The organism is Saccharibacillus kuerlensis DSM 22868, assembly GCF_000378145.1.
Lineage (GTDB): Bacteria > Bacillota > Bacilli > Paenibacillales > Paenibacillaceae > Saccharibacillus > Saccharibacillus kuerlensis.
On the sequence record NZ_KB899279.1, the window covers coordinates 252141 to 297063 of the forward strand.

At 52.1% G+C, this 44923-nt stretch carries 37 protein-coding genes (1 of these 37 running past the window's edge); 9 read left to right on the forward strand and 28 right to left on the reverse strand.

The features are described 5' to 3' along the window. Positions 1-297, reverse strand: partial view of a hypothetical protein gene (locus F456_RS21865; RefSeq protein ID WP_018976078.1) — the 5' portion only. 60 nt of this gene lie to the left of the window's left edge; only the first 297 of its 357 coding nucleotides appear in the window; its start codon is at positions 295-297; its stop codon lies off the left edge, out of view. 168 nt (positions 298-465) lie between these two features. Then, complete coding sequence (locus tag F456_RS24980) at positions 466-585, reverse strand: TIM-barrel domain-containing protein (RefSeq protein WP_157060010.1); 120 nt, start codon at positions 583-585, stop codon at positions 466-468. 482 nt (positions 586-1067) lie between these two features. Here F456_RS24980 and F456_RS0105900 point away from each other — a divergent pair, with 482 nt between their 5' ends. Continuing rightward, positions 1068-1736, forward strand: a complete 669-nt coding sequence (locus F456_RS0105900) for a DUF559 domain-containing protein (RefSeq protein ID WP_018976080.1) — start codon at positions 1068-1070, stop codon at positions 1734-1736. Positions 1737-2589: 853 nt separating this feature from the next. On the opposite strand, the gene F456_RS0105905 is transcribed toward F456_RS0105900, so the two are convergent. The 3 genes from F456_RS0105905 to F456_RS0105920 form a co-directional block, all read right to left on the reverse strand. Beyond that, a complete protein-coding gene (locus F456_RS0105905; RefSeq protein WP_018976081.1) occupies positions 2590-3807 on the reverse strand; it encodes a threonine synthase in 1218 nt (405 codons plus the stop codon). Positions 3808-4029: 222 nt separating this feature from the next. Continuing rightward, on the reverse strand, positions 4030-4452 hold the full coding sequence (locus tag F456_RS0105915; protein ID WP_018976083.1) for a hypothetical protein: 423 nt from the start codon (positions 4450-4452) through the stop codon (positions 4030-4032). Between the two features lie 117 nt (positions 4453-4569). Then, entirely contained in the window at positions 4570-6642 is a 2073-nt protein-coding gene (locus tag F456_RS0105920; protein WP_188669554.1) for a methyl-accepting chemotaxis protein, read from the reverse strand. Between the two features lie 276 nt (positions 6643-6918). Here F456_RS0105920 and F456_RS0105925 point away from each other — a divergent pair, with 276 nt between their 5' ends. Further along, positions 6919-7764, forward strand: coding sequence for a 3'-5' exonuclease (locus F456_RS0105925; RefSeq protein WP_018976085.1), 846 nt, complete (start codon positions 6919-6921; stop codon positions 7762-7764). A 122-nt stretch (positions 7765-7886) separates the two neighbouring features. Here the strand turns inward: F456_RS0105925 and F456_RS21870 are convergent, their stop codons facing one another. The 9 genes from F456_RS21870 to F456_RS0105975 form a co-directional block, all read right to left on the reverse strand. Then, positions 7887-8792: a WG repeat-containing protein gene (locus tag F456_RS21870; protein ID WP_169577830.1), complete on the reverse strand. Its 906-nt coding sequence runs from the start codon at positions 8790-8792 to the stop codon at positions 7887-7889. A 222-nt stretch (positions 8793-9014) separates the two neighbouring features. Further along, the gene (locus F456_RS0105935; protein ID WP_018976087.1) at positions 9015-10019 is read right to left on the reverse strand and encodes a Gfo/Idh/MocA family protein; all 1005 of its coding nucleotides are present in this window, start codon (positions 10017-10019) and stop codon (positions 9015-9017) included. Between the two features lie 226 nt (positions 10020-10245). Next, positions 10246-11421 (reverse strand): sugar ABC transporter permease, encoded by a 1176-nt coding sequence (locus tag F456_RS0105940; RefSeq protein ID WP_018976088.1) that lies wholly within the window; start codon positions 11419-11421, stop codon positions 10246-10248. 97 nt (positions 11422-11518) lie between these two features. After that, complete coding sequence (locus F456_RS0105945) at positions 11519-13087, reverse strand: sugar ABC transporter ATP-binding protein (protein WP_018976089.1); 1569 nt, start codon at positions 13085-13087, stop codon at positions 11519-11521. A 114-nt stretch (positions 13088-13201) separates the two neighbouring features. After that, a complete protein-coding gene (locus F456_RS0105950) occupies positions 13202-14317 on the reverse strand; it encodes a sugar ABC transporter substrate-binding protein (RefSeq protein ID WP_018976090.1) in 1116 nt (371 codons plus the stop codon). 1232 nt (positions 14318-15549) lie between these two features. After that, positions 15550-16596, reverse strand: a complete 1047-nt coding sequence (locus F456_RS21875; protein ID WP_083923533.1) for a sugar ABC transporter substrate-binding protein — start codon at positions 16594-16596, stop codon at positions 15550-15552. Positions 16597-17111: 515 nt separating this feature from the next. Beyond that, positions 17112-18659, reverse strand: coding sequence for a response regulator (locus tag F456_RS0105965; protein ID WP_026293683.1), 1548 nt, complete (start codon positions 18657-18659; stop codon positions 17112-17114). After that, positions 18634-20100, reverse strand: coding sequence for a sensor histidine kinase (locus tag F456_RS0105970; RefSeq protein WP_018976094.1), 1467 nt, complete (start codon positions 20098-20100; stop codon positions 18634-18636). Before F456_RS0105970 ends, F456_RS0105965 begins: the two co-directional genes overlap by 26 nt. Further along, positions 20097-21074, reverse strand: a complete 978-nt coding sequence (locus F456_RS0105975) for a sugar ABC transporter substrate-binding protein (RefSeq protein WP_018976095.1) — start codon at positions 21072-21074, stop codon at positions 20097-20099. The genes F456_RS0105970 and F456_RS0105975 overlap by 4 nt, the downstream gene beginning before the upstream one ends. A 248-nt stretch (positions 21075-21322) precedes the next feature. Here F456_RS0105975 and F456_RS0105980 point away from each other — a divergent pair, with 248 nt between their 5' ends. Then, on the forward strand, positions 21323-22060 hold the full coding sequence (locus tag F456_RS0105980; protein ID WP_018976096.1) for a superoxide dismutase family protein: 738 nt from the start codon (positions 21323-21325) through the stop codon (positions 22058-22060). A 119-nt stretch (positions 22061-22179) separates the two neighbouring features. On the opposite strand, the gene F456_RS0105985 is transcribed toward F456_RS0105980, so the two are convergent. The 3 genes from F456_RS0105985 to F456_RS0105995 all read right to left on the reverse strand — a co-directional run bounded on the left by F456_RS0105985 (position 22180) and on the right by F456_RS0105995 (position 26595). Then, entirely contained in the window at positions 22180-23703 is a 1524-nt protein-coding gene (locus tag F456_RS0105985) for an ABC transporter permease/substrate-binding protein (protein ID WP_018976097.1), read from the reverse strand. Next, on the reverse strand, positions 23700-24677 hold the full coding sequence (locus F456_RS0105990) for an ABC transporter ATP-binding protein (protein WP_018976098.1): 978 nt from the start codon (positions 24675-24677) through the stop codon (positions 23700-23702). The genes F456_RS0105985 and F456_RS0105990 overlap by 4 nt, the downstream gene beginning before the upstream one ends. Positions 24678-24984: 307 nt before the next feature. Then, positions 24985-26595, reverse strand: coding sequence for an alkaline phosphatase (locus tag F456_RS0105995; protein WP_051086702.1), 1611 nt, complete (start codon positions 26593-26595; stop codon positions 24985-24987). Between the two features lie 283 nt (positions 26596-26878). Here F456_RS0105995 and F456_RS0106000 point away from each other — a divergent pair, with 283 nt between their 5' ends. The 3 genes from F456_RS0106000 (at position 26879) to F456_RS0106010 (ending at position 28835) form a co-directional block, all read left to right on the forward strand. Beyond that, positions 26879-27523, forward strand: a complete 645-nt coding sequence (locus F456_RS0106000; protein ID WP_018976100.1) for an NAD(P)-dependent oxidoreductase — start codon at positions 26879-26881, stop codon at positions 27521-27523. Between the two features lie 84 nt (positions 27524-27607). Beyond that, the gene (locus F456_RS23475; RefSeq protein WP_018976101.1) at positions 27608-28588 is read left to right on the forward strand and encodes a 3'-5' exonuclease; all 981 of its coding nucleotides are present in this window, start codon (positions 27608-27610) and stop codon (positions 28586-28588) included. Next, entirely contained in the window at positions 28581-28835 is a 255-nt protein-coding gene (locus F456_RS0106010; protein ID WP_018976102.1) for a hypothetical protein, read from the forward strand. The genes F456_RS23475 and F456_RS0106010 overlap by 8 nt, the downstream gene beginning before the upstream one ends. Positions 28836-28999: 164 nt before the next feature. On the opposite strand, the gene F456_RS0106015 is transcribed toward F456_RS0106010, so the two are convergent. The 5 genes from F456_RS0106015 to F456_RS0106035 form a co-directional block, all read right to left on the reverse strand. After that, on the reverse strand, positions 29000-29632 hold the full coding sequence (locus F456_RS0106015; RefSeq protein WP_018976103.1) for a P-loop nucleotide/nucleoside kinase family protein: 633 nt from the start codon (positions 29630-29632) through the stop codon (positions 29000-29002). A 155-nt stretch (positions 29633-29787) separates the two neighbouring features. After that, complete coding sequence (locus F456_RS0106020; RefSeq protein WP_018976104.1) at positions 29788-30138, reverse strand: hypothetical protein; 351 nt, start codon at positions 30136-30138, stop codon at positions 29788-29790. A gap of 90 nt (positions 30139-30228) precedes the next feature. After that, the gene (locus tag F456_RS0106025; RefSeq protein WP_018976105.1) at positions 30229-31044 is read right to left on the reverse strand and encodes a TatD family hydrolase; all 816 of its coding nucleotides are present in this window, start codon (positions 31042-31044) and stop codon (positions 30229-30231) included. A 152-nt stretch (positions 31045-31196) separates the two neighbouring features. Next, positions 31197-31952, reverse strand: coding sequence for an RNA 2'-phosphotransferase (locus F456_RS0106030; RefSeq protein WP_018976106.1), 756 nt, complete (start codon positions 31950-31952; stop codon positions 31197-31199). A gap of 216 nt (positions 31953-32168) precedes the next feature. Further along, a complete protein-coding gene (locus F456_RS0106035) occupies positions 32169-33401 on the reverse strand; it encodes an RtcB family protein (RefSeq protein WP_018976107.1) in 1233 nt (410 codons plus the stop codon). Positions 33402-33795: 394 nt separating this feature from the next. On the opposite strand from F456_RS0106035, the gene F456_RS0106040 reads away from it, so the two are divergent. Further along, positions 33796-35364 (forward strand): FAD-dependent monooxygenase, encoded by a 1569-nt coding sequence (locus F456_RS0106040; protein WP_018976108.1) that lies wholly within the window; start codon positions 33796-33798, stop codon positions 35362-35364. A gap of 267 nt (positions 35365-35631) precedes the next feature. On the opposite strand, the gene nikE is transcribed toward F456_RS0106040, so the two are convergent. The 5 genes from nikE to nikA are packed head-to-tail and all read right to left on the reverse strand — an operon-like array spanning position 35632 to position 40724. Next, positions 35632-36432 carry a nickel import ATP-binding protein NikE gene (nikE, locus tag F456_RS0106045; RefSeq protein WP_026293686.1) on the reverse strand — a complete coding sequence of 267 codons (801 nt, stop codon included), beginning with the start codon at positions 36430-36432 and terminating at the stop codon, positions 35632-35634. Position 36433: 1 nt separating this feature from the next. Further along, positions 36434-37237: an ABC transporter ATP-binding protein gene (locus F456_RS0106050; RefSeq protein ID WP_018976110.1), complete on the reverse strand. Its 804-nt coding sequence runs from the start codon at positions 37235-37237 to the stop codon at positions 36434-36436. A 36-nt stretch (positions 37238-37273) separates the two neighbouring features. Continuing rightward, positions 37274-38110 (reverse strand): nickel ABC transporter permease subunit NikC, encoded by an 837-nt coding sequence (gene nikC, locus F456_RS0106055; RefSeq protein WP_018976111.1) that lies wholly within the window; start codon positions 38108-38110, stop codon positions 37274-37276. Further along, a complete protein-coding gene (nikB, locus tag F456_RS0106060) occupies positions 38107-39051 on the reverse strand; it encodes a nickel ABC transporter permease subunit NikB (RefSeq protein WP_018976112.1) in 945 nt (314 codons plus the stop codon). The genes nikC and nikB overlap by 4 nt, the downstream gene beginning before the upstream one ends. A 41-nt stretch (positions 39052-39092) precedes the next feature. Further along, on the reverse strand, positions 39093-40724 hold the full coding sequence (gene nikA, locus F456_RS0106065) for a nickel ABC transporter substrate-binding protein (RefSeq protein WP_018976113.1): 1632 nt from the start codon (positions 40722-40724) through the stop codon (positions 39093-39095). 604 nt (positions 40725-41328) lie between these two features. On the opposite strand from nikA, the gene F456_RS0106070 reads away from it, so the two are divergent. Continuing rightward, positions 41329-42627, forward strand: a complete 1299-nt coding sequence (locus F456_RS0106070; protein ID WP_018976114.1) for a helix-turn-helix transcriptional regulator — start codon at positions 41329-41331, stop codon at positions 42625-42627. Beyond that, on the forward strand, positions 42611-43507 hold the full coding sequence (locus tag F456_RS0106075) for a WYL domain-containing protein (protein ID WP_018976115.1): 897 nt from the start codon (positions 42611-42613) through the stop codon (positions 43505-43507). Before F456_RS0106070 ends, F456_RS0106075 begins: the two co-directional genes overlap by 17 nt. An 88-nt stretch (positions 43508-43595) precedes the next feature. On the opposite strand, the gene F456_RS0106080 is transcribed toward F456_RS0106075, so the two are convergent. Beyond that, complete coding sequence (locus F456_RS0106080; RefSeq protein WP_018976116.1) at positions 43596-44387, reverse strand: DUF3891 family protein; 792 nt, start codon at positions 44385-44387, stop codon at positions 43596-43598. Positions 44388-44923 lie beyond the last annotated feature (536 nt).

Consider the following 44923-nt stretch of genomic DNA (forward strand, 5'->3'; position numbering starts at 1 on the left):
TTTGCGAATTTGCAGACTCGTAATGGCGGATTTCGATTCGACCATGTAGATCTTTTTGAATCCGAGTGTCATGTACATTTTGAACGCCTGCTCCAGCAGATCCAGCAGATCCTGCTTCACGGTAGCGAGCTCATGGGCGTTGACGACAAGCGTATACTCGCTCGACTGAATCTGGCTGCCTGCTTGCATGAATTGGAAGGCAAATCCTTCCGCATCACTCATCTGAAAGAAGCCGCCGACGGTTGCGATAAACAGCTTTTTGGTCTTGTCCACTTCGACATTGAATTTCTCTGTCATGATTTCTCTCCTCGGTTCACTCGATTGGGAATCAGCCTTGAGGCTTTCCATCCTTATCCAGTATACCAGCAGGAATTTACGAACACCAGAGTCCCTTTCTTCTATTAAAAATGAAAATTACATATCCCGCGGAACACTCGCTTATGTGCGAACCCTTTTGAGCGGTCGCTACTGTTTACTGTTCGGGAACAGAAATTGATTGTCCACGTTCCATGCCTCTTCATCTGCCGGAAAATCGTAGAACAGCGGCCGCATCGGCGGAGTTCCTTTTTCATGCGCGGCCTGCATCAGCAAATTCTGTTCTTTCGATCGCTCGTTCCTTTTATATTCGCCCAATCATGTGTATACGTTTTTCCTCCAAAAGCCTGGTATGTTCAAAAATTTCATTTTACAATAAGATCAAGTTACAATAAGATCAAGTCAAACGATCCGCATCTGTCTGCCGGATCCGTACATTCACATAATTGAACGGTGACGAAGAACGTCTCACTCTTTCCCTTTTGTAGGGGAATCGAGTCGGGACGTTTTTTTATGCCGTAAATGCTCAACTTTTTTTAAGAAGGATTAAAAGAACAGGAGCGAAAGCGCAATGGCAAAGCAAAAAAGCTAAGCGAGAGAGACGAATGTGAAAAGGAGACTGGTGCGAAAAGAGTATGAATTAAAGACTAATTGAAGACTGATCAACAACGAATTGAGCGAATTTAAAGACAGTTCAAAGAGGAAAAAGGGAAACAAGCATGTGTGAAAATGCATATTAAGGAGGAAAAAACATGGATTTTGAACATGCACATCAGCTCTTTCTCGGCAATCATCTTAAGGCGCGTGCAGGTGAACGACGCGACCGCCTACAGCGTGGACACCGAGAAGCGGAGCAGCTTTTTTGTCGAAACGTCTGGTGGCCGCTGCGTCAAAATTTTGACGGACTGCATCCCGAATACGAGGTAACAGACTGGCGGGGATTAACTTACTTTTGCGATTTCGCCTGGATTACCTCATACGTCAAACTGATCATCGAGATTAAAGGTTTTGGTCCCCATGTGCAGGACATGGACCGCCGAAAATTTTGCCGTGAGTTGAACCGAGAGACGTTTCTGACCGCTATGGGCTTCCAGGTAATCTCGTTCGCTTACGACGATGTTTCCCAACGGCCGGAACTCTGCATGACGCTGCTGCGGATGGTATTAGGCCGGTATGCAAGTCAGAATGAGACAGATCGCCCTTCTTCCGCTGCCGATCGCGAAATTATCCGTCTAGCTTGTACCTTGGGGCGGCCAATCCGTCCGATCGACGTACGCAAACACTTGGGGATCAATTACCGGACGGCAGCCGAACTTCTGGACTCACTGTGCGAACGCCGAATCCTGAGCAGCGAAGCTGGCGTTCAGAATAAGAGAGTCGTGCGTTACTTACTCAGGGACGCGGCACTCGGTTACATTTGAGCACGGATGAATACGTTAAGCACGTTCGAGCATGCTAAGCACGGTTGAGCATGGTTAAGCACGGTTGGGCACGTTACTTTACGAAATTATCCGAATCCCTCGTTTTGAAAATTGTAGGATCAGGAACAACGACCGTAATGGACGCGGTCTAAAGAAACTTTTTAAGCTAAAGGAATATCATTCCCCAAAATAAGTGCGTACATACAACTATTTAAGAAATAAACCGGCCAAAACCAAAAATAAGTGTGCTCATACAACTATTTCGCAGGAAAAGCGCAGAATCACCGTGAAACAAAGCAATTAGTTGTACCTACGCACTTATTTTTATCAAAACGACTTATTTATCAAAATTAATTGTATCTGTGCACTTATTCTCATTGAGAGCGTAAATCTAGAAGGTGAATTTAAAGAATGAACCTAAAAAGTAGACCCAAAGAGTACATCGCGAACCAAAAAGCAATATCGAAAAATCCGACTGAATGAATTTCAGATCAGAGCGGTTCGCAGACTGAGTGATAAACAGATGCTCTTGAAACAGTCAGCGAACACTGCAGCCTCACCTTTCAGCCTTACCTTTCAGCCTCACCTTTCAGCCTCACCTTTCAGCCTTACCTTTCAACTTTGCCTTACAGAGCCACTGCTCATCAAAAAACGCAAAAACGGACAGTCCGAAGACTGTCCGTTTTGCTATAGAGTCGATTCGCCGCGATGTTTCACCACATTGAATCTTAACCCAGCTTCCTCCGAAATACTTACCGAATTAAGCTGTTATCCAGCCGAAACATCTGGCCCAATCAAGCTCTTCTCCGGCCAAGACACCTACCGAATCAAGCTCTTCTCCGGCTGAAACACCTTACCGAGTCAAGCTGTCCTCCGGCTGAAGCACCGGCACTTCGGCCGATACGGTATCCGGATACTTGATGCCGGCACCGGTATTCAATACGACGACACGCTCGCCTTCCGCGATCCAACCGGAAGCCCGCAGTGTACGTGCGGCAGCAAATACGGCCGCTCCTTCCGGGCAGACGAACGCGCCTTCAAGACGTGCAGTTGTGGCCTGCTCGCGCAGCAGCTCTTCGTCGCTGATCGCGATGGCGCAGCCTTCCGTCTCGTACAGCGCTTCGAGCACGAGGAAGTCTCCCAGCGCTTTCGGCACGTTGATGCCGAACGCAATCGTCTCGGAATTCTCGAAGAATTCCGAGTCTTTCCTCTTTTCTTCCCAAGCTTTGACGATTGGGGCACAGCCTTCGGACTGCACGGCGACCAAACGAGGAAGTTTGCAATCCGCCGGAATCCAGCCGATCGTCTGAAGTTCCTTCAGCGCCTTGTGAATGCCGATCAGTCCTACACCGCCGCCGGTCGGATACAGAATGACGTCGGGCACATCCCAGCCGAACTGCTCAGCAATCTCGATTCCCATTGTCTTTTTGCCTTCGATCCGGTACGGCTCCTTAAGTGTGGAACCATCGAACAACCCGAATTCTTGTACGGCACGGGCGACAATCTTACCTGCATCGCTGATCAGTCCATCGACCAGCACCAGATTGGCACCGGACACCGCGCATTCGTTGCGCGTAATCTTCGGCGCGTCCACCGGCATCACGATAGTCGAACGGATACCCGCACGGGCGGCATACAGTGCCCAAGCCGCTCCGGCATTCCCGTTGGTCGGCATGGCAAACTCTTCTACGCCGAGCTCTTTGGCACGCGAAACGCCGACTGCGGCACCCCGTGCCTTGAATGATCCGGTCGGAATAATGCCTTCATCCTTCATATACAAGTTCTCAATTCCCATATCCGCTCCCAAGGTAGGAACAGGAATCAACGGAGTCATGCCTTCGCCGAGCGATACGACATTGGCTTCGCTCTGTACGGGCAGCAGCTCGTGATACCGCCACAGGTCGGGACGTCTTGCAGCGACATCTTCGCGCTTCACTTCTTGAGCGAGACGTTCCAGATCATAGTCGACGAGCAGTGGAGAGCCGCAGACACACAGCTGCTGAATCTGGGAAGCGTCGTATTTGGTATGACATTTTGGACAATGCAGATGCGAGAGGTAGCTGTACGTCATAAAAGTTCATCCTTCCATTCTCGTGCGTTCCAGACATCCGATTATTTGCAGCGGTATCCGTACGATTTTTTTATTCATAGTTATTTTATCAGGAAACTCATTGATCTTCAATTTCCGGAATCGGGCTTGTAACTGCCGGAACATGCAAAAAGCTCCGCTTCTCTCGAAAGAGATACGGAGCTTTCACATTTACTATTTACTGTTTACCTTTTACATTCACCTTTACGTTTCGCCCATTTCAGGAGAGCGCCGCTGATCTTTCAGCAGCGACTTTAACTTCCAGGCGCTGGCTTCCATGCTCCGTTCCGGATCGTGCATGACATGCATAGAGAGCTTCGTTTCCGGTATGTCAGCAATGACCCTTTCCTTTTCTCGCGGCAGAGGGAGGACACTCGTACTGCGCTCCGGCTGCTCGGAAATCAGAATACGGGTACCGTCCGGCAGAACGCCGTATTCCCGAATCCAGCCTTCTTCTCGAACCGTGATTCGGCGTCCCGGCGTCACTTGGCGGCGTTTCACCTTCATCTCCGTCAGATCTGTACCCGGAAGTTTGGATCGAAATCCGGCTGTCTGCGGCCGAGACACCGGCTGAACCGGTATGATGCGCGGGATGTTCCCTGTGTTGTTGATCGGCATAATGGGCATGATCGAGATTCCTCCTTGCGCGCCCTCATGCTTCGCAGGGTGTGAAGTTTGGAGGGCGGTGTTTTACAGCAAGTCTTAAATCCTAATTCTTGAATTTTGATTCTTGAGTTTTGAATCTTAAATCTTAAACTTTGCAGCCGTTTCGCCAAGCTGCTGCGTAAGACGGTCGATACTCTGTACCATCTCGGCCAGATGGTTGACCATGGATGACTGCTCCTGCGCAGTCGCCGTAACTTCCTCTATCGAAGCAGATACTTCTTCGCCGGAAGCCGACAAACTCTGTGAAGCTTCAAGCACTTCGTCTTTATCCCGCTCCATCGCCTTGAATTCCGATGACATATCGCGGATCTGACTTGTGATCGCTGTGACGCTGTTCAGAATTTCTTCGAAAGACTCCCGTGTACGATCAACATATTCATTCTGTGTTGAGGAGATTTGACGAATCGCTCCTACGCTCTCATTGCTCTTGTTCACCTGCTCCAGCGTTTGACGAATAATGCCGCCAATCTCGTTAGCTTGATCCGCCGACTGCTGAGCCAGCTTGCGAATCTCATCCGCCACTACCGCGAATCCGCGTCCGTGCTCGCCCGCTCTTGCCGCTTCGATCGAAGCGTTCAGTGCCAACAGGTTCGTCTGCGTAGAGATTTGGTTGATAGCATCCGTAATCTGGCCGATCCGCTGCGAGCTTTCTGCCAGCATTTTTGTTGTCGCCGAGATATTTTGGATTTCCAGTTCGTTCTTGCTGTTAATATCAATCAGCGTGTTGACGACTTCACTGCTGCTCTCGAAGACGCGTCCGATCGAATCCGCACCGCTCTGAATCGAATCCGTTTTGCGGCCGAGCGACTCGATGCGGTCACCGATACCGTAGAAACGTCCGACAATCCGTTCCGTATCATGCGATTGCAATTCCATCGCTTTGGCGATTTCTGTCGTCGTTACCGACGTTTCGCCGATCGAACGAGCCGTATTTTTCGAAGTCTCTTCCAGATCCTTCGTATTCGTATTCAATACTTCGATCGAATGGTTCATTTGACCGATCAGTGTCTTGTTGCTGTCAGCCATCATATTAAAGCTGTCCGCCAAATCGGCGAATTCGCTCTTGTACTTGCCCTCTGCCTGTACGGTCAGATCCCCTGCTGCAAGCTTCTTAAATAATGCGTTCAAACTCGCGATTGGACCTGTGATGCTGCGTGAGATCAAGATTCCCACCAGCACCGCCAGCAGAATGGCAACACCTAAAGAGATCAGCATGTTTTTTAGCAGTTCCTCTAACGGTTTCTTAATATCGCTGTAGGAATCATGGACAACTATAATCCAATCTGCAACAGGAATTTTGGAAATACGCAGATACGAATCACCTTCATCCAAACCTTGTTTGATAATCGACCCTTCCGGATTCGCCGCCAGCAGGTTCTGGAAAATTTCTCCTCCCGAAGTGTAAGGTTCTCCGACTGCTTCAGGGTTGCTCGAATCATAAATAACAGTGCCTCCGCGGCTCGTGACCATGATCACGCCTTCTTTATTAATCTCGATACCCTCCAGGTTATGAACAAAAAAGTCAGTCGTGATCGTATTAATCGAAACGCCAAGCATGCTGCCATCGCTTCCCTTAATCGGTTGAGCGAATACAACGACCAGCTTACCGCTCGTTTTGGAACGCATGGAGTCACTTACGACAGGAGCGCCGGTCTTCATAACAGTCTGAAAATACTCTCGATCCGAACGGCTGGTCTGAAGTGCAGCGGGATTACTACTGGCCACGATCGTCCCCTCGCTGTCCGCTACCATCATCATTTCAATCCCGGGTGTTCCCGCAAGCGCATCTTCTAAAAAAGTGTTAACTCTGCCTAACGCTTCATTTTGCTCAGAGAAAAATGCATCTTCTGGCAGTGTTTCTGCTTCTCTTAAGATCAGCAGATCGCGCAGCATCGGCGTAACAGACAAGGCATGTGCGATTTGGCCTTCCAGAGTAACTATAGCTGACAGGCTCTCTCCAATTCGATCTGCGTTGGCGTTTATCTCATCTTTGCCTTTACGTGTGAGCAGATCCGCTCCGAACATATACGTGAATGCACTAGACGCTGCCAGTACAATGACGATCAGCAGACTTATTGTTAGAGGAAGCTTGAATTTCAGCGACATACCTCTCGATCCACTCCCACGGACCTTTTTTGTTTGTTTTTTCATAAGTAATTTAGTTCCCCTTTCTCAAATGAGGCCCACTCCCGGTGCCTATAAGCCCTTTATCGGTTAAACGTTTCAAAAGAATTACTTTTTATTGGTTTTTTCGTTAAGTGCTTCTTAACTCGGTTTCGATGCCCTTCTTTTCTTCTAAAAGTGTTTTATAAAACGTAGATTTTTACCCTATCGATAATCGCTTTGCCCATTTAGGACATTTTTTTGATACACTGAATACAATAGATAGATTTTATTTATTTCTTATACGGCATGGAGGCAGACCCTTTGAATTACATTGTTCTAGATATTGAGTTTAACGGCCGCAAGTTCGCCAGCCCGCACCCGATGGAAGTCATCGAGATCGGAGCGGTTCGGCTGGACGAATCTCTGCGCGACACCGATACGTTCTCGGCATTTATTAAGCCCGTTTATTTTGCCAAGCTGAATTCGTTCATCAAGAAAAAAACGGGCATCCCGCAGGAGTCGATCGATACGGCCCCACGTTTCCCGAAAGTGATTGGCGATTTCCGCAGCTGGCTTGATGCCAAGCCAGGTCCGGTTACATTCGTCGTCTGGGGCGGTGAAGACATTAAGCGAATCGTGCAGGATGTGCGCATGCACAAACTGGAAGAAACATACTGGACCCAGACGCCTTCACTCGATCTGCTCAAAGGCTTCCTGCTTACACAGGGGCTCAAAAACGATGTCAGTGTCGAAGGCGCGCTCGACCTGCTGGAGATTGAAGCGAAAGGCGCGGCGCACCGCGCGTTGGACGATGCCAAAATGACCGCGGATATTTTCCGTGCCGTCTATGACAAGCTCGATTTAACGCTCGCCAAAGAGTACAAGGATACGTTCTCGAACTCGAAAGAACGTCGGATTGTTCGCTCGGCGGCAAAGTCGCTTGCCTCCAGACGGATTGTTCCGACATGGGAGCTGGCTGTAGAGCATTACTTGAACGGCAAAATCCCGTTCGACGACTCGCGCAAGGAAGCCGAGCTTCGCGCTTACTTCGATGCGCTGCCGGAATTCCCGATGCCGGCTCGAACGGAAGAAGGCAGTTCGGACAGCTCACTGGAAGCTGCAGGCGAAGAACAGCAGCCCATTGCAGAAGCGAATCCGGCAGATTGAAGCACAGTCGATTGTGGCACAACCGAAAGAACCGCCTAGACGGATTATGATCCGTTAGGCGGTTCTTTTGCTATATCCAATTATTGAATGACAGAGAGGGTGGCGATCGATATTGGCTCCCGCTATTTTTTCGCAATCGGATTCTTCATGAAGTAATATTGACCCGATCCGATCGGTGCGTTGACAACGGCTGCTCCATTTTCGAACTCGCTGACAGCAATATTGTTCGTTTTCAGATCGACGACCACTTTGCCAAAACGGTCGATCAGCAGCTTGCCGTAATCCGGCCGCTGTACGAAAGCGACCCCTTCCTTGAACGAGCCAACTTCCGCGTTCTCATTTGTATACTGGGCCGGAATCACCATTTTGCCGGTTACCCCGATATATCCCCATTTTCCGCTGCGGTCGTTTGCGCTGCCGCCGACTTTGACGGCTGCCAGTCCTTCGCTAAAAATACTCAGCATCGCATACTGGGGCTTAATGACTTCTTTGCCCGACTTATCGATAAATCCGCCCAAAAAAGCCGAGCCTTTTCTTTTCCACACAATGGCCATACCGTCTTTGAAATCGTGGACTTCATCGTATGCCGCGGTGATCTTCACCCTGCCGGTCTTGTCGATATATATCCATTTTCCGCCGGTTTTCTTTACCGCAGCCAGTCCTCCATTGAAGCCTTCGACGATCCGTTCATACTGCGGCTTGATCACGACTTTGCCTTTCTTGTCGACGAATCCCCACAGCTTGCCTTTACGAACCGCAGCCAATCCTTCACTGAACGGCTTAACTTCTTGATACTGCGCTTTGATAACCGCTTTGCCATTAGTATCGGTGTATCCGTACAAGCCGCTGCTTTCATTCCAGAACGAAGCCAATCCTTCGCTCAAGCTTCCGACCATCCCGTAATTAAGTGTTTTGGCTGTACCGCTGACGATGCTTGCCGTGCTGTCGGCCGCATGTGCCGCCGGTGCAGCGGGAGCCGCCGAGAATGTCAGAGCCAGTGCAAGCAGAATTGGTGTCCATTTTTTCAACGTGATGTCCCCGCTTTCAGATATATCGAACTGCTGATCTACGTTATTGAACCGCATTACTTACAAAAACAACTTTCTGACCCAGTATATTGAAGTTTCGTCCTATAATCTCCATTTTCCTGCAAAGTCATGGAAAAAAGCCCGGGGTCCATAGAGGAAGTCCGGGCTCCTTATCCAAATTGTTCGTCGGCTTACCTGTTTCTCACATTTCGTACATTCAGCTTATTCAAACGGATATTTGAGTCCCCACTGTGCGCGCACGCTGTCCAGCAGTCTCATGATGCCCATCGACTCGGCCAGCGAAATGACGCTGCTCTCGCGGCGGCCTTCCAGCATCGCACGGCCAACCTCTTCGGCTTCATACACATATCCTTTGATGCCGCGATCTTCGCGATCATCCGTGACCTTGACCGCTTCCTCGCCGGAAACATACAGGGTCGCTTCCTTCGCGAACAAGAACTGAGGAATATGGATATAACCTTTCGTTCCGTGAATAAAAGCATCGTTAGGCATATCGAGACGGATTCCGCCATGCAGCGAAGCGGTTTTACCATTGCCGTAATCAAGCATGATCGTAAAGTGCTCGTCTACTCCGGTCTCTCCGATATGTGCGGTTGTCGAGATCTGATCCGGGTTCGGCCCGAACACCATGGAAGCGAACGATACCGGATAAATACCTGCATCCAGCAGTGCGCCTCCGCCCAATTCCGGATTCAGCAGACGTCCTTCCGGATTCCAGCCTGCATCGAAGCCGAACTCCGCTTTCACAATTCGGATCTCGCCGATTTTCCCTTCCGCAAGCCATTCTCTGACCTGCACAAGCGGCTTCAGGAAACGCGACCACATCGCCTCCATCAGAAAAAGCTCTTTCCCGCGTGCTGCTTCAATCAGCTCTTCCAGTTCGCCTGCACTGACCGTGAACGGCTTCTCGCACAGCACCGCTTTGCCGCCACTCAGGGCAGTCAGCACATTCTCTTTATGAAAAGGATGCGGAGTCGCTACGTAAATCGCGTCCACGTCCGGATCGTTCGCCAGTTCTTCATAGCTGCCGTGCGCTTTCGGAGCACCAAATTTATCGGCGAATTTGCGTGCACTCTCCTCCGTCCGCGAACCAATGGCATACAGTTCGCCGTTCGATGCATGCTTCAAATCGGCTGCGAACTGCTCGGCGATCCAGCCTGTGCCCAGAATGCCCCACTTAATACTGCTGCCTGCTGCTTCGCTCATTCCTTCTCCTCCTTGGATAGAAACCGTTTTCGGTTTAGGTTTATGTAAGGCCTTTCTCTGTATACTTTACCAGATCGGATTGTGAAAAGGTAGCGTTCGGCCCCCAAGATTGAACTCCCACCAAAAAGCCGCTTTTGCGGCTCTCTCTCCGGTAAGAGAGGAAGCGCAAAAGCGGCTGCGGAAGACTGGATTCAAGCCATATTAAGAGAAAAGCGGAATCGACGACTTAGCCTCTTTTTCTGCGAGTCATGACGTCGAAGATTACAGCTGCGGCAAGCACGCCGCCGCGGATCATATACTGGTACGAGATGCCGACGCCCAGCAGGTTCATACCGCTCGACAGGGAAGCCATAACGACCGCACCGATGATGGAGCCGGTTACTTTGCCGACGCCACCTGCTGCGGATACGCCGCCTACATAAGCGGCCGCAATCGCATCAAGCTCGAACAGCGTACCGGCTGTCGTCGTTGCCGACTGCAGACGCGCTGTATACAGAATACCGGCCAGTGCCGAGAGCATGCCCATCGAGCCGAATACGATATACGTGATCTTCTTGACGTTAATACCGCTGAGGTGTGCGGCTTCCGGGTTGCTGCCGACTGCGTAGATATGGCGGCCCAGCACCGTTTTTGTCGTCATAAAATGATAGATGGCCACTACGAGCAGCGTGATGACAACGGTCCAGGAAAATCCGTTATAACCGGCCAGAATCCAAGTGACATAAGCGATAATTGCGGATACGAAGACCAGCTTAACAGCGAAGATCTTGTTGGAAGGAACGTCGAAATTATACTTGATCTTCTGACGGCGTTTCGAGATTTCGGCATAAACGAAGTACAGAATAACAAGTCCGCCGAGAATGATCGACAGTACATTCAGCCCCGCGATTTGTCCCAGCGAAGGCAGATAGCCGTTGCCGATTGCGTTGAACGCATCGTCTCTAACAATGATCGTACCTGTTTTTTCCGTTACCTGAAGCAGTGCGCCGCGGAAGATCAGCATCGCTGCAAGTGAGGAAACGAATGCCGGTATGCCGATCGAAGCGACCAGCACGCCGTTGAACATACCAATGACGATACCCAAAATCAGGATGATCGGGATGGTGAAATAGACGGGGACGCCGAGCTGCGTCAGCATAATGGCTGCAATCGCTCCCATAAAGCCGGCGGCAAAACCGACCGAAAGGTCAATATGCCGAATAACGATAACCAGCGTCATCCCGACGGCCAGAACGGCAATGTAGCCGGTCGCGTCAAGCAGATTGCTGATGTTACGGGATGATATGAACAGCCCGTCCGTTAGAATAGTGAAGGTCAACATGATGACGAACAAAGCGATGTACATGCCGTAATCGCGGATATTCACTTTGAGCAAAGATTTGGCTTCTTGGAAGAAGTTCACGGGTTTTCCCTCCTAATGCGTTAGATGCGTAGATGCTTACGTATCCCTAAGGGATATATTTGGCATAACGCAAAGTTCGTTGAATACAGTTGCCGCGTTACTGTGTAGCAAACTGCATAATTTTTTCTTGATCGGCTTCTTCAACCGGAATCTCGCCCTTGATGCGGCCTTCGGCCATGACATAGATTCGGTCGCTCATGCCCAGCACTTCGCCTAGTTCGGACGAGATCATAATGATACTCATGCCCTGGGCAATCAGCTTGTTCATGATCGTATAAATTTCGAACTTGGCGCCGACGTCGATACCGCGCGTTGGTTCGTCCAAAATGAGCAGCTTTGGTCCGACGAACAACCACTTTCCGAGCGATACCTTCTGCTGGTTTCCGCCGCTTAGGTTGCCGACGATCTGCTCCACGGACGGAGCCTTGATGTTCATGGAACCTTTATAGTCATTAGCGACTTTAACTTCTTCGTTCTCGTTGATAATGCCTCCGGGAGAGATGCCCTTGAGGTTGGCCGCACTGACGTTGTTTTTGATATCCTGCAGAAGGAACAGTCCATCGCCCTTGCGGTCTTCGGTTACGTAAGCAATCCCCGCCTTAATCGCGTCACTCGTATGAGCAAATTTGCTGCGCTTGCCGTCGACATACAGCTCGCCGTCCAGCTTATAGTTTCTTGGATTGCCGAAAATGCTGAGCGCGAACTCCGTACGGCCCGAGCCCATCAGGCCCGCGATACCGACGATTTCGCCCTTTTTCACATAGAGGTCGATGTTCTTGACGACGTTTCGTCCAAGCTGCGTATCATAAGCGGTCCAGTTCTTAACCTCGAGAATAGGATCGCCGAACTTCTTGTCGGACCGCTTTGGATAGATATCCTCGATGTCGCGTCCGACCATGTTTTTGATGATCGACGCTTCGGTAATTTCGCCTTTGGCTGCGTCCAGCGTGCAGATCGTCTTCCCGTCGCGGATAACCGTTGCCTTGTCGGCGATCGCGATGACTTCCTTCAGCTTGTGCGAGATCATGATGCAGGTAATGCCTTGGCTTTTCAGCTCGCGCAGCAGTTCCAGCAGGTTCTCGCTGTCGTTCTCGTTGAGCGCCGCTGTCGGTTCGTCCAGAATCAGCAGTTTGACATCTTTGCTCAGTGCCTTGGCAATCTCGACGAGCTGCTGTTTGCCGACGCCAAGATCGCGGATAACCGTCTCGGGATTGACGTTCAGCTTGACCATCTGCAGCATTTTTCGCGATTGGATAATCGTCTCATTCCAGTCGATCACCCCGCCCTTCTTGACCTCATTGCCTGCAAAAATATTTTCGTAGACGCTTAAGTCAGGGAACAGAGCCAGCTCCTGATAGATAATCGCAATGCCTGTTTTGACGCTGTCAGTAATCTTGCCGAACTGCTGCACTGTGCCTTCGTAGACAATGTCGCCCTCATATGTGCCGTACGGGTAGACCCCGCTCAGCACCTTCATTAATGTCGATTTGCCTGCGCCGTTTTCGCCGACCAGAAAGTGGATTTCGCCTTTTTTAACCTGGAAATTCACGTCCTGCAGTGCTTTGACGGCAGTAAAACTTTTAGAAATATTACGCATCTCCAAAATATTGCCGTCCGGGCCTCCGGTATTCGGTCCGTCCGTTTTTTTTAACATATTTCCGCCCATTTCTATCGCACCCCTTACTGCCCGGTTTACTGCGAAAGAGGAACGGGGCGTCCCCGTCCCTGCTTTGCAGCCGGCTGTTTGCTGTTTGGTATACGGTTAACCTACGGCCTGTGTTTACAGCCCTGTGAATTCTTCGGCTTTGTAGTATTCCGAATCGATCAGTTCTTTTTGTACATTGGCTTTGTCGACTACGATAACGTCGGTTTGCTTCGCTTTGACATCTACGTTGCCATTGTTGTAAGAGCCTGTTGTAGCCGGAGTTTTTCCGTCGAGCACTTCAACTGCCATACCCATTGCGTCTTTAACGAGCGTACGAACGTCTTTGAATACCGTCATGGACTGTTTACCGTCGAGGATATACTGGATGGAAGCCTGCTCGGCATCCTGACCTGTAATAACGTAGTTCGTGATTTCACTGTCGGAAGCGAATACGTCAGCGATGTTGCGTGCTGTACCATCGTTCGGAGCGAGAATAGCTACGTCGCCTTTAGCGTCGGCAGCTGCAGCCGTCAGGTGAGTCTGAGCCTTGTTCTTGGCATCGTTCGGATCCCAGTTTGTTGTAACTTGACCAATGATGCTGCTCATCTGGTCACGGGACAGTTCTTTCGTATCTTTCAGCTTTTCAGCTTCTGTGGAGTTAGCAATCTTGAACGTGCCGTCTGCGATCTTCGGCTGGAGAACTTCCCATGCGCCTTGGAAGAACAGGAATGCGTTGTTGTCTGTTGCGGCACCAGCATACAGGTACAGCGGCTGGCCGTTTCCTGTCGCGTTGTCGATCAGGTACTGCCCTTGAGCTGCGCCTACTGCGAGGCTGTCGAACGTTACATAGTAATCAACTGCGTCGGTGCTTGTGATCAGACGATCGTAAGCGATGACGGTTACGCCGTCTTTTTTCGCCGCTTCGACTGAAGCCGCTGCTGCGTCGCCATCCTGTGGGCAGATGATCAGTACTTGGATGCCTTTGTTCAGCAGTGTTTCCACGTTTTCTTTTTCTTTCGCGGAAGATCCCTGGCTGAACAGGATTTCAGTGTTGTATTTCGTGCCCGAGAGTGCATCCTTGAAACGCTGCTCGTCCTGTACCCATCTCGGCTCATCCTTCGTCGGCAGTACGATTCCGACGCTGACACTGCCTCCTCCGCCGCTTCCGCTGGTGTTTCCACATGCAGTGGCAACGATTGAGAACATCATGACCGCAATCAGAAGTACAATCCCCTTAAACTGTTTCTTCAATTTGAACGAACCCCTTTCGGTTTATCTGGTGGTTTGGTTTTATGAAGTGAAGCGTTCTGACAAGATTAAATATAGCACCGCTTTCATTCTATGTAAGCGCTTATCATTAGCACTCTTTTGCTACCTTCTGTACTTTTTTATCTTTTTAGAGAAAGCGTTTACAAAATTGTGCAGGTCGGATCGGAAACCAAAGGTACGGCTGCACTCAGATAGACGAAAAAAGCGCTCCCTTAAGGGAAACGCTTGATGGGAGAGGCTTATGAGGAGAGGCTTAGCGGGTAAGATGAGCAGGTGGGATCAGTGAGTAGGCTTGGCAGGTGAGGTGAGCAGGCGAGATCAGTGAGTAGGCTTGGCAGGTGAGGTGAGCAGGTGGGCTTGGGAGGCGATCGATGAGTGAGACATATACCGGGAAATGTTTAGCAAAAGACGCTTGGCATGTCGAGAATGTCCAGTTTTTTGCACCTGTAAGAAAAATAAGTGCGAGCATGCAACTAAATAACCGCCATGGTCGACTTTTTGCGAAATAAGTGCTGGGATACACTTATTTTTCGGAAAACAGAATATTTGGATGATAGAACGGAGATTTAGTTGTACATACGCACTTATTCTGATAAAAAATGAAAATAAGAGTAAATTAATTGCATATACGCACTTATTTCTGTCTACATACGCTTATTTCTTGATGATCTACCTCAGTGTATCCGTCATCTTACCTCTCGAACTTCTGATTTTTCTATTACTTAATCATTTTTTCGGTTTGCTAGTTTTCTGGTTTGCTGCTCTTCCGGTTTCTAGTTTTCTGGTCTTCTGTCTTCCAACTCGGCTCCAACACCTAGCAAGGATGCAGCCCGGTCAAAGGATTGGTCACCGATTTACCTGATCTCCATAACGGCTCCTCGACTCCTCCGTATTCTTACCCTTATTCGCCTCACCACACCTGCTCTTATTCATCTTCGTCTTCACCTGTATTTGCCCTTTTTATCTGCACTTACTCTTGTTCGTCTGCGTTTGCCCTTCTTCACCTTCACCTGCACTTGCTCTTCTTCACCTGCACTTGCTCTTCTCCACCTGCACTTCCCCTTCTTTATCTGCAATTGCTCTTCTTTACCTGCATCTGCCCTTTTTTATCTGCATTTGCTCTTCTTTACCTGCGCAGACTCTTGCTCACTTTACTTCATCAGGCTCTGCTCTTATTCGCCTTACTTCATCTGTATGCCCGCTTACATTAGCTTCTACTCACTGCTTCCGTTTCCGTATACCTCCTGCCGCGAATGAAAACCGTCTGCGATAACCGTCTCGTCCAGATTAGAGGCATCGACTGCGATTGGAGTCAGCAGAATCGACGGCACCTCGATCTTCCCATTGTTGACTCGGCGTGTCGCGCCTGTCGGCTCGCCTTTCGCCAGCGCAACGGCCAAGCGTGCCGTGTCCTCGGCCAGACGGCCGATCGGCTTGTACACAGTCATGGCCTGCGTACCCGACGCAATGCGGCGGACAGCGTCCAGATCGGCATCCTGACCCGCTACCGGAATTTCCCCTGCCAGGCCGAACTCTTCGAGCGCTTCCAAAGCACCTCCCGCAGTTGCGTCGTTGGCGACAATAACGGCGTCGATTCCGTCTGCACCGCTTGCATTCAGCGCCTCCCGCATATTTTCCCGCGCATGCACCGGCTTCCAATCTTTCGACCATTGATCGTATACAATCCGAATCTCGCCTCGGTCAATAAGCGGCTGCAGCACTTCAAACACGCCGTCCTTGAACTGATGGGCGTTATTGTCCGTAGCGGCGCCTCCAATATAAGCATAGTTCCCCTTCGGCACAAGCTTTACAATCGCTTCGGCCTGCAGCCGTCCTACTTCGACATTATCAAATGAGACATAGAGATCGACGTCCGCATTCCTCACCAGTCGGTCGTAAGACAGTACTTTGATGCCCGACTTGTGGGCTTTGTTGACAATGGTCGCCGTTGCTTCTGCGTTATGCGGCACCAGAACCAATACATCGACGCCCTCACTGATCATCGACTCCGCCTGGGCAATCTGACGCGCATCGTCGCCGCCGGCCGACTTGACGATTACCTCGGCTCCAAGCCGCTCGGCTGCGGCAGCGAACAGGTCCCGATCCTTCTTCCAGCGCTCTTCGAGCAGCGTATCCATCGCGAACCCAATCTTGATCTGCTTTTCCGCGCTTTTCACATCTGGCTTGAACGGCTGCGCAGCGTTCTTGTTCCCGTCGGCGGAATCCGCGGTGCTGCCTTGAATACTGCTTGCACCGTTCATCTCGCTTTCTCCGTCTTCATTCGTCTCGCCTTCACCGGCAGACGCTATTTGCTCCGATTCTCCGTTCGTGCCGTTCTCGTTGACCGTGCCGTTCTCGTTGACCGTGCTGTTCTCGTTGTTCATGCTGTTCGTGTCGCTCGCGGCGTCTGTTCCATCCGCTCTGTTCGTGCCGCTCGCTCCGCTTGTCTCGTGGGTATTGTTCGTCTGCTGCGCCTCGCCGCTGTCACTCGAACACGCGGCCAGTGCAAACAGCATCAGCAGGAGCAGCGCCAACACGGAGAACAGCCGGAAGCGTTCGCCGCTTCTTCGGCGGGGCCCCTTTTGCCCGACTGCGCCGCTCCATTCATCGACCATGCGGCTGCTCTCCTTTTCACTGACTAGGCTGCTCCCTTCATCGGCTTCTCTGCAACTCCCTCCTTCACCAACTGCAGCGCTCCCTTCACCGCTCTTCCAGCTGCACTTCTCTTCGCCGACTGCACCGCTCCGTTCACCGATCATACCGTTTCGCCTGCTCGTCATGATCGCCCACCCAGCAGCGCTTTGCGATATTCCGTTGGCGAGATCTCGCACATTTTTTTGAACACTTTGCTGAAATAGTTCGGGTCGTGGTAGCCTACTTCGAACGTAATCTCCTTCAGGCTGCGTGCAGGATCGCTCATCAGCTTCTTTGCTTTGTCGATGCGGCACTGCGTCAGGAAGTCGATGTAGTTGACGCCGACCTGCTCCTTGAACAGCTTGCTGATGTAAAAAGGACTCAACTCGAAACGTTCGCCGATTGCTTCCAGCGAGATGTCTTCGTGCGAATGCTCCGCGATGTACTGCTTGATCCGCCGGACAGTGTCAGGCTTAATCCGTTCCAAATGCTCCGCATACGCCTGCTTGATCCGGTCGAGAATCGATCCGCTCTCAGCGCGCAGTTGACGGTAATCCTGCGCCTGAAAAGAGAATGTAGGCGTTCCGATTTCCACGCCCATTTCTGCCAGCACGCGCGAAGCGATCCACAGCCGTTCCGATACGCGCTGCTGAGCCTCCAGCCGGTCGGCGCCTTCGTTTTCGCAGCGCCGCAGAAAATCCAGTGTCTCCGCCCGGATTCCATCCCACTCTCCGACTCGAATCTGCTCGAAGAAATGTCGTTCCCAGCGTTTGTCTGGATAATCCAAAATGGAGTTTGCCGCTCCGCTCTCCGGCTTGTCCGTGTAGAGACGATAGCGAACCGGCTGCGTCGGGTCGGGAGTAGCCAACAGTGCTTCCCGGTAGGATTGTCTGACCTGCATCAACGAATGACAGAGGTTGCCTACGCCGACGAACCAACCTTCGCGCGAATGGCCTCCCGCCGCTTCCAGCAGTCCGCGCGCCAGCTCGGTCGCCTGGGAACGGTAAGACCGCGCTTGGTCCCTGAATGCGATAATCGGAATCTGGCGACCGTACAGCGCACCGACCCAGCCGGCTTTCTCTCGCCGGATCAGATCGCGAATCGTCGCATAAGCTTTTTCCTCGCCTTCAGGCATCAGTACGGACAGGGCGAAGACTTCTCCGCCGGTGTCCACACCCAGCCAGGACAGCAGTTCATCCGAATGCACTTCGTGTACATGGTCAAACAGCAGCTGGGTCACGATATCCGTTTCTATAACGGGCATGACTCTCTCCAGCGCATCTTCGCGCAGCCTGCTCCGTTCGCGCTCGCGACTCTCCATCCCGATCTGCTCCAATATGGCGCCGACCGTTTTTTTGATTTCTGTCGCTTTACTCGGCTTGAGCAGGTAATCTTTGACCCCGAGTTTGAGCGCACGCCGGGCATAATCGAATGTATCGTAAGCTGTTACCATGACGATCTTGATCCCCGGATACTTTCCGCTGATGGCTTCCGCCGCCTCCAGACCGTCCATCCCCGGCATCTTGATATCCATCAGAATAAGATCCGGTCTGAACGAATCTGCCAGCTCAACCGCCATTTTCCCGTTTTTCGCCTGTTCGACCGTTAGCTCCGGAAATCCTTTTTGTAAAATGGCCTGCAGCCCTTCCCGTCCGACCTGTTCGTCATCCACGATCAGCAGCTTTGTCATCATTCTCGCTTCTCCTTGTCTTAGGAAGTTTGAGCAGCACGCTTAAGCCGCCCTCTTCACCGCTCCGTATTTCGATAATATCCGTCATGCCGTAGAACAGCCTCAGCCTACGAACGACATTGCCGAATCCGATCCCTGTCGAATGGCCTTCCGGCTCCATATCGTGTTCTTCGAGAATAGCCCGCATTTTCTCCTCGCTCATTCCCGGCCCTTCGTCGGCAATCTCCACCGTAACCCGGTCGCCGACATCAGCAATCGTAACCGTGATCGTTCCGCCGCTTTCGGACGGTTCAATCGCATGCGTAACCGCATTTTCCACAATCGGCTGCAGCGTTAGTCCCGGCACCTGCACAGACAGGGCGCTTTCTTCAATGTTCGTAACCAATCGGAGGCGATCCGTAAACCGAGCCGACTGGATCTCCATATACTGCCGCATGACCCGGACTTCGTCATAAAGGGTTACGGCTCGATCGAGCCGTTTGAGGTTGTATCGCAGCATGCCGGCGACGCTGACCAGCAGATCGCTGGTTTCCTCGGCGCCTTCCAGAAAAGCTTTTTTGGACAGCGTATCAAGAATATTGAACAGAAAGTGGGGATTGATCTGACTTTGAAGACTTCGCAGCTGGCTTTCCTGAAGCAGCAGTTGGCTGCGCTGCAGCTCGCTTTGCAGCCTTGCCTTTTCCCGCATTTCGAGGATCAGATTATTGATGTTAACCCGCATATGTTCGAACGTCGTCGCCAAAAAAGAAATCTCGTCTGCCGAATGAACGACAATCTGCCGCTCGAATTTGCCCTTGGCCAGCTCCTGCGCCGCTTTTGTAAGCTGCTGGACCGGACGGGTAATGCCGAGCGAGAACCAGTAAGTGAACAGCAGCAGACCAAATGTAATCGCGAGCAAAATCCAGATGCCCAGCTTCTTCAGCTCTTCCGACTGCTCAATGATGCTCCGGTAAAATTGTTCATACGTGTTCAACTCGATATCGATCAGCTTCAGCGTCATTTCGGAGAGATAACTTGACATCCGCGTCGCTTCAGCAAAGGCTCTTTTCGAATCTTCCAATTCCATTTCCGACTCGAACATGATCGAACGGTCCGTCGCTTCCAGCAGACTGTCGATCAGATTCATATAACTGGTAAGCGCAAAATCGTTCTCTTCATTCCGCAAAAGGCCGACTGAGCGCTGGGCTTCCCGAAGCTGATCTTCACTTCTACGCAGGCTGCTGAGATTCCCTTCGGTAGGCGTAAGCAAATAGATATTCAAGGAGTTGACCGTTTGACGGCTGACACTCGTTACTTCGTTCATATGCAGGTAACGCTGAAGGATTTCGTTGTACTGGTCCTGCGTCTTCTGGTTGTAATAAGTCAGCATGACCCAGATCAGAATCATGATAAACATAACAAAAGCGGTCAGTGTCCAGATTTTTCGTTGAATTCCGATCATTCCATATCCTCCGCTTCCAGCATCCGAATATCGGTGGGATAACCTTCCGCATCCAGAGGAACATTCTCGCCGTCCAGCCACTGCATAATCATCCGCACGCCCAGTTCCCCCATTTGATACGGAGACTGCTCCACTACACCATCCAGCTTGCCTCGGCGCAGCAGCGGCAGAATGTCGGGATTATCGTCAAAAGAGTAAATCAGATACGGCTCCACCTGCGAACGACGGCCAATCTCCTGAATCATCGCGGCCGTAAGATTGGCATCCACAGAGATGAAGGCGTTTACATCAGGAAATCGATTCATCACATCCCGAGTCGATGCCGCTACCCTTTCTTCTTCGGCAGAGCTTGTCACATATTCAATACGGATACCCGAATAATCTTTCAGCACACTGCGAATACCTTCGATCCGTCTGCGCTGGTCATATTCCTCACGCTCGTTCCCCATCAGTACAACAATCCCCGTATCGCCTAGATCGGCAAGCAGACGCTCCCCAATCATCCGGCCGGCAGCCAGGGGATCCGAGCCCACATACGTTCGGCGCATACTGTCGGACATCGGTACATCGCTTGCGACCGTAATAACCGGAATGCCGTGGAAAGACGCTTTGATCTTGGTTAAATTATTGAATCGCTCTTCGTTCATTCCCTGTACGATGATTCCGTCTACTCTGGAGTCAATCGCAATTTCGAGCTGCTTCAGAAAATTTTCCCGGTCCTCGCCATAGGTTCCCCACACTTCCAGATTCGCATCAAGCCGACTCGCTTCCTCTTCCGCACCTTCTCCAACTTTATTCCAAAAAGGAGTGCCAAGATCCTGTGTGATCAGAACAAGCCGATAACGATCCGCTGCCTGATTTTCCATTTCCGGCGGCTGCCAAGCGGACTGTACAAAACGGATTGCCGAGATCATCGTGAAAAATAGAAAAATGGCGCAGATCGAACCGAGCGCCAGACTGATCGTCTTATGCAAATTGCAATCCCTCTTTCTTGTAAAGGATACTCAAATCATAACACTTTGTTCCACCTGAATTGAAGATTGAAAACGCCGAATCCAGTTTTTCTACTGTAGCAAATCGTTCTCGTTATGAATAGATGTTTTTTACAGTATTGTATATGTAACTGTTATTACATATTCGTTTCGGCCTTTTGGGACAAGGGTAAGGAGCAGCAAAGAGCGCTTTTGGTTCTTAATTTTAAAATTCGAGGAGGAAATTCAACGTGGCCAAAAAACCTCTCGGCAAACGGCATGTCGTCGCTTCTTTTCTATGCGGAGCCGTGCTGTTCTCCGGACTATCCGCTGTGGCAGCGGACAACCCTGTTTCAGCAGTGGCATCAAAGCTCGTTTTCTATGCGTTCGGTGAACGTCAGGACGTAACAGCCGATTACGATAACGGTAAACAAAAAGTTCCGTCTGCACTAACTTATGGCGGAACGACCTATGTGCCGGTGCGCATGATGAGCGATATGCTAAACGTGCCGATCTATTGGGACGGAACGAATCAGGCGGTCTCCACGGGTTCTGCCAAGACTATCATCAAAGATGCGGCAGGAAAGGTTATCGGCAGTATCGATCTGACTGAGGAAGAAGGCGGCGTACGTGCCAAAGCCAACGTAACCAATCTTCCTCCAGGCGAACACGGCATCCATATTCATCAGATGCCGATTGAAGGCAATGACTTTGCCACGGCAATGAGCCACTTCAATCCGACCGATATGAAGCACGGCCACGATAATCCAAGCGGTCCGCACCTGGGCGACTTCAAAGGCAACTTGACCGTGGGCGCCAACGGGAGTTCTACGGATGAATTCTTCCTCGAGGGAGCCAACCTCAAACCCGACAGCAGTATGTCCTTTGCCGGACGCTCAATCATTATCCACTCCGGTCCAGACGATCAGAAGACCGATCCTTCGGGTGACTCAGGCGACCGGATTGCCGGAGGGAATATTCCGAAATAAAGACCGGAGCATTTAACGTTTACGGAGCTTAACATCTACAGCATTCAACAATTAATAGAGATAGCAACAGTAATAGAAAAACACCGAAAAGCTAGTAAGCTTTTCGGTGTTTTTCTGGTTCATTCCCCGTTCAGCAGCCCTTTGCTTGTCAGGAACTCCCCTGCTACTTCTTCCGCCAGCTCTCCTTCCACATCGACCGCGTAATTCATCTGCCGCATCTCGTCGTCGGTGATCTGTCCGGCAAGTACATTCAGCGTATCAGCCAGTTCCGGATACTTGTCGAGCGTGCTTTGCAGCATAAGCGGTGCCCCCTGGTAAGGCGGGAATAGGTTCTTGTCGTCTTCAAGCACGGTCAGTTCGTATCGGGCCAATTCGCTGTCGGTCGAGTATGCGTCGATCAGATCGATATCGCCTCGCTGGAGTGCTTGATAGCGCAGCTTCGGTTCCATCGTAAATACAGTATGGAAAGTAATACCGTACAGCTTCTGAATGCCCAGATAACCATCCTCGCGGTCCGAGAATTCGCGGGTAAAGGCGGCTTCCAAATTGTTCTCAAGCGCCTCCAAATCGGAAATTTTCGTGACTTCGTACTGCTCGGCCAAGCGCTGAGACATCGCGAGTGCATACGTATTATTGTAAGCCATTGGCTCCAGCAGAGCCATATTGAACTCGCTCTTCAAGCCATCGCGGGCCTGTTCGTACACTTCACGGGCATTCCTGCTGACGGCAGGCGTCTTCAGCAGCTCTCCGGTCACCGTACCGGTAAATTCGGGATACATATCGATATCGCCGTTTTGCAGAGCGGCGAACACGAACGAGGTCGGTCCGAGACCCGGCTTCAGCTCCACCTTCAGATCGGTATCCTGTTCGATCAATTCTTTATACATATTGATCAGAATTTCTGGCTCGGCACCCAGCTTGCTTCCAAGAACAAGATCCGCCTTGTTCGTCTGCCCAAGCAGCGGTATGACGAGGAATGCAGCAATGATTAGAGCAAACCCGCCCAGAGCCGTGAGCGAACGCTTCAGCGACAGCTTCTGCAGGAATCGCAGGGCAAAATCGAAGACAATCGCCAGCAGCGCAGCAGGAATAGCACCTAGCAGAATCAGGTTCGTATTGTTGCGGTCAATCCCGAGCAAGATCAGCTCGCCGAGACCGCCGCCGCCGATCAGGGCGGCCAGCGTTGCCGTACCGATGATAAGCACGGTTGCGGTACGGATCCCCGCCATAATCACCGGCATGGCCAGCGGCAGCTCGACCTTGAGCAGACGGCGCCGACGATTCATGCCCATCGCATCGGCCGCTTCAAGCAGCGAAGAATCGACTTCGCGTACGCCGGTATATGTATTGCGCAGAATCGGCAGCAGCGCGTAGATAACGAGTGCGACTACTGCCGGCACACGGCCGATCCCCAGCAGAGGAATCAGCAGGCCGAGCAGGGCCAGCGACGGAATCGTCTGCAGCACCGCAGTTACGCCGATCACGCCTTCCGCACCTCGCGGATTACGCGCAAGCAGCAGGCCGAGCGGCACCGCAATCAATGCAGCAATCAATAGCGAAACAAACGACAAGACGATATGATCGCCGAGCGTCGTCCACAGCTGATCTTGACGCTGACCGAACACATCGAAGAAAGCATTCATTCAGCAGCGCCTCCTTCCTGAAACTCACGGGCCATGCGCCTCAGTGTCTTGTCCCGATCCAGCAGACCGATCACTTCATCACCGCGCCGTACCAACAACCGTTCCTCGACGGCAAAATGCCAAAGCAGCTCGCCCAGCGCGGTATCGGCTCTGACCGTAACCGCACCGTCTGCCACCAGACGACTGTCCGGTGCAAGCGGATCGGCCAGATCTTCAGCAGTTAACGCAGAAGCTCCAAATCCTTCCCGTCCGGCCGCATCGCCCAGAAATTCCCGAACGAAATCGTCCGCAGGACGGTGCACAATGTCATTTGGCGTACCAATCTGTACAACTTCCCCATCCTTCATGATGCAAATGCGATCGCCGAGTTTCAGTGCTTCGCGCATATCGTGCGTAACAAAGACAATCGTCTTGCGGATATTTCGCTGCAGCTCAAGCAGGTCGTTCTGCAGCTTCTCGCGAGTAACCGGGTCGAGCGCACTGAACGGCTCGTCCATCAGCAGGATATCCGGGTCGGCAGCAAGCGCACGGACGACGCCTACGCGCTGCTGTTGGCCGCCGGACAGCTCGGCCGGACGCTTGTCGCGATATACATCCGGATCAAGCCCAACCATACTCAGCAGGTGTTCAACTCTCTTGTCACTTTCTGCACGCGGGATCTTCATCAGCTCCGGCACAACCGCCACGTTCTCCGCAATACTCATGTGCGGGAACAGAGCGATCTGCTGAAGCACATAACCGATATTCCAGCGCAGTTCGTTCAGCTTGTAGTCGTCGACCGGGCGTCCCTCGATCATGATCCGGCCTCCACTCGCTTCGATCAGCCGGTTAATCATCTTCAGCACGGTTGTCTTGCCGCAGCCGCTCGGTCCGATCAGCACGAAGAACTCGCCTTTTTGGATCTCGAAAGACAAGCCGGACACGGCCATGCGTCCGTCATCGTAGATTTTCGTAATTTCTTCAAATGAGATCATAATTTTCTCCCGAGTTTATTGTCGTCGAATGCGGCTACCTGCGGCATACTCTTCTCTAGGCCCCGCTGTTCTCCTATCAATACCCGAATGAGGCCGCTTGGTAATCACAGCCGAACAAAAAAGCGAAGCCTGCAATTTTAACATTTAACGAGGTCAGCACACCGACCTTGCGCAGACACAGCAAAGACCCCGAAATGGATATTCCGGGGTCTTCCGAACCAGCTTCGAACATGCTTATTTCAAACTAGTCCGAGCTTGAATATCAAACCTTTTTCGCATAAGCTGCGGATTGACGATCAAGACGCATTTAAGGCAGCAGATCCACTGCGTCCTGTGGTACGAATACTTCTACGCCATTGTTGATTACATTGCCCTGCAGCGTAACTTCATTGCCGTTCAATTCTGCCACGTTTGTGAATACCGGCAGACGCAGCGTGTTCTCGCCTTTTGTTACGACATAAACCGGGCTTGCCGCATTGCTGCTGTCGACTGTCCACTCTGCACCTTTTGCTGTGAACGCTTCTTCCGCCGGCACAAACAGCTGCTCGGTTACTGCGTTCAGATCCAGTCCAAGCGCCGATGCCATAGCCTTCGCGATGTCCGTGTTTTCCAGCAGTCCGTGCAGTCTCTGACCGTTCGGTGCGTAAGAATACAGTGTTACGTCGCCGCCCGTATGACCGCCACTTGTCCAACCGATGTGTGCACGTTGGCTGATCATCGGTCCGATCACACCATTCAGACGGCCTTCATCTGCCCGGCGAATGGCTTCAACTTCTTTGTTCGTCAGGTCGGTAATGCCGTAATACTCAGCCATCACCTGTTTGATATCATTGTTACTGCGTGGGCTCGCCAGCTTCGCTTCAACGCCTTCGCCTGTCAGCTTGGCTTTGAGCAGTGGAGCTGTAAAGGTTTCCAGCGGCTCCTCGTCGTAAGTGCTTGTTGTCCCACGGTCGCCGATCGTGATTCCGCCGTTGCCGTGATCCGTTACCGCAATTACCATCGTATTGCCGTCTTCTTTGGCGAACTCGAGCGCTTCGCCGACCGCTTTGTCGAATGCATTAACGTCGCTGATAATACCCATTGGATCGTTGGCATGCGCCGCCCAATCCACTTTGCTGCCTTCGACCATCAGGAAGAATCCTTCTTCATTGCGGTCCAGCACATCAATCGCTTTTTCCGTCATTTCAGCCAGGCTCGGCTGCTTCGCCGGATCGCGGTCCATATCGTAGCTCAGTGACGTTTCCGCAAACATGCCCCACAGTTTGTCGGAAGTCGAAGCTTGCATTGCAGCCGGATCTTTTACGAGATCGTAGCCCATATCGTTAATGACGGCTTCCAGGTCGGCGCCGTCTTTACGGCCTTCCGGCTTGAAGTATTTCGCGCCGCCGCCAAGTACAACATCAATACCCGCATAAACCTGCTGCTTACTCAGAGCATCGTAATTGCTGCGGTCCGGATAGTGTGCACTGAAGGCTGCCGGAGTCGCATGCATAATTTCGGAAGTCGCAATGATGCCTGTCGCTTTGCCCGACAGACGTGCCGCTTCCAATACGTTTGCAACCGGTTTTTTCTCGTTGCCTGCGGCAATCGGATCCAGACCCGGCATTGTATTTTTGTCCGGCAGAACGCCGACGTAACCCGTATGAGACTTATGACCGGTTGCAAAAGCGGTTCCTGCTGGAGCGGAATCGGCGATCGCGGCATCAGAAGAGTATGTACGAACAAGTCCGCTCGCCATCTCGTCCATGGCCAACGGTTGTCCGCCGTTATACCAGCGCGTCAGTGTCGTAGCGTCCATGCTCATGCCGTCCGGAATCAGAATGATTACATTCTCTGCTTCGATATCCGGGAGTACGGCTGCGGATGCTGCAGGCGCACCGATTCCCAGTGCCATTACCGCCGAGAGAGCCCCTGCCATCCAAGCCTTCTTGCCGTATTTCCCGCTTGCCGGTCCAACCTTTTGCAAATCGATCCACTCCTTCTGTATAGTATTGAAGCCTTTATCAGTGTAGAAAGATAGCGTTTGCGCAATATTAAGACTATTTACGATTTGTGTAAAAAAACCCCACCTTGCTCTATTCCTTAATTTGTCGAAAGTTGAAACCTTGTCGGCAGAATCGCATAATAGAAAGGAGAACCTGCTCTGTTTGCGGAGAGGTTCGATTGTCGAATTTTCAGGATGTATATAGATGGAGGGTCACATGAATCAATCCAAGCTCATCGCCGTGGTCGGCGGAACCGGCAGCGTAGGGCGTTATGTCGTCAGCTGTGCGCTGCAGCAGGGTTACCGGGTTCGGATGCTCGTCCGGACCGTACGGAGTATGCAGCTGCCGCCGGAAATGGCTTCCAGGCTGTCCATCGTTCAAGGGGACGTTATGCGCTTCGATTCGCTGCGCGAGCTGCTCAGCGGATGCTCGGCGGTGATCAATACGTTCGGACGGCCGCCGCAGGAAGAACCGATGTACAGCTCGGTTACGCGGCAAATACTCGAAGAAATGGAGCGCGCGGGCATACGCCGCTATATCGGCGTCACCGGCTTGTCGCTCAAGCTGCAGGGCGACCACAAGTCGCTCGGCGGGCGCGTGGTTTCACGCATGATGCGATCACTGCATCCCCAATTCGCTCAGGATCGGCTTCGGGAACTCTCCGTGCTTCAGAACAGTTCCGCGGACTGGACGCTTGTGCGTCTGCCCGTCGTCAAGGAGGGGCAAGGCGGATACACCATCAAATCGGATCCCAATCGGATGATGGGCAACCGCATCTATAACGGAGAAGTTGCCCGGTTTCTGGTCAATCAGATTGATAAACCCGAATATATACGGCGCTGTCCGTTTATAGGCAGTTGAATGAATAGTCTTCAAATGCACGAAGAACGCCAAGAACTATAGGAACGCAGGATAGACCTTGCGGAGAAAAGGAGGATAAACCCCATGGATTTCGTGGCGATCGACTTCGAAACAGCCAACGCCAAACGGGCGAGTGTCTGTGCGGTCGGCCTGGTAGATGTGCGGGACGGACAAATTGTCGACGAATATTACACACTCGTCAATCCGCATGACGACTTCGATCGTTTCTGCATTGCCGTGCACGGCATCACACCGGATCAGGTCGAGAATTCGCCGTCTTTCACCGATATCTGGCCAGAGCTGCGCAGCCGGATCGAGAACCGGATTCTCGTGGCGCACAATGCTTCGTTTGATATGAGCGTACTTCGGCGCAGTGCAGAAGAACATGGACTCGAGCTGCCGCACATTCAATATATGTGCTCGTGCCTAATGTCGCGCAAGATCTGGCCCGGCATGCCCAATCATAAGTTGAACACGGTGGCGCGCGAACTGAATCTCGGCGCTTTTAAGCATCACGACGCAATCGAAGATGCGCGTACGGCCGCGAAGATTTTCCTCCGCTGCTCCGAAGCGGGGAACGCCTCGGACTGCAGCGGGCTTGCCGAGCGTTACGGCTACCGAGTCGGCCAGATTTTGCAGGACGGCAGCCACGTTTCCTTCTCGTCTTCGGCACCGAAGGGCATCCGATCACGAAAAGGCCCATCGGCGCAAACACCAAATACCAAATCCGCGCCTTACGCGCCCAGCGATTCAGCTGATCGCAATAACCCGCTGTACGGTAAACGGATCGTTTTTACCGGCCGGATGAGCGGGCTGAAGCGTGAAGAAGCGTATCGCCGGGCGGCAGAACTCGGCGCGCTCTGCACCGAATCGGTCGAATGGAAGACCGATTACGTTGTGATCGGCCGCAGCGATTATGCCAAATACGCCGCAGGCGGCTATATTACCGGCAAGACCCAATCGGCCGCTCGACTCGCTGCCGCCGGCAGCCGGATCCGCATTCTGTCGGAAGACGAGTTTGTCGGCCGATTGAATGAAGCTGCGGAGGAGGAGCATGATGGATAAGCGCAAAAAGCAGCTGCGCCTGCAGCAGAAAATGATATTTGACGTTCTGTTTGTCATTCTGGCGATTGCCGCTATTTTCTTTTTTGAATTACACACATTCCCGGCGATCCTGCTGCCGCTTCTGCTGGCCGTGCTGCGCGGCTACACCTTCTTCGTCAATTTGCGCCACTTTCGTCGGCTGTCTGCCGAGATCCGCAGCGAGCAGCGCCCCAAGAGTCGGTTGTACGAACGCGAGGAAGAACTTTAATATTTTTTATAAGCGGACCATGCTCCGCACCAAAAAAACCGGACCGCTTCATCGAAGCGGTCCGGTTTTCTTATTGGCTGTATCTTTTTATTGATTGTATCTTTTTATTGGCTGTATCTTTTAATCGGTTATGGGTATGAGACTTTTTTTGAAGCGAACCAAGCTCAGGCTTGACCCGCCGACACGGACATACTTTCCTGCGCCGTTTCTTTGTCCGCGTAAATAAATTTTTCGACACTGATGATATTCTCTTCCAGCGTGCCTTCGGAATTATCGAAATACAGGATCGAGTTCCCCGGCAGATCCCACAACACTTCCGTACGCTGCATCCGCTGCACAAACAGATCCCAGTTCGCCAACTTCCATTCATCGGCTTTGTGACCGCGTTCCGCGATCCGTTTTTTGTACTGGGTCATATCGCCAAGATAAACATAGATGACTTTGACTTCGACGTCGTTCACGGTTGCGCCGATCTTGGCCAGCTCCTCGTGAATCCAATGCGGGTTGCGAATCTCGCTTGTGAACGGTCCGATTGCAAATACGTCAGAACCCAGTTCCAGATTTTCCAATGCTGTGTCCATAGTCAGACGGTAGCCGAGATCCCGGCACAATTCCTTATAGGCCTGCGAATCCCGATCGTGAGGATCGTGTCCTGCGAGCGTCATGATCTTCTCGCTGGCCGGACGAGATGCCGTATCCATATCGAGAAAAACCGGATGTTCCTTGATTGTAATACCTTTAGCGATTGTCGTCTTGCCGCTGCCGGCTCCCCCTACAAAAAATACCAGTTTGCGCATGTTATTCTCCCCTTCAATCCCTAAGTTCAATGTCATTTTATTTAAGTCTCATTTTAACATAATCAATCAGAAATGTTTTAAGATTTGTCCTTCAAACTCATTTTCGCACAAAAAAAGAAACATCCTTCTGCTAAAGGATGCTTGAACCTTAAATTCTAATCACGAAGGTCTTCTTTTAACCTATTCAAATCTTGTCCCAGATCGTTAAGATCATTACGCACCAGGCCATTATCCTGCTTCAAGTCGGATAAGCCTTCGTTTATTACTTTAAGATCCTGAACAAGATCTGCCATATCTTCTGTCAACAAGCTCTCTTCGCGTCGTTCCGACAACTGATTTTTAACCGCCTCCAGATTTTGCACCAACTTCTGCATTCCTTCTGATGTAACGTCCATTCCCTGTGCTATTCTGCCCGCAGTCTCGCACACATTCTGTAAGTTTGACTCGATTTGCACCAGCGTCGACTCAATCCGTTTAAGCTGCTCACTGTTACGTCGGTTGTTCATATTCGACTCTCCTCGCCTCGTTTTGAAGTCCACTTACTTTGAAGTCCACTCCTTTAAGACGATGCTTCATAGATAAAACTTGCGGATTATTCAAATTCTAAAAAACTTTTTCGCCGCTTCCGTCGTCTGCTCCATCACGTCTTCAACCGTTCGTCCGGTACATTCTGCAACAGCCGACGCGATATGCGGCAGATAGGCAGGTTCATTGCGACCGTCCTTCGGCTTTGGTCGCAGGTCCCGCGGCGTCAAGAACGGCGCATCTGTCTCGATCATCAGACGTTCCGGCGGGATCAACCGCACCAGCTCGCGCAAATGCCGGCCTCGGCGCTCGTCGCAGATCCAACCGGTGATCCCAATGTGCAGATCCATCTCCAAGTAAGTGCGCAGCTCCGGCTCACTGCCAGTAAAGCAGTGTACGACTGCCGGCAGTCCGGTCGGCTTGAAGCGGCGCAGTATCCGCGCGAAGTCTTCGTGTGCATCGCGCTCATGCAGAAAGAGCGGCATATCCAGTTCTACGGCCAGTTCTACCTGCTTCACGAACCATTCCTGCTGCATATCGCGCGGTGAGAAATCGCGGTTATAGTCCAGCCCGCATTCGCCGATGGCGACCACTTCGTTTCTCGACGCAAGATTTCGCAGACTTTGCAGCGTCTCTTCTCCGCAGCTCTTGGCGTCATGCGGATGAACGCCGGCGGTCGCGTAGAGACGGCCCGGATAGCGACCGGCGTACTCTGCCGCCGATTCGCTGCTCCGCACGCTCGTTCCGGTAATGATCAGCGGCGTTACGCCCGCTTCCGCAGCTGCCTCGACTACCTGTTCACGGTCGCTGCCGAATGAACGATGCATCAGGTTGACCCCGATATCGATCGTGTGACGCGAATTTACGACAGAATCCAAATTTGTCATGCCGAACAGCTCCCTCTTTCCTTATCTTATCTTTCCCTATCTTTATCTTTCAACCCTTCATTGCGTAAGATCCAAGTCCCATGCGGCTCCAAGACGACCGCTTATTTCGGCCTGCTTCCTCCTGCCCTCTCCAGGCCGGTCAGGCATTCCAACTAGTCGCTGTACGTTTCGTCCACCGCCAACACGCTTGCCGGAATACGTTCGGCCAACCAGACGCCGCTGCCTGCATCATAGAAAATGATACCCCCTTCACTCGCCGTCTTCGTGTCTACGGTCAGCATAACCAGCTGTCCCCGCCGCCTTCCGGCAAGCGCCGCAAAGTGCGTCTCGCCCGACAAGTGTACGTACTCACGCCCCATTGGCAGTAGGCCATGTTCCATAATGGACGACAGCGCATGTTGATTCGTACCGTGGTAGAGCACGTCCGGCGGCGTACCCTGCGGATACGTCAGCCTGCCGAAGCTGTGACCGTAGCGCGCTCGGATGCGCGGTACGTTCTCAAAGACGGACCTTCCGCCCTGAGGCTCTGCTCCCTCTTCTCCCATACCTCCGACTTCTGCCGCCGCTCGCTCCGAACCACCGACCGTTTGCGTTTCTACAATCTCAAACCGCTGCTTGTCGGAACGCCGCACTACACCTCGGACATCCTCTTCTGTCGTTTCTTCGTAACCGGTACGTCGGCGCACCGCCGCCAACAGTTCGTCCAGCCCACACGATCCATCTTCCGGATCGAGACGCAGTCCAAACTCTTCGGGCTCATGGCGCAGCATCAAGCTCATCAGTTTGCTCAGCTTCTTGTCGCGCTCAGCGGCCACTGGCCGGGAAACCCCGCCCTGCCTGCGCGTGACGATGCCTTTTTCTTCAGCGGCGTTTGCCGATCCTCCAACTTTCTTTTTCCCTTTGCCCATATTTATTCTCCTGTCTGCTTCTTATACTCTTCTTTCCATTTTAATCGAAGCATAATTGTAACGCACACCGCACTCCCCTAATAAGGAGGCAAGACAAAGCCGGCCTCGCCCGTTTCCGGGGAGCCGGCTTCTTGCTGTTGGTTTTCTATTCTTATGGTTTCCTACTCTTAATGGATTTCTTATTTCTGAATCGACCGCCCGCAATAGGTTTTCCGCTTAGTCCTTGTACGGATCGAACTCGTTCGCGCCCGCCATTGCCACACCGATCGGTTTCAACGTATGGAGCACTTCAATCGTCTCGGAGTGAGCGCCGAGCACCTCCTGCAACTGCCGGTATACAAATGGGCTTTCGTCCGTGCCGCCGCCGCGCAGTTCCACTCCAAACCGCTTGACCGCGCTCATCATCCGTTCCTCGGTAATCTCGCCTCCGAGACGGACACGCGTTTTCCAGTTCATTTTGCCCGCGGCTTGGGTACGGCTCATGACGCGTCCCGCTCCGTGTACCGTGCTGTAGAACGCTTCACGATTTTCGACCGAATCTTTTCCGCGAACAATGACCGAAATATCGCCCATGCTGCCGCCGATAAAGCCCAGCTGTCCCGGCGCTGACGGTGTTGCTCCTTTTCTCACGACAATACAGTCTTTCCCTTCATGCTGCTCTTTCCAGGCAAAATTGTGATGGTTGTGCACTTCGAAGTCGCTTTCCGCGCCCAAAATGTCCAGCACTTGATCGATCACGTGGTCACGACCCGCATAAGCGTAGCGTCCGGCCAGCTTCATCGCGCGGTAATACAGATCGCCGAGTTCGCTGTTCAGATCGAGCAGCACCGGCGCCTGGTCCATACTTTCACCCGGCGCTTTGCCCAGAAAATCACGACCTGCCGCCAAATTCAGGAACCCGCTCGCCGTCTTATGCCCGAAGCCCCGGCTGCCGAAATGGTTGCCGATCCAGATCCGGCCGGTCGACGGTTCTTCAAAAATATCGACATAATGGTTACCGCTGCCGACCGTTCCCAGCTGTTCCCTCGCCAGCTTGCGCAGCTTGTCGTGCACGTCACCGGCTCCGCCGACCTGACGGTATACCGACCAGTCGGGATCGTCGAACAGCTCGTGATCCGACTTTTTCCGATTGACTCCGCCTATACCGAATTCGATTCTGCGCGCAATTTCGTTCATGATCCGTTTGATCTGCGGTTTGACGTCGGCGGCCATCAGATTGGTTCGCACCGCTTTATTGCCGCAGGCGATATCGTAACCGACGCCGCTTGGGGAGATCTGTCCCTCATATGCGACTACGCCGCCGATCGGTTGACTATAGCCTTTGTGATGATCGGCCATCAACAGCGCCTGCACCACATTGCCGTGCCATGCGCATGTCTGGGCCTGCTTGAGCGCACTTTCGTCGACTTTCCCCCATACTTTAACGCTTCCCACCGTCTGGTAGCTCATGATGTCTCATTCCTTTCTCTATATAAAGCGGCCGATTTGCCATCGCGATGCCGTCCGCTTCGATTATTGATTGTTCTCTATTACCCGTTCAGCCGGCTCATCGCTGTTCTCTGCCTGAATTCATCTTCGCACGGCACAGGGGGAGATAATAGGGCGGAAGTATGGCAATATATTTATCGTCCCCTATACTTCGCGCCTTGGCAGAAGTATGGCAATATGTTTATTGTCCCCTATACTTCGCGCCTTGGCAGAAGTATGGCAATATATTTATTGCCCCTTATACTCTTCGCGCCTTGGCGGAAGTATGGCAATATAAGGATGAACAAACCTTTTCGCCCGAAATCGTTTGGAAACGTTAGAGAGAGAGACGAACATACATAAAGGAGGCAATTCTATGCAGTCATCCGACACCGAAGTTCTGATCTGCGGAGCCGGCCCTACGGGAATGGTACTGGCACTCTGGCTGACCAAACAAAATATTCGCGTGCGCATCATCGATAAAAACAGCGGGCCCGGCAGCACTTCGCGCGCGCTCGCCGTTCAGGCTCGCACACTGGAACTCTATCGTCAGCTTGATCTGGCCGACACGGCGCTGGCAAACGGCTACCAGGCACCGGGATTCAATTTTTGGTCCAAAGGCAGCCATCGCGGTCGAATCGGATTCTCAAAAAAATTCTCAGATCTGACCGCTTACCCGTACATATTGATTCTGCCGCAGGATCGGCATGAACGAATGCTGGCCGAACTGCTCGAGAAATTGGGTGTTCATATCGAGCGGCATACCGAATTGACCGGATTTGAGCAGGATGAGAGCGGCGTCCGCGCGAATCTCCGCGATGCTAATGGAAACGAGGAAGTCTGCTGCGCCCAATACTTGGCCGGCTGCGACGGCGCGCATTCCATCGTACGCAAAACGCTGGGCATCGACTTTGCTGGTGGAACGTACAGCCGCTTTTTCTATGTGGCCGACGTTGAAGCCGAAGGCCCGCCAATGAACGGCGAAGTGCATATCAATCTTGACAGCAGCGCCGATTTCCTCGCAATTTTCCCGCTTGCCGCTCAGGGAAAAGCACGGCTGGTGGGCACACTAATAGACGACCGACCCGATCGAATGAACACACTCACTTTTGACGACATCAGCGAGAACGCGATCGACAAGCTGAAGATCGAAGTCCGCAAGGTAGACTGGTTTTCGACTTACAAGGTGCACCACCGGGTTGCGGAGCGTTTCCGGGACGGAAGAATCTTTCTGCTCGGCGACGCTGGACATATTCACAGTCCGGCCGGCGGCCAAGGCATGAATACCGGTATCGGAGACGCGATCAATCTGGCCTGGAAGCTTGCGGAGGTTATCGGAAAACGCGCGGAGCCGGATCTGCTGGACAGCTACGAAATCGAACGAGGAAGTTTTGCCCGCCGATTGGTATCCACGACGGATCGGCTGTTTACGCTGGCAACATCGACTAAGCTCCAGGCAAAGATCATGCGTACCCGCATCGTTCCGGCCGCCTTCCCCTTGGCTGCCCGGATGCCCGCTGCTCTGCGCTTCAATTTCCGTATTATCTCTCAGTTGTCGCTGCAGTATCGAAACGGACCGCTTTCCAGTGGAAAAGCCGGCCGCATCCATGGCGGAGATCGGCTGCCGTGGATCCCGAACGCAGATGGCGAAAACGACAATTTCGCTCCGGCAGGTACGATAGAATGGCAGGTACACGTGTATGGCGAAGTTCGTCCTGCCTTGAAAGAATGGTGCGATTCCAACGACATTACTCTCCGCTGCTTCGTATGGAACGATGCCTGCGAGCGTGCTGGTATCGCCCGAGATGCTGCCTATCTGATCCGGCCGGACATGTATGTGGCGATGGCCGATCCCGATGGCGACCCGGAGCAAATGGGACGATTTCTGCTCAAAGCGCCTTCTGACCTTGATTCGCAGCCTTATCAAGAAAACATTGTGGATTAAAATTCGAACAAAAACCGGTCCTCCCTGCCAAGCTGCAGCGTGTATGCAAACTGCGAATTGGCTTGATCTTTTTGAGAATAAGTGCACTTATTTCAAACTCCAGTCGACGCTCTAGACGATCATTCGGTGTCTTTTCGGTGAACTCTTGCATACAGTCCCTGATATGATCCGGCTGTTTCAAAAAAAGGCCGGCTGGCGGATCAATCATCCGCCAGCCGGCCTTAAAACCGTATATCTATGCAGCTGCATGTGAGCAAAATTGGAGAGTTACACCCAGGAAGTCCGGAGCGACGGATGCTGAGGCAGCACCGCCGAAACCAACCTCTGCACCGCCTCATGCTCGGCGCTCGGAAGAGAAGACGGACTGTCCGTATGGTAGACGATCTGTCCCTTATCCATCACGGCGACGCGATCGCAAATCGTCATGACGGCCTGAATATCGTGCGTAATGAACAGATAGGACAGTCCGATCGAATCTTTTAGCTCCGACAGCAGATCCAGAATCAATGTCTGATGGACCATGTCGAGGCTGCTGATCGGTTCGTCAAGCACGATCAACTTCGGCTTAAGCGCGATCGCCCGGGCAATGTTGACCCGCTGCAGCTGTCCGCCGCTGAATTGACTTGGACGTTTGCTTCCGTCTTCAGCAGCCAGGCCCACCTGTTCGAGCAGTTCACCGGTTCGTCTTTTCAGCTCCGCAGGCGAGAGCCTCTCGTAATTGCGCAGCGGCTCACCGATAATGTGGTCGGCTGTCATCAGCGGATTAACCGCCGAGTAGCAATCTTGGAACACGGCCTGCAGATCGCGTCTGACTTTACGGATTCCCTGTCTGCCCTTTGTATACAGCTCGAAGCCTTCGAACGTCACTTGACCCGACGCAGGTTTTTGCAAACCGAGCACGATTTTCCCCAATGTGCTTTTGCCCGCTCCGCTCGTTCCCAACAACCCTAGACAGCAGCCCGGCTCCAGATCGAACGAGACGTTATCCAGGACTTTTCCGGCAGCAGCTTTAGACTTGCGCCAGCCGCTGCCGCCATAACTATGGCTTACTTGATGCACTTGAAGCATGTTAAGCATCCTTTCTTCCGCGGAGGCGGGCCTGAAGCAGCATTCGCGTATAATCATGCTGCGGCCGATCGAACAAATCGTGAACGTCTGCATGCTCCACAATTTCTCCCGCCTTCATTACAGCTACCGTGTCCGCCATTCGGGCAATTACGCCCAGATCGTGCGAAACCAATAATATGGATGTGCCATATTCCGTTCGAAGCTTGTCGAGCTGACGGAGCACTTGAAGCTGATTGACGGAATCCAGTGCCGTGGTCGGTTCGTCTGCGATCACCAGAGCGGGCTGCAGGCACATCGAAATGGCGATCATGACCCGCTGCAGCATACCTCCGCTCAGTTGATGGGGATAGCTTTTCATCACTCTGGCCGGTTCGGACAGACCCACCTCCGCAAGTGAGGCCGCCGCCTGCGCCCGGGCCTGCATTTTCGACAACTTCGAATGGGTTCGCAGCGTCTCGACAAACTGTGAACCTACCGTATAGACGGGAGTAAAAGCATTCATCGGATTCTGCATGATCGTTCCGATCTCCCTGCCCCGAATCATCCTTATCTCCCGGTTTGGCAGTTTGGTCAGCTGTCGTCCGTTCAGTCGGACACTGCCTTCCACCTCCAAGCCGCGGCGGTTCAGCAGCTGCAAAATAGCGCTGCACGTAATCGACTTGCCGCTTCCGCTTTCTCCGACCAGTCCCAGCACTTGTCCTTTTTCAATCGTCAAATCAATGGCCTTCAGCAGGGGTAAGGACTTGCCGCCGTCGTTCACCCGCACCTGAAGACCGCGAACCTCGAGCGTATGGGTAGACGTCATCCTTTTCCCTCCTTTTATCAAAATCCGTCGTCCATGTTAACGTCTGAGTTTGGCTACGCCGTAACGCTCCGACAGCGCTTCTCCAAGAATGTTGAACATAATAACAACAATGAGAATCAGCACACCAGGATAGATCATGAGTTCCGGATGACTGCGAATATGGGCGGTACCTTCGTGGATCATCGCTCCCCATTCCGCATTGGGCGGCTGGATGCCGAGACCGAGAAAAGACAGAGCGGAGATATCCATAATCGCCCAGCCCATCTCAAGCGTACCCATCACGACGATCGGACGCTGTACGTTCGGAATGATATGCCTGCGAATAATACTCCAAGAAGACGAACCGCTGATCCGCGCAGCCGCGATAAACGGGCGCTCTTTGAGCGATACAACCATATTGCGGCAGATACGTGCGTAATAGACCCACTGCACCAGCATGAGCGCAAGCAGCACCTGCATCAATCCCGGTCCAAAAATGCCGACGATCCCGAGTACCAGCACTAGATTCGGAAAAGCCATAATGCCTTCGCACAGCCGCATCAGTACGCTGTCCAACCATCCGCCCGCATAACCCGAGATCGAACCTACTAGCACCCCAATCAGCAGCGACGAGACGAAGATCATAGCGGCAAATCCGAGCGAAACCCGGGCTCCATAGATCAGACGAGACAAATTGTCGCGTCCCAAATGATCGGTGCCCAGCCAATGTTCCACCGAAGGTCCCTGCAGTTTGCTCAGCAGGTCGACTTTGATCGGGTCGTGCGGAGCAATCCAGGGAGCCAGCAGCGCCACCAGGAAGAAGAGCGCGATCACGGATGCGCAGAAGACAATCGTTCCCCTGCCCTTTAGTATCTTATTCCATTTGTTGATCAATGCTCGGCCCGTCCTTTCGCCAAAATGCGCGGATCCATCGCCGTTTGAATCAGATCTACGATCAGATTGCATACGATGAACAGACAAGCCGCAAAGAAGATGTAGCATTGAATCACGGGAATATCCCGGTTGAAAATCGCTTCAACAAAGTACCGTCCGAATCCGGGCCATGAGAATACCTGCTCTACAATAATCGTACCGGTCAGCAGCTTCCCCATATTCATGCCCATTCCGGTGATCAGCGGCGCAATCGCAATCTTGAGCACATGCTTGAGCATGATCGAACGTTCGCGGATTCCTCTTGTTCTGGCATACTGCACATAAGATTCCTGCAGCTGCTCAAGTACGCTTGTCCGCAGCATGCGCGTATAGACGGCAATCAGGACAAGCGAGAGGGTAACCGTCGGCAGAATCAAGTTTTGCCAGTCTCCTCTTCCTTCAACGGGAAGCAGATCCAGTCTGACCGAGAAAAAGAAGATCAGCAGATACCCCAGCCAAAACTGCGGGATCGAAGCGCCGAAATACGAGATAGCCCGGCTCAGCAGGTCGATCCAGCTGTTTCGGTATACGGCTGCGAGCACGCCCAGCGGAATACTCACCAGCGCAGAGAACAGCATGCTCCAGGCCGCCAGTTCGACCGTTGCCGGAAGCCTGGCTTTTACCTCATTCCAAACGGGCTGGTTGGTGAGGTAAGATGTTCCGAAATCGAACCGTGCCATCCGCTGCAGGGTGTTCAGATACTGTTCGAACAGCGGCCGATCCAGACCGAATTCATGCCTTTTCTGTTCCAGCAGTTCTGGCGTCGGATAAATATGAGCTGCTGTTAAATAAGCTTCTGCCGGATCAACCGGAGAAATATGAATTAATGCAAATGTAACAAGCGTAGCGATAAAAACAATCGGAATGATCGCCATCATCCGTTTCCCGATATAGCGGATCACTTCACTGTCCTCCTTGAATGAACGGCGCAGTCTAAGCAGGATTACGGAGTTTCCGTAGTCAGTCCGGTAAACGGATTCTCGTCACGGTTCGCCGGGAAGACGAAATCGGTAATCTTCGGCTGGTAGACAGCCGTCTTCTTAATATACGAAATCGGTACGATCGCGGACTGTTCCTGCAGGATCTCCAGGATGGAGCCGTATAGCTCCTGCCGTTTGGCTTCGTCTGTCGAAGACAGGACTTCGTGTACCATGTCGTCGAGTTCGGACTTCATCGGAATGGCGCTCAGCGTTTCCGAAATGCCGAAGCCCGGACTTGCCACAACGTTAACGAACGAATGCGGATCGTACGGCGCTCCGTAATTGTACCAGAAATAAAGATCGAAGTCGTTGGCTTTGAGGCGCTTAATCTGTACCGTCAGCTCAAGTCCCGTCAGATTTACTTTCACACCAAGCCCGCTCCATTCGGCTTGGATCGTTTCGGCCATCGCCTTCTGGATCGGATCTGTTTTGTCGAAGATCAGTTCGAATTCCAGCTTCTGACCGTCTTTCTCTCTGACAGCAGCGCCGGCAGGCAGAACCCAGCCCGCTTCATCCAGCAGAGCCTGCGAACGTGCGGCATCATACTCTACCGCTTTCAGATCGACGTTCGTATACGGATAGTTTTTGGACAGAATCGTATCGGCCGGCTCTTCCAATCCCAGTGTAACGCCCTCGACCATCGCTTTTTTGTTGAAGCCCTGATGCAGTGCCGTGCGCACTCTGACGTCGGCCAGCTTCGGATTCGAAGAGTTCAGCAGCAGATTTCGGGTTCCGACCGGATCGGACAGCTTGGAAACGTACTTTTCATTCTCCTGCAGCTGTTTGAACGCATCGAGACTGATTACGCCCTCGCCGTAGATCAAGTCCAGATCACCTTTCTCAAAAGCGGCTACACGCGTTTCCGCATCGGGAATAATCTTCACGGTTACTTCATCGATAGCCGGCGCTGTTCCCCAATAGTTTGGATTACGTTTGAATACCGCGTACTCGTCCTGCTTGTATTCGGCAAGCGTCCACGGACCGGTGCCGACCGCTTCCTTGACGCCTTCCGATGTGTCCCCATTATCCGGAAATCCGGCTTCGCCCAAGAAACGGAACGGGCGAACCACAGACAGATCCTGCAGTACCGGATAATAAGGTTCGGTGAGAGTCATCCGGAACGTCATATCGTCTACAACTTCTGTCTGATCGATCAATCCAACCATGCCCAGCCAGCTGTGCGTATCTCTATGTTTCAGTACAGCGTCGAAATTCTTTTTAACGATCACTGCATTAAAATCGGTACCGTCGGAAAACTTTACGTTCTGGCGAAGCTTGAATGTATACGTTTTTCCGTCTTCGGAAATGTCCCACGATTCGGCCAATGCCGGTTCCAGCTTGCCGTCTTTGCCGTAGCTGACCAGCGGCTCATACAGCATCGACTGCGCAAACAGCTGCGAAGGATTGTAAGTATGCGGATTCATTGTTCCGATATCCCGCGGCCATGACATTGTGATCGACTTGGCAGAAGTCGAAGCGTTGGACGCACTCCCTGCATCAGCACTTTGATCCCCACTGCCGCTGCAACCTACTAAAGCGATTGAAAGCAAAAGACCTCCAAGCAGCGCAGCCGCTTTGCGGTGAATATTAAACATTGGATGTACCCCTTTTCTCTTTATCTGATAATGATTATCATGTTCATTTTGTTAGATTATCCGGCAGCGCAGCTTTTGTCAACAGAAAGTAAAAAGCTGCTTAGTAGAGAGAACTATAGCGATTGTTTTTTATCGCGCGTTTAGCAACGTGCTCTTTCTAAGCCATACTTCCGCCAAGGAGCGAAGTATACAAGGCGATAGGTGTATCGCCATCATTATGTTGAGAAAATCCAATTTAAACCTAAGCGAATAAGCGGAGGGAGAAATTCAGTGTAGGAGCGCCAGCGTTCGCCTTTGAAATTGAGAAAGTTCATCTAAAACGTAATCCCTTTTCTCAATTTCAACACGCGACCGGAACGAATTTCTCCCGCAGCTTTTGAGCTTCTAAAGCGAATAGGATTTGCTCAATAGCTTGAAGGCGATACTTGATCGCCATACTTCCGCCAAGGCGCGAAGTATATCAGGCGATAGGTGTATCGCCATACTTCCGCCCTACTCTCCCTCCTTGCTTCCACTTAAAATGTACATACGCGAATCAACCGGATTTTTACAAGCGATGCCTTATTCCATACAATGGATAAGAACAAGAAACGGAGGAAGTCCCATGGCCAAAGAAAGCTTCGACAAGGAGATCCAGTTTCTGCGCCTGCTGGCGCTCAGCGGCGGCGGATACGACCGGCAGCAGTTTGCAGGCAGACTCGGCATCTCCGTACATACCTTTGACAAAACGGTACGCCGCTTGCGCGAAGTGAGCGGCGACGCCGATTTTGCCGACCTGTTCCGCTACGGTTACGCCGATTCGGCCGAGCCGGTGCTGCTGTTCCTGTACCGGGCCAAGTCGATGAAAGAATCCGAGAGCCGCCGGCTGCCGCTGATTCTGATATCGCTCAAAGGAAATCCGCAGACCGCTGCCGAACTGCTCGATGCCTGCTGTAAGCAGCTTCCTGTCGAGGCGGCCATGCCGGACGAGAAAACGATCCGCTCCGACCTGCGCTATCTGGAAGAAGTCGGCGTTATACACCGCCAGCCGGGAGGCCGTCCATACCGCTATATTTTGAACAACGATCTGACCGACTGTCTGTCGCAGAAAGAACTGATCGACTTATACGAATTTGTCGATATCATGGCGAACACACAAATTCCGTCAGTTCAAGGCTATTTGCTGCGCGATAATCTAAAGAAAGCGCTCAAATCCGCCGTGTCCGAAGAACAGTGGGACGATGCGCTGCTGGAGCCTTTTTCCTACAAATATCATTATGATGCACGCATTCTGGACGAAGCCCATCTGTATACGCTGCTGCGAATGATTCGGCTGCGCAAACGCATTTCATTCCAATACTTTTCGCCCAAAAATAAAAAAAGCTATGCCGCTAAAGACACCAACCCGCTGTTCGGCCGCGAAAACGAAGCCCGGCGCGAAAGCACTCTTCCGCTCAAAGTCGTCTATGACCACCAATACGGCAGATGGTATCTGATCGGATCGGCTGCAAAAGGAAGATTCGTAAAGTTCCGTATGGAAGGCATGATCGAAATCGCCGAGGAAGAGGAAATGCCGGAAGAGCATGTTGCGCTCAAAAAAGCCGCACTCGACGAACGGATGCGCCGCAGTTGGCTGATTGATACAGGAGAAATCGTAACGGTCCGGGCCAGATTCTACCGTCCAGGCAGCGGACAAGCGGACTTTATCGAAGAACGCGTACGGCTGCAGGGCCAATGGGGACAGATTGTGGAAGAAGACGAGCAATCGTTCATTTACGAAATCGAGGTCAACGGCATTACCGAAATCCGCCCGTGGCTCAGAAGCTTCGGATCAAGCTGCGAAGTGCTGGAACCGGCGGAATTGAGACAATCTTTTATCGAAGAATGGAAGGAGATTGCGGCCTATTATGAAGTCTCCAATTGAGAAGATTTTCAGTTATCAGCTAGCGTCGCGTCTGGAAGACACCGGTGTCTATACACTCACATCGCAGGAACGCGCCTGGCTGAGGACTATGCTGGAGCATCCGTCTGCCGCGGAAGCGCTGGAACCGTCTACGATCGAGAAGCTTCAGGCATGCACACTGGAAGACGAAATGCCGAACCTGCTGGACGGACTTGAAGAAAAGGCCGGCAGCCGCGACATGCAGACCGTTCATCCGCTGCTGAGGCCGATTCGCCAGATTCTCCGACATCGTCAGGGGATGATGATCCAGTGTATGACCAAAAAAGGCAAGTTGAATGATCCGCAGCCCGGCCTGCCGTGTAAGCTGGAATATTCGATGGTCAAGCGGGAATGGTACCTGCATTGGTATAATTCCCGCACACGTTCTCCCATGCATACACGGCTGTGTCATATTGTCTTTGTCGATGAAATCCCTCTATCGCCTGCACGCTATGAAGAATGGTCAGCGCAGGCGCAGCAGAAACTTCAAGGAGGGCACCGTTACGAAGCGACCGTCGAGGTCATCCGATCCTTCAACGCTGAATTGACCCGGATTCTGCATGCGTTCTCCTGCTTTGACAAAAGAGTCGAGTTCGATGAAAAGGAACAGATCTATCGGATTTATCTGAGTTACTCGGGAAGCGAGAGCCAGTATGTCCTGACCAAACTTCGCTTTCTGGGCAAAAGAGTACGCGTGGTTGAAGGCGAATATCTGAAAAGGCGAATGCGGGAGTCGACGAGGAAAGCGCTGGCGCTGTACGGAATCGGAACGGAGCCAACATTTTCACCATCAACCGTGATCCCGTTAGATGTAGAAAGCGCTGCTTGCAGGCAGGACTCCACAGCGAAAATTCCTGATTGATCCTGCGCAAAATCATGGATCACAAAAAAAGCCGAATCGGGCTGCCCGATTCGGCTTTTTTCACGATTAAGCTGTATGTTCCTTCTGTTCACACAAACGTAATCTCCCGCTCGCTCCATTCCGTCTCCTGGTAAGCCTGCGCAATACCGACTTCGGAAATACGATCTTTTGAGACTACCTTCTCGCGCAGCGTCGTCACGATCTCACCGTCAAACGGCGAAGGATCGGCCTTGATCGTTGACTCGTCCTGCCAGCTCAACTGCAGCAGCCCGCCTCCGCCGAACGGCTCAGAGCCCGGAATCCCGTCTTTAAACCATTCGTGCTCGTCTTCCTTACCAATCCCCGGAGCATTCAGACAGACGTACAGCGACAAACCGTCGCATGTCTGCAGCATCTGACGGTGCAGCAGCAGCGTCTCTTCCTGTACACCGGTATATTTGGAACGAATGCGCTGCTGGCGTTCTTCTTCATGCTGCACGAATGCTACGCATTCTTCGTGATCTGATGTGCGAATGTCTTCGAACACGCTGTAATACAGACTGTTCAGCAGTGCCGCATAAGGATGCTTTTCTTCCAACTCGTCGATGCCCATTCGGTAAAAGGCAAGCTTCGGCAGCAGCGGATATTCGTTGAATGAATACGGCGCATGCAGATGATCGTCCCATACCGGAATGTCGTCGGGACGAATCCAGGCGCGGTCATGTTCCAGTACGCCGAGCACAATCGCGTCCTTCGTTACTTCCGGTACATTCGGTGATTCTTCCACTCTCTCCATCATATAAAAACGATCTGCAAAGTGCTTGGCCGCCTGGCCGGCAAAATTTCCGTGATCATGCTGCTGTACAAGCACAAAGTGATGTTCGGTCTCACGTACGATCATGATTAACTCCCCCGTTTCCGCAGCAGCCTGACTAATGCCCGGCGCTGCCCTGCTTTTTCTCTCGCTATCTGCTATATTACCCGAATTATGATTCGTTCGTAACGAAAAGCTTGTGCAGCACATTTAAAACAAAAAGGTATCTAGGGCGTGTACGCAAACTCATCAACTTTTTCGAATAGAAAATGCTTTCAACGCCCAGGTCCGGTTTCCAAGTTTAAATGAAGCCTTTGAACGTAAATACGAAGCCGATTATTGGTTCCCGTATATGCCGGAATGGGACGCGCCCCATAAGAAATGCTGAATAAGACGCATTCAACAAGAAACGATGAATAGGATACTTCTAATAAAAAGCGTCTAATAAGATTCCATCAATAAGATTCAACGTAAGGCCCAATAAGTGCCCATATGCAATTATTTTCCGCAAAAGCTCGCCAAATCGTACAATAAGTGCGCAGGTGCAACTATTTCACATAAAAGTAAGGTTAGAAACGCGAAAACGCTGAAATAAGTGTATAGGAGCACTTATTTCAGCGAAA

Coding starts and splice junctions, on each gene's coding strand:
- F456_RS24980 (WP_157060010.1), bottom strand. CDS start 585: ATGCAGGCCGCGCATGAAAAAGGAACTCCGCCGATGCGGCCGCTGTTC.
- F456_RS0105900 (WP_018976080.1), top strand. CDS start 1,068: ATGGATTTTGAACATGCACATCAGCTCTTTCTCGGCAATCATCTTAAG.
- F456_RS0105905 (WP_018976081.1), bottom strand. CDS start 3,807: ATGACGTACAGCTACCTCTCGCATCTGCATTGTCCAAAATGTCATACC.
- F456_RS0105915 (WP_018976083.1), bottom strand. CDS start 4,452: ATGCCCATTATGCCGATCAACAACACAGGGAACATCCCGCGCATCATA.
- F456_RS0105920 (WP_188669554.1), bottom strand. CDS start 6,642: ATGAAAAAACAAACAAAAAAGGTCCGTGGGAGTGGATCGAGAGGTATG.
- F456_RS0105935 (WP_018976087.1), bottom strand. CDS start 10,019: ATGAGCGAAGCAGCAGGCAGCAGTATTAAGTGGGGCATTCTGGGCACA.
- F456_RS0105945 (WP_018976089.1), bottom strand. CDS start 13,087: ATGGGCGGAAATATGTTAAAAAAAACGGACGGACCGAATACCGGAGGC.
- F456_RS21875 (WP_083923533.1), bottom strand. CDS start 16,596: ATGAACGGTGCAAGCAGTATTCAAGGCAGCACCGCGGATTCCGCCGAC.
- F456_RS0105965 (WP_026293683.1), bottom strand. CDS start 18,659: ATGACAAAGCTGCTGATCGTGGATGACGAACAGGTCGGACGGGAAGGG.
- F456_RS0105970 (WP_018976094.1), bottom strand. CDS start 20,100: ATGATCGGAATTCAACGAAAAATCTGGACACTGACCGCTTTTGTTATG.
- F456_RS0105985 (WP_018976097.1), bottom strand. CDS start 23,703: ATGAATGCTTTCTTCGATGTGTTCGGTCAGCGTCAAGATCAGCTGTGG.
- F456_RS0105990 (WP_018976098.1), bottom strand. CDS start 24,677: ATGATCTCATTTGAAGAAATTACGAAAATCTACGATGACGGACGCATG.
- F456_RS0105995 (WP_051086702.1), bottom strand. CDS start 26,595: ATGGCAGGGGCTCTCTCGGCGGTAATGGCACTGGGAATCGGTGCGCCT.
- F456_RS0106000 (WP_018976100.1), top strand. CDS start 26,879: ATGAATCAATCCAAGCTCATCGCCGTGGTCGGCGGAACCGGCAGCGTA.
- F456_RS23475 (WP_018976101.1), top strand. CDS start 27,608: ATGGATTTCGTGGCGATCGACTTCGAAACAGCCAACGCCAAACGGGCG.
- F456_RS0106010 (WP_018976102.1), top strand. CDS start 28,581: ATGGATAAGCGCAAAAAGCAGCTGCGCCTGCAGCAGAAAATGATATTT.
- F456_RS0106015 (WP_018976103.1), bottom strand. CDS start 29,632: ATGCGCAAACTGGTATTTTTTGTAGGGGGAGCCGGCAGCGGCAAGACG.
- F456_RS0106020 (WP_018976104.1), bottom strand. CDS start 30,138: ATGAACAACCGACGTAACAGTGAGCAGCTTAAACGGATTGAGTCGACG.
- F456_RS0106025 (WP_018976105.1), bottom strand. CDS start 31,044: ATGACAAATTTGGATTCTGTCGTAAATTCGCGTCACACGATCGATATC.
- F456_RS0106030 (WP_018976106.1), bottom strand. CDS start 31,952: ATGGGCAAAGGGAAAAAGAAAGTTGGAGGATCGGCAAACGCCGCTGAA.
- F456_RS0106035 (WP_018976107.1), bottom strand. CDS start 33,401: ATGAGCTACCAGACGGTGGGAAGCGTTAAAGTATGGGGGAAAGTCGAC.
- F456_RS0106040 (WP_018976108.1), top strand. CDS start 33,796: ATGCAGTCATCCGACACCGAAGTTCTGATCTGCGGAGCCGGCCCTACG.
- nikE (WP_026293686.1), bottom strand. CDS start 36,432: ATGCTTCAAGTGCATCAAGTAAGCCATAGTTATGGCGGCAGCGGCTGG.
- F456_RS0106050 (WP_018976110.1), bottom strand. CDS start 37,237: ATGACGTCTACCCATACGCTCGAGGTTCGCGGTCTTCAGGTGCGGGTG.
- nikA (WP_018976113.1), bottom strand. CDS start 40,724: ATGTTTAATATTCACCGCAAAGCGGCTGCGCTGCTTGGAGGTCTTTTG.
- F456_RS0106070 (WP_018976114.1), top strand. CDS start 41,329: ATGGCCAAAGAAAGCTTCGACAAGGAGATCCAGTTTCTGCGCCTGCTG.
- F456_RS0106075 (WP_018976115.1), top strand. CDS start 42,611: ATGAAGTCTCCAATTGAGAAGATTTTCAGTTATCAGCTAGCGTCGCGT.
- F456_RS0106080 (WP_018976116.1), bottom strand. CDS start 44,387: ATGATCGTACGTGAGACCGAACATCACTTTGTGCTTGTACAGCAGCAT.